General features: G+C 69.3%; 59 protein-coding genes. 36 read left to right on the forward strand and 23 right to left on the reverse strand.

Features of this window, described 5'->3' with window-relative positions; all coding sequences use genetic code 11:
* Positions 1-280 precede the first annotated feature (280 nt).
* Positions 281-964, reverse strand: coding sequence for a hypothetical protein (locus EXE45_RS09240; protein ID WP_137694152.1), 684 nt, complete (start codon positions 962-964; stop codon positions 281-283).
* A gap of 235 nt (positions 965-1,199) precedes the next feature.
* Here EXE45_RS09240 and EXE45_RS09245 point away from each other — a divergent pair, with 235 nt between their 5' ends.
* The 5 genes from EXE45_RS09245 to EXE45_RS09265 are packed head-to-tail and all read left to right on the forward strand — an operon-like array spanning position 1,200 to position 7,664.
* Positions 1,200-1,961: a DUF1028 domain-containing protein gene (locus EXE45_RS09245; RefSeq protein WP_137694153.1), complete on the forward strand. Its 762-nt coding sequence runs from the start codon at positions 1,200-1,202 to the stop codon at positions 1,959-1,961.
* 28 nt (positions 1,962-1,989) lie between these two features.
* The gene (locus EXE45_RS09250) at positions 1,990-3,642 is read left to right on the forward strand and encodes an ABC transporter substrate-binding protein (RefSeq protein ID WP_241989453.1); all 1,653 of its coding nucleotides are present in this window, start codon (positions 1,990-1,992) and stop codon (positions 3,640-3,642) included.
* Entirely contained in the window at positions 3,639-4,616 is a 978-nt protein-coding gene (locus tag EXE45_RS09255; protein ID WP_137694154.1) for an ABC transporter permease, read from the forward strand. Before EXE45_RS09250 ends, EXE45_RS09255 begins: the two co-directional genes overlap by 4 nt.
* On the forward strand, positions 4,616-5,530 hold the full coding sequence (locus tag EXE45_RS09260; RefSeq protein ID WP_137694155.1) for an ABC transporter permease: 915 nt from the start codon (positions 4,616-4,618) through the stop codon (positions 5,528-5,530). The genes EXE45_RS09255 and EXE45_RS09260 overlap by 1 nt, the downstream gene beginning before the upstream one ends.
* On the forward strand, positions 5,520-7,664 hold the full coding sequence (locus tag EXE45_RS09265; protein ID WP_137694156.1) for an ABC transporter ATP-binding protein: 2,145 nt from the start codon (positions 5,520-5,522) through the stop codon (positions 7,662-7,664). Before EXE45_RS09260 ends, EXE45_RS09265 begins: the two co-directional genes overlap by 11 nt.
* Before the next feature lie 41 nt (positions 7,665-7,705).
* Here the strand turns inward: EXE45_RS09265 and EXE45_RS09270 are convergent, their stop codons facing one another.
* Both EXE45_RS09270 and EXE45_RS09275 read right to left on the reverse strand, forming a co-directional pair.
* The gene (locus EXE45_RS09270; protein WP_137694157.1) at positions 7,706-9,697 is read right to left on the reverse strand and encodes a type II secretion system F family protein; all 1,992 of its coding nucleotides are present in this window, start codon (positions 9,695-9,697) and stop codon (positions 7,706-7,708) included.
* Positions 9,694-12,075 (reverse strand): type II/IV secretion system ATPase subunit, encoded by a 2,382-nt coding sequence (locus tag EXE45_RS09275; protein WP_137694158.1) that lies wholly within the window; start codon positions 12,073-12,075, stop codon positions 9,694-9,696. Before EXE45_RS09275 ends, EXE45_RS09270 begins: the two co-directional genes overlap by 4 nt.
* 296 nt (positions 12,076-12,371) lie before the next feature.
* On the opposite strand from EXE45_RS09275, the gene EXE45_RS09280 reads away from it, so the two are divergent.
* From EXE45_RS09280 to EXE45_RS09290, 4 genes are all read left to right on the forward strand, one after another.
* Complete coding sequence (locus tag EXE45_RS09280) at positions 12,372-13,457, forward strand: sulfite exporter TauE/SafE family protein (protein WP_092920738.1); 1,086 nt, start codon at positions 12,372-12,374, stop codon at positions 13,455-13,457.
* A 53-nt stretch (positions 13,458-13,510) separates the two neighbouring features.
* A complete protein-coding gene (locus EXE45_RS09285) occupies positions 13,511-14,563 on the forward strand; it encodes a zinc-dependent alcohol dehydrogenase family protein (protein ID WP_137694159.1) in 1,053 nt (350 codons plus the stop codon).
* A 74-nt stretch (positions 14,564-14,637) separates the two neighbouring features.
* Complete coding sequence (locus EXE45_RS20415) at positions 14,638-14,811, forward strand: hypothetical protein (RefSeq protein WP_167603338.1); 174 nt, start codon at positions 14,638-14,640, stop codon at positions 14,809-14,811.
* Positions 14,812-15,068: 257 nt separating this feature from the next.
* Positions 15,069-15,353 carry a hypothetical protein gene (locus EXE45_RS09290; protein WP_137694160.1) on the forward strand — a complete coding sequence of 95 codons (285 nt, stop codon included), beginning with the start codon at positions 15,069-15,071 and terminating at the stop codon, positions 15,351-15,353.
* 36 nt (positions 15,354-15,389) lie between these two features.
* On the opposite strand, the gene EXE45_RS09295 is transcribed toward EXE45_RS09290, so the two are convergent.
* Positions 15,390-15,758 (reverse strand): VOC family protein, encoded by a 369-nt coding sequence (locus EXE45_RS09295; protein ID WP_137694161.1) that lies wholly within the window; start codon positions 15,756-15,758, stop codon positions 15,390-15,392.
* A 160-nt stretch (positions 15,759-15,918) separates the two neighbouring features.
* Between EXE45_RS09295 and EXE45_RS09300 the strand changes: the two genes are divergently transcribed.
* The 3 genes from EXE45_RS09300 to EXE45_RS09310 are packed head-to-tail and all read left to right on the forward strand — an operon-like array spanning position 15,919 to position 17,813.
* On the forward strand, positions 15,919-16,569 hold the full coding sequence (locus EXE45_RS09300) for a class I SAM-dependent methyltransferase (protein WP_137694162.1): 651 nt from the start codon (positions 15,919-15,921) through the stop codon (positions 16,567-16,569).
* A complete protein-coding gene (locus EXE45_RS09305; RefSeq protein WP_092920744.1) occupies positions 16,566-16,841 on the forward strand; it encodes a hypothetical protein in 276 nt (91 codons plus the stop codon). The genes EXE45_RS09300 and EXE45_RS09305 overlap by 4 nt, the downstream gene beginning before the upstream one ends.
* 30 nt (positions 16,842-16,871) lie before the next feature.
* On the forward strand, positions 16,872-17,813 hold the full coding sequence (locus EXE45_RS09310) for an ABC transporter substrate-binding protein (protein WP_137694163.1): 942 nt from the start codon (positions 16,872-16,874) through the stop codon (positions 17,811-17,813).
* An 85-nt stretch (positions 17,814-17,898) separates the two neighbouring features.
* Here EXE45_RS09310 and EXE45_RS09315 read toward each other — a convergent pair whose 3' ends face one another.
* From EXE45_RS09315 to EXE45_RS09330, 4 genes are all read right to left on the reverse strand, one after another.
* Positions 17,899-18,114: a helix-turn-helix transcriptional regulator gene (locus EXE45_RS09315; protein WP_137694164.1), complete on the reverse strand. Its 216-nt coding sequence runs from the start codon at positions 18,112-18,114 to the stop codon at positions 17,899-17,901.
* Positions 18,111-18,530: a hypothetical protein gene (locus EXE45_RS09320; protein ID WP_137694165.1), complete on the reverse strand. Its 420-nt coding sequence runs from the start codon at positions 18,528-18,530 to the stop codon at positions 18,111-18,113. Before EXE45_RS09320 ends, EXE45_RS09315 begins: the two co-directional genes overlap by 4 nt.
* Entirely contained in the window at positions 18,520-18,819 is a 300-nt protein-coding gene (locus EXE45_RS09325; protein WP_137694166.1) for a hypothetical protein, read from the reverse strand. Before EXE45_RS09325 ends, EXE45_RS09320 begins: the two co-directional genes overlap by 11 nt.
* 204 nt (positions 18,820-19,023) lie before the next feature.
* Positions 19,024-19,482, reverse strand: a complete 459-nt coding sequence (locus EXE45_RS09330; RefSeq protein WP_092920748.1) for a hypothetical protein — start codon at positions 19,480-19,482, stop codon at positions 19,024-19,026.
* A 55-nt stretch (positions 19,483-19,537) separates the two neighbouring features.
* On the opposite strand from EXE45_RS09330, the gene EXE45_RS09335 reads away from it, so the two are divergent.
* Both EXE45_RS09335 and EXE45_RS09345 read left to right on the forward strand, forming a co-directional pair.
* On the forward strand, positions 19,538-20,614 hold the full coding sequence (locus tag EXE45_RS09335) for an ABC transporter ATP-binding protein (protein WP_137694167.1): 1,077 nt from the start codon (positions 19,538-19,540) through the stop codon (positions 20,612-20,614).
* Positions 20,611-21,525, forward strand: coding sequence for an ABC transporter permease (locus EXE45_RS09345; RefSeq protein WP_241989454.1), 915 nt, complete (start codon positions 20,611-20,613; stop codon positions 21,523-21,525). Before EXE45_RS09335 ends, EXE45_RS09345 begins: the two co-directional genes overlap by 4 nt.
* A gap of 55 nt (positions 21,526-21,580) precedes the next feature.
* Here EXE45_RS09345 and EXE45_RS09350 read toward each other — a convergent pair whose 3' ends face one another.
* The 3 genes from EXE45_RS09350 to EXE45_RS09360 form a co-directional block, all read right to left on the reverse strand.
* Positions 21,581-22,048: a transcriptional regulator gene (locus EXE45_RS09350; RefSeq protein ID WP_137694168.1), complete on the reverse strand. Its 468-nt coding sequence runs from the start codon at positions 22,046-22,048 to the stop codon at positions 21,581-21,583.
* The gene (locus EXE45_RS09355) at positions 22,029-22,337 is read right to left on the reverse strand and encodes a DUF6516 family protein (RefSeq protein WP_092920751.1); all 309 of its coding nucleotides are present in this window, start codon (positions 22,335-22,337) and stop codon (positions 22,029-22,031) included. Before EXE45_RS09355 ends, EXE45_RS09350 begins: the two co-directional genes overlap by 20 nt.
* A 123-nt stretch (positions 22,338-22,460) precedes the next feature.
* Positions 22,461-22,910 (reverse strand): acyl-CoA thioesterase, encoded by a 450-nt coding sequence (locus EXE45_RS09360; RefSeq protein ID WP_092920752.1) that lies wholly within the window; start codon positions 22,908-22,910, stop codon positions 22,461-22,463.
* Between the two features lie 171 nt (positions 22,911-23,081).
* On the opposite strand from EXE45_RS09360, the gene EXE45_RS09365 reads away from it, so the two are divergent.
* The 11 genes from EXE45_RS09365 to EXE45_RS09410 all read left to right on the forward strand — a co-directional run bounded on the left by EXE45_RS09365 (position 23,082) and on the right by EXE45_RS09410 (position 33,949).
* Entirely contained in the window at positions 23,082-24,665 is a 1,584-nt protein-coding gene (locus EXE45_RS09365; RefSeq protein ID WP_137694169.1) for a methyl-accepting chemotaxis protein, read from the forward strand.
* Positions 24,658-25,392 carry a bacteriorhodopsin gene (locus EXE45_RS09370; RefSeq protein WP_137694170.1) on the forward strand — a complete coding sequence of 245 codons (735 nt, stop codon included), beginning with the start codon at positions 24,658-24,660 and terminating at the stop codon, positions 25,390-25,392. Before EXE45_RS09365 ends, EXE45_RS09370 begins: the two co-directional genes overlap by 8 nt.
* Positions 25,393-25,497: 105 nt before the next feature.
* Positions 25,498-26,031: an ArsR family transcriptional regulator gene (locus tag EXE45_RS09375; protein WP_137694171.1), complete on the forward strand. Its 534-nt coding sequence runs from the start codon at positions 25,498-25,500 to the stop codon at positions 26,029-26,031.
* Positions 26,028-26,465 carry a hypothetical protein gene (locus tag EXE45_RS09380; protein WP_137694172.1) on the forward strand — a complete coding sequence of 146 codons (438 nt, stop codon included), beginning with the start codon at positions 26,028-26,030 and terminating at the stop codon, positions 26,463-26,465. The genes EXE45_RS09375 and EXE45_RS09380 overlap by 4 nt, the downstream gene beginning before the upstream one ends.
* A gap of 60 nt (positions 26,466-26,525) precedes the next feature.
* Positions 26,526-26,822: a UPF0175 family protein gene (locus EXE45_RS09385; protein WP_137694173.1), complete on the forward strand. Its 297-nt coding sequence runs from the start codon at positions 26,526-26,528 to the stop codon at positions 26,820-26,822.
* A 7-nt stretch (positions 26,823-26,829) separates the two neighbouring features.
* Positions 26,830-28,479, forward strand: a complete 1,650-nt coding sequence (locus EXE45_RS20420) for a homing endonuclease associated repeat-containing protein (protein WP_199233611.1) — start codon at positions 26,830-26,832, stop codon at positions 28,477-28,479.
* A 465-nt stretch (positions 28,480-28,944) separates the two neighbouring features.
* Entirely contained in the window at positions 28,945-32,274 is a 3,330-nt protein-coding gene (locus tag EXE45_RS09395; protein WP_137694174.1) for a BGTF surface domain-containing protein, read from the forward strand.
* A 216-nt stretch (positions 32,275-32,490) separates the two neighbouring features.
* The gene (locus tag EXE45_RS19615) at positions 32,491-32,646 is read left to right on the forward strand and encodes a hypothetical protein (protein WP_158294258.1); all 156 of its coding nucleotides are present in this window, start codon (positions 32,491-32,493) and stop codon (positions 32,644-32,646) included.
* Positions 32,647-32,717: 71 nt separating this feature from the next.
* Positions 32,718-32,969 (forward strand): hypothetical protein, encoded by a 252-nt coding sequence (locus EXE45_RS09400; protein WP_092920788.1) that lies wholly within the window; start codon positions 32,718-32,720, stop codon positions 32,967-32,969.
* Positions 32,966-33,430, forward strand: coding sequence for a nucleic acid-binding protein (locus EXE45_RS09405; RefSeq protein ID WP_137694175.1), 465 nt, complete (start codon positions 32,966-32,968; stop codon positions 33,428-33,430). The genes EXE45_RS09400 and EXE45_RS09405 overlap by 4 nt, the downstream gene beginning before the upstream one ends.
* A gap of 99 nt (positions 33,431-33,529) precedes the next feature.
* Positions 33,530-33,949, forward strand: a complete 420-nt coding sequence (locus EXE45_RS09410) for a hypothetical protein (RefSeq protein ID WP_137694211.1) — start codon at positions 33,530-33,532, stop codon at positions 33,947-33,949.
* Positions 33,950-34,101: 152 nt separating this feature from the next.
* Here the strand turns inward: EXE45_RS09410 and EXE45_RS20425 are convergent, their stop codons facing one another.
* The 6 genes from EXE45_RS20425 to EXE45_RS09430 form a co-directional block, all read right to left on the reverse strand.
* Entirely contained in the window at positions 34,102-34,272 is a 171-nt protein-coding gene (locus tag EXE45_RS20425) for a hypothetical protein (protein WP_167603345.1), read from the reverse strand.
* Positions 34,273-34,414: 142 nt separating this feature from the next.
* Positions 34,415-35,653, reverse strand: a complete 1,239-nt coding sequence (locus EXE45_RS09415) for an RNA-guided endonuclease TnpB family protein (RefSeq protein WP_137694176.1) — start codon at positions 35,651-35,653, stop codon at positions 34,415-34,417.
* Positions 35,650-36,039, reverse strand: coding sequence for an IS200/IS605 family transposase (gene tnpA, locus EXE45_RS09420; protein WP_096393431.1), 390 nt, complete (start codon positions 36,037-36,039; stop codon positions 35,650-35,652). The genes EXE45_RS09415 and tnpA overlap by 4 nt, the downstream gene beginning before the upstream one ends.
* A 206-nt stretch (positions 36,040-36,245) precedes the next feature.
* On the reverse strand, positions 36,246-36,701 hold the full coding sequence (locus EXE45_RS09425) for a pyridoxamine 5'-phosphate oxidase family protein (protein ID WP_092920791.1): 456 nt from the start codon (positions 36,699-36,701) through the stop codon (positions 36,246-36,248).
* A 119-nt stretch (positions 36,702-36,820) separates the two neighbouring features.
* A complete protein-coding gene (locus EXE45_RS20430; protein ID WP_167603347.1) occupies positions 36,821-36,979 on the reverse strand; it encodes a hypothetical protein in 159 nt (52 codons plus the stop codon).
* 74 nt (positions 36,980-37,053) lie between these two features.
* A complete protein-coding gene (locus EXE45_RS09430) occupies positions 37,054-37,686 on the reverse strand; it encodes a helix-turn-helix domain-containing protein (protein ID WP_092920792.1) in 633 nt (210 codons plus the stop codon).
* Positions 37,687-37,800: 114 nt separating this feature from the next.
* On the opposite strand from EXE45_RS09430, the gene EXE45_RS09435 reads away from it, so the two are divergent.
* The 5 genes from EXE45_RS09435 (at position 37,801) to EXE45_RS09455 (ending at position 44,487) form a co-directional block, all read left to right on the forward strand.
* On the forward strand, positions 37,801-38,187 hold the full coding sequence (locus EXE45_RS09435) for a helix-turn-helix domain-containing protein (RefSeq protein ID WP_137694177.1): 387 nt from the start codon (positions 37,801-37,803) through the stop codon (positions 38,185-38,187).
* 104 nt (positions 38,188-38,291) lie between these two features.
* Positions 38,292-40,001, forward strand: coding sequence for a PAS domain-containing sensor histidine kinase (locus tag EXE45_RS09440; protein ID WP_092920794.1), 1,710 nt, complete (start codon positions 38,292-38,294; stop codon positions 39,999-40,001).
* Between the two features lie 89 nt (positions 40,002-40,090).
* Positions 40,091-42,265 carry an acetate--CoA ligase family protein gene (locus tag EXE45_RS09445; protein ID WP_137694178.1) on the forward strand — a complete coding sequence of 725 codons (2,175 nt, stop codon included), beginning with the start codon at positions 40,091-40,093 and terminating at the stop codon, positions 42,263-42,265.
* Positions 42,258-43,319, forward strand: a complete 1,062-nt coding sequence (locus tag EXE45_RS09450; RefSeq protein ID WP_092920796.1) for a phosphotransacetylase family protein — start codon at positions 42,258-42,260, stop codon at positions 43,317-43,319. The genes EXE45_RS09445 and EXE45_RS09450 overlap by 8 nt, the downstream gene beginning before the upstream one ends.
* Positions 43,320-43,431: 112 nt before the next feature.
* Positions 43,432-44,487: a hypothetical protein gene (locus EXE45_RS09455; RefSeq protein WP_137694179.1), complete on the forward strand. Its 1,056-nt coding sequence runs from the start codon at positions 43,432-43,434 to the stop codon at positions 44,485-44,487.
* Positions 44,488-44,518: 31 nt separating this feature from the next.
* Here the strand turns inward: EXE45_RS09455 and EXE45_RS09460 are convergent, their stop codons facing one another.
* The gene (locus EXE45_RS09460) at positions 44,519-45,628 is read right to left on the reverse strand and encodes a DUF373 family protein (RefSeq protein WP_092920798.1); all 1,110 of its coding nucleotides are present in this window, start codon (positions 45,626-45,628) and stop codon (positions 44,519-44,521) included.
* Positions 45,629-45,801: 173 nt separating this feature from the next.
* Positions 45,802-46,521 carry a DUF6517 family protein gene (locus tag EXE45_RS09465; protein ID WP_137694180.1) on the reverse strand — a complete coding sequence of 240 codons (720 nt, stop codon included), beginning with the start codon at positions 46,519-46,521 and terminating at the stop codon, positions 45,802-45,804.
* A 125-nt stretch (positions 46,522-46,646) separates the two neighbouring features.
* Here EXE45_RS09465 and EXE45_RS09470 point away from each other — a divergent pair, with 125 nt between their 5' ends.
* Both EXE45_RS09470 and EXE45_RS09475 read left to right on the forward strand, forming a co-directional pair.
* Positions 46,647-47,642, forward strand: a complete 996-nt coding sequence (locus EXE45_RS09470; protein ID WP_092920800.1) for a radical SAM protein — start codon at positions 46,647-46,649, stop codon at positions 47,640-47,642.
* Between the two features lie 344 nt (positions 47,643-47,986).
* Complete coding sequence (locus tag EXE45_RS09475) at positions 47,987-48,283, forward strand: rubredoxin-like domain-containing protein (RefSeq protein WP_137694181.1); 297 nt, start codon at positions 47,987-47,989, stop codon at positions 48,281-48,283.
* A gap of 294 nt (positions 48,284-48,577) precedes the next feature.
* On the opposite strand, the gene nreA is transcribed toward EXE45_RS09475, so the two are convergent.
* The 3 genes from nreA to EXE45_RS09490 form a co-directional block, all read right to left on the reverse strand.
* Entirely contained in the window at positions 48,578-49,906 is a 1,329-nt protein-coding gene (gene nreA / locus EXE45_RS09480) for a DNA repair protein NreA (protein WP_137694182.1), read from the reverse strand.
* Positions 49,907-49,990: 84 nt separating this feature from the next.
* Positions 49,991-50,917, reverse strand: coding sequence for a hypothetical protein (locus EXE45_RS09485; RefSeq protein ID WP_092920803.1), 927 nt, complete (start codon positions 50,915-50,917; stop codon positions 49,991-49,993).
* 57 nt (positions 50,918-50,974) lie between these two features.
* Complete coding sequence (locus EXE45_RS09490) at positions 50,975-51,970, reverse strand: transcription initiation factor IIB family protein (protein ID WP_092920804.1); 996 nt, start codon at positions 51,968-51,970, stop codon at positions 50,975-50,977.
* 133 nt (positions 51,971-52,103) lie between these two features.
* Here EXE45_RS09490 and rnhA point away from each other — a divergent pair, with 133 nt between their 5' ends.
* Positions 52,104-52,700 (forward strand): ribonuclease HI, encoded by a 597-nt coding sequence (gene rnhA / locus EXE45_RS09495; protein ID WP_092920805.1) that lies wholly within the window; start codon positions 52,104-52,106, stop codon positions 52,698-52,700.
* The gene (locus tag EXE45_RS09500; RefSeq protein ID WP_137694183.1) at positions 52,687-53,436 is read left to right on the forward strand and encodes a hypothetical protein; all 750 of its coding nucleotides are present in this window, start codon (positions 52,687-52,689) and stop codon (positions 53,434-53,436) included. Before rnhA ends, EXE45_RS09500 begins: the two co-directional genes overlap by 14 nt.
* A 104-nt stretch (positions 53,437-53,540) precedes the next feature.
* On the opposite strand, the gene EXE45_RS09505 is transcribed toward EXE45_RS09500, so the two are convergent.
* The gene (locus EXE45_RS09505) at positions 53,541-53,891 is read right to left on the reverse strand and encodes a PadR family transcriptional regulator (protein ID WP_092920807.1); all 351 of its coding nucleotides are present in this window, start codon (positions 53,889-53,891) and stop codon (positions 53,541-53,543) included.
* Positions 53,892-54,234: 343 nt separating this feature from the next.
* Here EXE45_RS09505 and EXE45_RS09510 point away from each other — a divergent pair, with 343 nt between their 5' ends.
* Both EXE45_RS09510 and EXE45_RS21705 read left to right on the forward strand, forming a co-directional pair.
* The gene (locus EXE45_RS09510; protein WP_092920808.1) at positions 54,235-54,768 is read left to right on the forward strand and encodes an inorganic diphosphatase; all 534 of its coding nucleotides are present in this window, start codon (positions 54,235-54,237) and stop codon (positions 54,766-54,768) included.
* Between the two features lie 97 nt (positions 54,769-54,865).
* Positions 54,866-54,991, forward strand: coding sequence for a hypothetical protein (locus EXE45_RS21705; RefSeq protein ID WP_255510209.1), 126 nt, complete (start codon positions 54,866-54,868; stop codon positions 54,989-54,991).
* Positions 54,992-54,993 lie beyond the last annotated feature (2 nt).

The raw sequence follows: 54,993 nt of genomic DNA on the forward strand, positions 1-54,993 counted from the left end.
GGGCGGCCGGAGCGAAGCGGAGGCCGGCCGACGAGGCTGGGGAGGCGTGAGGTGCGGCCGCTGTGCGGTGGGGCGGGACTCAAAGGGGCAGCCGCGAGGGCGAAGGCGCGCGACGCAAGGACCGCAGGAGCGAGCGAAGCGAGTGACGAGGACCGCAGCGAGCGCACCGAGCCGTCGCGGCTGGGGCTTTGGCGGTGTTCGTCGCGGACCCGTCAGTAACTATTTATAAAAGAGCGGCGGGAAATTCGGCGGTGTTCGCCGCCGAGCCACCGTGAGCTACTTATAACGACACGTCGGTCTCGATGTCCTCGGTCGCCTCGCGGAGGCCGTCCTCGCGGGCGTCGCTCGCGAGCGACCCCTCGATGTCGGCGTCGGTGAGCAGGTCGCGGAACGCGTCGCGGAAGCGGTCGTTCGCCCGCGTGGAGGCGATATCCGTGCGCGCGACCGCGGCGTACCGGGCGACCGTGTCCGGCGGGGCCTCCAGCTCCTCGGCGCACTCGACGATCGAGTTGCCGGCCGCGGTCAGGCGCTTCAGGTCGGCGTACTCGAAGGGCGGATCGGCGCCCTCCTCGCCCCCGCCGCCGTCCACGTCGACCTCGCGGTCCGACTCGCGGACGAGGTGGAGGTCGAGGCGTGCTTTTCGGACCGTCTCGGCGTCGACCTCGGTATCGCCGTCACCGTTCTCCCGCGCTTCGAGCGCCTCCCGGATCGCCGCCGCGATCGCGGCGTCGCCCTCGTCCGCGAACCGGCCGCGGGCGACCAGCGCGTAGGCGGCGTCGTCGAGGGGCGTCGAGAAGCCGTACCGCTCGCGCATCGCGGCGACGAGGTCGCGGAGGCGCTCGTCCGTGGCCTCGTCGTCGCGGTCGACGAGGGTTCCCCGTTCCGCGTCCTGACGCTCGGTGACCGTCTCGGCGCCGGTGGCCTCGACGAACAGGTCGCGGAGGTCGGCGGTCTTCTCGTCCATGGGGTTCGATATACGCGGGGGCGGCAGAAAAGGGTCGTGTCGCGCTCAGACGGCCGCGCCGAGTGAGACGCCGGCCAACCACTCGCCCTTGCGTTCGAAAGTTCGGTTCCGGGCGGTAACTCGCTTACAACCGACTGAATACGCCTTGATTATCGGAATATATAGATCTTCGCACGTAAGCAGGCCTTTTTGTCTTTAAGGATAAGATTTATGTTATATTTTGTCATGTATTACCATGGCTGTGACTGGCAATACAACAAGTAACAGAGGCCGTTCCAACAACGGTCCCGATCACACCTCGCCCGCGGAGCAGTTCGCTCCCGGAACGTTTTCGATAGCCGCACAGGACCCCGAAACCGGGGCGTTCGGCGTCGCGGTCAGTACGGCGCTCGTGGGCGTCGGCGCGCTGTGTCCGTTCGTGAGCGAGAACGCGGCGGTCGCGACCCAATCGTACGTGAATGTATCCCACGGACGAAACGCGGTCGAACTCGCCGACAGGGGCATCTCGGTGTCGACCGCCTGCGAGGCGCTTCTCGAAGACGACCCCCACGACACGTACCGTCAGCTCCACGGCGTGACCGCCGCCGACTCGTTCCGGTACACCGGTGCTGACTGCGTCGACTGGGCCGGCGACACCGCCGGGGACGACTACACGGTCGCCGGCAACATGCTCGACAGCGCCGATGTCGTCGAAGAGGTGAGCCGTGGCTACGCCGACGCCGACGGCTCGTTCGCGGATCGGCTCATATCCGCGCTCGAAGCGGGACAGGCGGCCGGCGGCGACAAGCGCGGGAAAATAAGCGCGGCCCTGCTCATCGCGGCCCCGGAGCCGAAACTGTACCACAACCTCCGGGTGGACAACAGCGACGAGCCGATCTCGGAGCTCCGTGAGGCGTACGACCTCGCCGTCGAGACGGAGGCGGAACTCCCGGCCGTCGCCGAGGATCAACTCGGAGAGTATCCCGACGCGATCGTCGATTTCGGACTGAAACGTTAGCAAATTCACCGATTACGTACACGCAACAATGCGCGATAACACTGCGGACACGAACGAGAGTATCGACAGGCGGCGGTTCCTCGTCGCGACGGGACTGGCGGGCGTCGGCACGACGCTCGCGGGCTGTGCCTCCGGCGGTAACGGCTCCGCCGGCTCGAACGGAGACGGCGGGGGCTCCGACGGTAGCGTCGCGCCGTCGGGCGAGCCGCAGGAGGGCGGCACGCTCATCTGGGGCCACAGCGAAGTGACCCAAGAGCTCGATATCCACATCGCACAGACGGCCGCCTCGTCGCGGTTCCTGAACAACGTTCACGAGACGCTGGTCGGACTGACCAGCGAGCTGGAGATATCCTCCGACCCCGACATCACCCGCCCCGGTCTCGCCTCCGACTGGTCGATCAACGACGACCGGACGGAGTACACGTTCACGCTCCGGGACGGCGTGACGTTCCACGACGGGTCGGAGATGACAAGCAGCGACGTCCGGTACACGATCGAGCGGATCACGAACCCGGATGTCGGCGCGCGGTACAGCGGCGTGTTCACGTCGGTCGAGTCGGTCCAGACGCCCGACGACTCGACGGTCGTCCTCCAGATGAGCGAGCGCTACAACCCCCTGCTCCGACAGCTGGCGTTCACCGGTACGGCGATCATCCCCGAGGGATCCGGCCCGGACCAGGCCTCGAACCCGATCGGCACCGGCCCCTTCGTGTTCGAGTCCCGCCAGCAGGGCAACCGGGCCCAGCTGTCGGCGTTCGACGACTACTGGGGGGAGGGCCCGTACGTCGACGCCCTCGAAGAGCGGACGATGACCGATCCCGACACCCGGCTCACCGGGCTGACCGACGGGGACCTCGACTATATCAACGACATCCCGCTCGACAACATGTCGGACTACGTCGACGGGGCGAACAGCAACGTCCAGACGGCTACCTGGCGGCCGCTGGCGTTCAACCACATGTACCTCCACAACGACCGCCCGCCGTTCGACAGCGTCAACTGGCGGCGGGCGATCGACTTCGCGATCGACAAGCAGGAACTGGTTGAGGGCGCCCTCTTCGGACAGGGCACGACGCTCGCGACCCCGAGCTTCCCGAACAGCCCGTATCGGAACGACGAGCTCGAGCCGCGACCGCAGGACATCGAGCAGGCGCGGACGCTCATCGAGGAGTCGGAGTACGACATGAACGAGTTCGCCCCGCTGGAGTTCAAGGTGACGACGAACTACCCGTGGCACGTCACCGCCGCGACCATCATGGAGCAGTCGTTCTCGGAGCTCGGCCTTGAAGTCGAGATCCAGGAGCTCCAGTGGGGCAACTGGCTGACGCAGGTCACCGCGAACATGGACTACCGGATGGCGATGGTCAACTGGTTCGGGGGCTGGGAGCCCGCGCAGATGTACCGCGGACTCTTCCACTCGGAGGGGTCGTTCAACTCCTTCGCGTACGCCAGCGACGACTTCGACTCGGCCATTGAGAACGCCGAGAGCGCACCGAGCAGGGAGGAGGAGATCGAGTACTACCGCGAGGCACAGCGCGTCCTCCACGAGGAGGTCCCGTCGCCGATGCTGTGGTTCCGCGACGGGGCGATGGCGGCGAAACCCTCCGTCGGCGGCCTCGATACGGTGTTAGCGCCGAACAACACCGAGGTGAACTTCAGCGAGACGTGGCTTGACGAATGAGGTCGGCCATCGACGCGGGGTTCGTCCGGTACGCGGTCCGCCGGTTCGGGCTCCTGATCGTCTCGCTCCTGGGCGTGTCGATCGTCACCTTCGGCATCGTTAACGTGCTTCCGGGCGACGTGGCGCTGCTGATCTTAGGCAACCGGGCGAGCCCCGAGCGGCTGGAGGCGCTCCGGCAGAGCCTCGGGCTGAACCGTCCGATCTGGATACGATACCTCGACTGGCTGACCGGCGTGCTGACCGGCGACATGGGTAACTCCCTTCGGTTCGGCGACCCCGTCGCACAGCTGATCGTCCAGCGGCTACCGGCGAGCGCCTTCCTCGCGGCCGCCGCCGTCACCATCGCGGTCACGGTTGCCATCCCCCTCGGCGTGATCGCCGGCCGCGCCCGGAACACCTGGAAGGACTTCACGACGAGTATCGTCGCGTTCACCGGGATCAGCCTCCCGGACTTCTTCTGGGGACTGGTGTTGATCCTGGTCTTCGCCGAGTTCTTCGCGGTGTTGCCGCCGTCCGGCTACGTGAACCCGGCCGTCGATCCGATCGCCGGGGTCAAACACGTGTTACTACCGGCGATGTCGCTCGGGTTCGCGCTGATGGCGCACCTCACTCGGATGACGCGCTCCTCCCTTATCGAGGAACTCAAATCGGGGTACGTCAAGCTCGCGCAGTCGAAGGGGATCCCGGACCGCGACATCGTCTACCGCCACGCGCTGCGGAACGCGTTTCTCCCCGTGTTGACCGTGATCGGACTCCAGATCGGCTTCTTGTTCAGCGGGATCGTCATCATCGAGCAGGTGTTCGCGTACCCGGGACTGGGCCGGCTCGCGTTCCAAGCGCTGTTGAACCGCGACACCACGCTGATCCAGGGTTCCGTGTTGACGATCGCGACGGTGTTCATGCTCAGTAACCTCGTCGTCGACCTCCTGTACGCGGTCTTGGACCCGCGCGTCCAGGCCGGGGGTGGTGCCTGATGGCGACCCAGAACGCGGACGCGGCGCGGTGGTTGACAGACGCCCGCCGCCGGAAGCTCGCCGAGCTGTTCGACCGGTACCGGTCGAACTCGAAGGCCGTCGCCGGAACGGTGCTCATCGGGCTGTTGCTCGCAGTCGGCCTGCTCGGTCCGTTGTTCGTCTCTCTGGAACAGGCCAACGCCCTGAACATCGCGAACCGCTTCCAGCCGCCGAGCCTCGCGCACCCGATGGGGACCGACCACCTGGGTCGGGACATCCTCCTCCGGATCGTCCTCGGCGCTCGCATCAGCCTGTACATCGGCGGGCTGAGCGTCGGCATCGCCACCGCGGCCGGCGTCCCGCTTGGCGCGATCGCGGGGTACATCGGCGGGAACGTCGACGACGCGATCATGCGGTCGATGGACGTCCTGATGAGCTTCCCGCCGATCCTGCTGGCGCTCACCGTGGTCGCCGTCCTCGGGCCGTCGCTGACGAACGCGATGATCGCGATCGGGATCACGTACATCCCGTACTTCGCTCGGGTCACCCGAAGCGAGGTGGTCTCGGTCGTCGAGGAGGACTTCGTCGAGGCCGCGAAGGCGCTTGGCGAGCGGGACAGTCGCGTCCTGTTCCGCGAGGTCCTGCCCAACGCCGCCGCGCCGATCATCGTTCAGGCGTCGATCAGTCTCGCGTTCGCCATCCTCGCGGCCGCGGGCCTGTCGTTCCTCGGACTCGGTGCGCAGCCACCACAGCCGTCGTGGGGACTGATGATCAGGCAGTCGAAACAGTACCTCACGCAGGCCCCGTGGATGGCGATCTTCCCGGGGCTCGGGATCGCTGCGACCGTCCTCGGGTTCAACCTCCTCGGCGACGGCATTCGCGACGTCCTCGATCCGACCGTGAGCACGGAACTCGGAGCCGAGCATGACGAGTGAACGCACGACATCCCCACGACAGGCGTCGACACCAGCGTCGACCGGTAGAACAGGCACGGAAGACAGACTGCTGACCGTCAGCGGCCTCTCGACGGTGTTCCGCACCGACGAGGGCGTCGTCAACGCCGTCGACGGAGTGGACTTCCACCTCGACCGGGGGGAGATCCTCGGCCTCGTCGGCGAAAGCGGCGCGGGCAAGAGCGCGACCGCTCGCTCCGTCCTCCGCCTCATCGACGATCCGGGCGAGATCGCCGACGGGAGCGTCGAGTTCGAGGGGACCGACGTGCTGTCCCTCTCGCCCGAGCGCCTCCGCGAGTTCCGCGCCGAGAACACCGGGATGGTGTTTCAGGACCCCACGTCGACGCTGAACCCCACGATGACGGTGGGGCGGCAGGTCGCGGAGGCAGTCGAGGCGGCGCGGGACCTCTCGGGCAGCGCCGCGCGCCGAGAGGCGGTCGACCTCCTCGACCGCGTCGGGATCCCCGACGCGGAGACGCGCGCTGACGACTACCCGCACGAGTTTTCCGGCGGACAGAAACAGCGGGTCGTCGTCGCGATCGCGATCGCGTCCGAGCCGGACCTCCTCGTCGCGGACGAGCCGACGACGGCGCTCGACGTGACGATTCAGGCGCAGATCTTAGAGCTGCTCGACGACCTCCGCGAGGAGTTGGGAATGTCAATCCTCTTCATAACCCACGACCTCGGGGTGGTCCGCGAGATCTGCGACCGCGTCGCGGTGATGTACGCCGGGAGCATCGTCGAGTCCGGTCCGGCCGAGGCGCTGTTCACCGACCCGCGTCACCCGTACACCAAGGGGCTGCTCGCGAGTATCACGAGCGTCGACGACGCGACCGCCCCCGACGACCGCGACCGCCTCGACGTGATCGAGGGGCAGATGCCGGACCTCACCGGCTCCGCGGCCGAGTGTAAGTACGCCGACCGGTGTCCGGGCGCGACCGAGGAGTGTCGCCAGGCGCATCCCGACTTGGAGCCGGTCCCGGACGACCCCGGGCGCTCGGTCGCCTGCTACCGACACGAACACGTCGAGGAGATGGCGTACGACTACGACCACGAGTCGGGATCGCTCTCTTGGCAGACGGACCGCATCGACGACCGGACCGACGACGCGTCCGGCCCGGTCCTAGAGGCCGAGGGGCTGACGAAACACTTCGACACGAGCAGCCTTCTCGGGCGACTCCTCGGCGACCCGGATCCTGTCCGGGCGGTCGACGGTATCGACATCGAGATCGAGGCCGGCTCGACGCTGGGGCTGGTCGGCGAGTCCGGTTGCGGCAAGTCGACGGCCGCCCGGACGCTGCTCCGCCTCATCGAGCCGACCGACGGCTCGGTGACGTACCGTGAGACCGACGTGACGACGGCGGAGTCCGACGAGCTCCGCTCGCTACGCCGCGACCTCCAGATCGTCTTCCAAGACCCGCAGTCGAGTCTGAACCCGCGGCGAACGGTCCGTCAGATCGTTCGCCGGCCGATGGACCTCCACGACATCGGCGCGCAGCCGGGCCGCCCGGACCGCGTCGCGGAACTGATCGACGCGGTCGGCCTCGACGAGTCGCACCTCGAACGATACCCGCACGAGCTGTCCGGCGGCCAACAGCAGCGCGTGGGGATCGCCCGCGCCCTCGCCGTGAACCCCGAGGTGCTCATCCTCGACGAGCCGGTCAGCGGGCTCGACGTCTCCGTCCAGGCGCAGATCTTGAACCTGCTGGCCGACCTCCAGGAGGAGCTGGGGCTGGTGTACCTGCTTATCAGCCACGACCTCTCCGTCGTCGAGTACGTCTGCGACCGCGTCGCGGTGATGTACCTCGGTGAGATCGTCGAACACGGCCCCACGGCGGAGGTGTTCGAGCCGCCGTACCACCCGTACACCGAGTCGCTGCTGTCAGCGATCCCCGGCCTGGAGGACGACGACGACCGGATCTTCCTCGAGGGGAACGTGCCGGACCCGTCGAACGTCCCCTCCGGCTGTCGCTTCCACCCGCGCTGCCCGCGGAAGATCGGCGAGGTCTGCGAGCAGGAGGACCCGACCGACCACGCGGTCGACGGCGAGACGATCGGCTGTCACCTCATGCGCGAGGAGTACGCGGACGAAGTAGACTGGAACTCGGTCGACTGACGTCCGGGACGTGCCGGGTCCTCAGTCCTTCTCTCCGTTGCTCACACCAACCCACCCACGGTAAAGACCACGTAACAGCACGCCACCAGCACGCCCGAGTGAAGCAGCGCGGCGTAGCGCCCCCGAGCCGCGGTCCCGGCGAACCACCCGGACGCCAGCACCGTCGCCTGCGTGACGACGTACAGCCGGAAGCGCTCCAGTTCCGGATGAACCCCGCTCGGCTCCGAGACCGCCTCCGAGGCGGCGGCGATCTCAGCGAGGCGCGCGGCGTCGACCACCTGCGTGTTCACGACCGCGACGACGCCGGCGACGAGGACCGCCGCGCCCCAGCCGACCGCGATGTACGGCTGCATCGACGAGCGGAGCGCGCGCTGCTCGCTGTACAGCCGCCCGACCTCGATCCGGAGCGTCTCGAACACCGCGTCGGCGTCGCCGCCGGCGTTCAGCGCGCCCGTGACGAGCCCGAGGGTCGCGGCCGCTAGGGGGGTTCCCACGCGGTCGACGAACCGATCGATCGCGGCCGCGCGGACGTCGACCGCGGCCGGTTCCCCGGCGGGGCCGGCGCCCGCTCGGGTCGCCTCCTCGGGCGCCGTCGTCGAGCGCAGCGCGAACGCGAGGTCGGCCACGTCGTCGTCGAGGACGCCGAGGTCCGCGTCGCGCGCGACCGCCGCGACCGCGGCTTCGAGCGGACGCCCCTGCGCGACGTGGCCCGAGACGGCGTGGACGAAGTCGGCCAGCTCGCGGTCCTTCGCGTCGTCGATCCGGGTGCGTCGCGCCGCGACGAGTCCGACCGGCACCGCGAAGGCGGCGTACCCGAGCAGGACGACGTTGACAAGCGTGTAGCCCGCGAGCGCGAGCCAGCCCGCGAGCGCGGCGGCCGGCCCCGCGACGACGACCGCCGTGCTCGCGGGGTTGCGGCCGGCCGTCTCGAGGACCGCCCGCGGGCTCGCGGGCGTCTCGTAGCTCGCGCGCTGGCTCGGCGGCCGGAGCGTCCCGACCGCGACCGCGGCCGCGAGCCCGAACGCGACGAGGAACGCGACCGCCCCGTAGAGGACGACCGCCCGCGTCGGCACCACGCCGACGGGCGTGGGAACCGGCGGAAGCAGCTCGGGGATCACGACCGACAGCGCGGTCGCGCCGATGACGATCAGCGCCGGCAACACCAGCAGGGCGACGAACAGCTCCGTGAGCAGTTCGAGGAACCGCCGGGCCCGCTTCCGGGCGCGGTCCTGTCGGTGGGATAACATTCGGCGCTCGGTCGCGAGGAACTCCGAGAGCGCCGCGTCGCCGGTCGCGGCGTGCTTCCGGAACTTCAACAGGAACGGCGCGAGCAGCTCCCGCGACGGCGTGTCCCGGGCGACCCGCCGGAGCCCCTCGTCTAAGCTCCCGGCGAGGCGGGCGGCGTTGAGCGCCTTTCGCAGCGAGGTCGCGGTGCCGCCGTACGCGTCGCCGTCGGCCGCCTTCCGGAGCATCGCCCGCGGCTCGTCGCTCCCCGAGGAGAGCAGTTCGAGGTACCGCACCGCCCCGGGGAGAGTGCGCTCGATGTCCGTCCGACGCGTCGAGGCCACCCACCGGAGGCCGAGCCCGGCGGCCGCCACGGTCGCGCGCTTCGCGAGGAGCGCGACCGCGACCGCGACGAGCAGCGCGGCCCGCCCGGTCCGGAGCGGGCCGACCGAGTCCGGCGTCGGCGCGGGCGCCGCCGTCGGTCCCGACGAGAGCAGCGCCGCGCCGAACCGCGCCTCGACCGCGGCCGCGACCGCGGGCGCGGCCCCCGCGGCGACGACCAACGCCGGGAGGAAGACGGCGACCGCGACGACCCACGAGAGGCCGTAGGCCCGCGAGAGGTACGTCTCGAAGCCGGTGTCGAGCGCGGTGCCGCGGTACCGCTTCCGATCGGCGTCGTGTCGGCGGTCGCTCGCGTGCCGCGCGAACAGCGCGTAGCAGACGCGGTCGAGGACCGCCAGCCGGCCGCCCGTCGCGAGCGACTCGTTCGCGCCCGCCCCGGCCGTCCCGGTCGTGCGACGCCGGCTCACCGCCGCCCCTCCTCCGCGCGCTCGGCTCTCTCGTCGCCCCGATCCATCGTCCGGGCGGCGCGCTCGACGGTCGCCGCCTCGTCGGTGCGCAGGTCGGCGAGGAACTCGAAGAGCTCGTCCGGGCCGTCGACCCCATCCCGCACGAGGTACTCGACGTACCGGCGCTTCGATTCGAACTCGGCGGCGACGGCCTCGCGGTCCCGATCGGTCCGGTTCGCGATCCGGTCGAACACGCGGAACCGCGGGCCACCCCCGCGACCGCCGCCCGGAGCGTCGCTCGACCGAGTCGCGCCCGCTCCCTCGGCTCCGTCGCCGCCCGGGGCACCGGGGAATCGGAACGCCCCGTCGCCGTCGCGCCAGGCGACCGTGTTGTAGGGGACGGACTCTGCGCCGGTCTCGACGACGCCCGCCCCGCCCCGTTTCGGGTCGCCGGTCGGGCTCCGTTTCGCCTCCGGGTCGAGGCCGTCGTACGCGGCCTCGGAGAGGGGTTCGATCGCCCGGGAGACGTAGCGCTCGCCGTCGACCTGTCGGGGGAAGACGACGAGGTCGACCTCGCGGAGCAGACGGGCGGACAGGTCCCGGTCGCGGAGGCGGTTGGCCAGCGCCTCGACGTCTTCCGCGTGCGTCGTCCCGATCACGCCGTGGCCGGTGTTCAGGCTCTCCGCGAAGGTCTCGAAGCTCTCGGGCGTGTTGATCTCGGCTATCACCTCGACGTCGGGATTCAGGTAGTTGGCTTCGGTCATCAGCTCCGCCATGCCCACCGACTTGTAGGCGTCCTCGTGGTCCCGGGTGGTGAGCGAGACGCCCGTCTCGTGGGGAAGTCGGACCTCGCGGGACCCCTCGTCGACGGAGACCGGGCGGGCGTCGAAGGGGATGAACGGCGCGTGGGCGTTCAGCAGCGTCGTCTTTCCCACGCCGGTCGGGCCGGCGAAGAGGACGACGCCGCGGTGTTCGTACAGCAGCCACAAGAGCGTCACCAGGTCGGACGACAGCGTTCCCCGACCGATCAGGTCGACCGGTGTGAGCGCGTCCGCCCGCTGCTTCCGGATCGAGACGTGCGGGCCGCCCTCGGAGATGACCGGGAGCGCCACCGCACACCGGATCGTCTGTGGCACCCCGTCCAGTTCGAGGTTCACCTTCGCGGAGGGCGTCGAGGCGTTCAGCTCCGTGCCGTCGCGGGCGGCGATCCCCGTGACGACGTTGACGAACGTCGTCTCCTCTCCGAACGCGAGGTTCGTCGGGATACGGGCGCCGGCTTCGGGGGCGTCGTCGGCCTCGAAGCTCTCCGCCTCGCCCGCCGCGCCCGAAAGCATCGACGCCCGCGGAACGACCTTCACGCGCTCGCCGACGCGGTTCGCCTCCACGTCTTCGAGGTGGGGGTCGCGGATCGGGACCGTGAGGATCCCCTCCCCGACGAAGTCGCGCAACACGTAGTACGCCAGGTCGTCGAGCCGGTCGCGGGCGTACCGCGAGTCGACCGGCGGCGCGGCGAGCCCCCGGTCAGCGAGCGCCGACCTCACCCGGTGGACCGCGGCGTCGAACCACTCGCGGGTGTTACGCGCGGTCAGCCGCCGCGAGAGGAATCGGCGCGCGCGGGCGGCGACGAACGACTCGCGGTCCTCCACCACGTCGCTCACGGTGGTCTCCCAGATCCGCGATTTACACTCTTCGATGAGCGCCTCGTCGCCCGGGAGCAGGTCCGGTTCCAACACGGCGTACTTCGTCTCGAACGCGTCGGAGCCGAGCAGCCGCTCGCGGTAGACGACCACGTCGACCGCGAGCCCGGCGAACTCGACGGCGTACTGCGCAAGTCGCTCGGCGGCCACCCGTTCGACGTAGTCGGCGTCCGCGTCGATGCCGGTCTCGAGCGGGGCGAACGTCTCGGTGTGGACCACCAGTTCGCGGTCGTCTCCGATGTCGGCCACCGCGATCCGGTCGTCCAAGGCGACCGGGGTGAGCTCGCCGAGCAGCCGGAACTCCCGCAGCGCGTGGTAATCGATCCGCCGGCGCGCGGCAGCGCTCGCGTCGACCAGTCGGTCGATCGCCTGCTCGTACTTCGATTCGAACCCGCGCTCGGCGCGCTCGACGACGCCGACCCGCGTGAGCGGGCGGCGGTGGCCGACCGCCGAGAAGTGGTTGCGGACGCGCTCGAGCGCGCGCTCGTCGGCGGGCGACAGCGGCGGCTCGCGGACGTCGTAGCCGAACCGCCCGCCGTCGCGCTCGCGGACCGTCGCGACCACGCCGGGAGCCGCCTCGTACTGCGCCCGGACGTCGGGCGCGTACCACGCCTCCGGGTCGTCCGGCGGCACCGGCGCCGGGACGGAGTCGTCGGCGTCGCCCGACTCCTCGCCGATCCGCAGGGTTGGGCCGTCACTCACCGTGCCGTCCCCCGCGCTCGCAGAGCGCCCGTCGTCGTCCCCGAACCGCCGCGCGCCGCGGTCCCGATCTTCCGCGTCATCGTTCGATCCACGGGTGACCGACGGCTCCGTTTAACCGTTTCTTTTCTGTCACAGTGCGTTCATTTCGGGCCGCGGAAACGTTCGATCGGCCGTTCGTCCTTCGCCGTCACGAAGGCCGCTACGGCGGAATCATAGACGTTGACGATCGTTCATAACTATCGTGACGTGTGGAAACGAATTTATGACATCACACGTAATTCGCGTTCCACGCCTCAATGAGCACGTCACTGTCGAGCGACGTTCAGCGCGCCTTTCTGCGCTATCAGCACGTCTTCGTGTTCCTCGCCCCGCTCCTGTTCGTCGCGGGGGTGTACGCCTTCGCGCCGACGCCCCCCGACGCCGGGGTCGGCTACTGGACCGAGTACTGGTGGCTGTTCCTGGCGTTCGCCACCGGCGCCACCGTCGTCAACACCGTCGGAATAAGCGGGTCGGCGCTGTTCGTGCCGTTCCTCATCTTCGTCTTCCCGCTGGTCGCGTATCCCCTGGAGCCGACGACGCTGGTACAGATCGGGCTCATCAGCGAGTCGTTCGGCCTGTCGAGCTCGTCGCTCGCGTTCATCCAGTACGGGCTCGTCGACCGGCGTCTCTCGCTGTCGCTCGTGCTGGGGGGTATCCCCTTCGTGGTCGGCGGGGCGCTGCTCTCCTTCGTCATCCCCGAGCCCCTGTTCCACGCGCTGTTGGGGATCGCCCTGCTGGCGGCCGCGTACTTGCTTTTCAAGGCCAATCTGGCTCACGGCGACCCGACCGAAAGCGAGGCGGACGAGGAGGTCGCGACCGACGGCGGGTCGGCGCGGGACCTCCCCGACGACGAGAACAAGCTCGGGCCCGCGGGCGTCGACACCGACGACTCCGGCACCGTCACCCGCGTCGACCGCGACGGCGACGACTACACGTACTCCCGGGGCGGCTACCTCGAACGGTTCCTCAACTACAGCGTCGGCGGGGTGTTCCAGGGGCTCGCCGGCTTCGGCATCGGCGAGCTCGGGATCATCTCGATGCTCCGCACGCAGGTGCCGGTGCGCGTCGCCATCGGCACGAACCACATCGTCGTCGCGACGACGGCCGTGCTGGCCTCGGTGGTTCACGTGTTCGGCGGCGGACTGGTCGGCGGCCACGCGATCGACCTGGCGACGACGCCGTGGAACATGGTCGTCTGGACGGTCCCGGCGACGACGCTCGGCGGCCAGGTCGCGCCGTACGTCTCGACGGCGCTGGACACGGGGACGATCAAGGCGGGCGTGGGCGGGCTGTTCGCGGTCATCGCCGTCGCGCTGTTCGCGATGGCCGGCGGCGGGATCTGAGCCGACGGGATCGCTGACGCCGCGCTTTTGTGCGTTCGCGCCGCATCGACGGTATGCGCGCAGCCGTCTTCAACGGCCCCGGCGAGATCGGCGTCGAAGAGCGACCCCGCCCCGAGATCGAGGCCCCCACGGACGCGATCGTCCGCGTCACCCACACCGCGATCTGCGGCTCCGACCTCTGGTTCTACCGCGGCGACAGCGACCGCGACGCGGGCTCCCCGGTCGGCCACGAGCCGATGGGAATCGTCGAGGCGGTGGGCGACGATGTCACCGCCGTCGACCCGGGCGACCGCGTCCTCGCCCCCTTCGCCATCTCCTGTGGCGAGTGCGAGTTCTGCCGGAAGGGGCTCCACACGTCCTGCGAGAACGGCGACTCGTGGGGCGGCGACAACGGCGGCGGCCAGGGCGAGTACGTCCGCTCGACCCACGCCAACGGCACCCTCGTCCGCGTCCCAGACCGGCACGCCGACGACGAGGACACGCTCCGGTCGCTACTCCCGCTCACCGACGTCATGGGCACCGGCCATCACGCGGCCGTCAGCGCGGGCGTCGAGGAGGGGTCGACCGTGGCCGTCATCGGTGACGGCGCGGTCGGGCTCTGCGGCGTCCTCGCGGCCCGCCGGCTCGGCGCCGAGCGCATCGTCGCGGTCGGGCACCACGAGGACCGCCTCGAACTCGCCGCGGAGTTCGGCGCCACCGAGACCGTCTCCGAGCGCGGGGAGGCCGCGGTCGAGCGCATCCGAGAGCTCACCTACGGCGGGCCGAACCACGTGATGGAGTGCGTCGGCGCCGCGAGCGCGATGAACACCGCGATCGACGCCGTCCGTCCCGGCGGGACGATCGGGTACGTCGGCGTCCCCTACGGCGTCGAGGAGGCGGGACTCGACGTGTTCGGCATGTTCGGCCAGAACGTCACGCTCGCGGGCGGCGTCGCCCCCGTCCGCGCGTACGCCGACGAGCTGATGACGGACGTGCTCCAGGGGACGCTCGACCCCGCGCCGGTCTTCACCGAGACGGTCGGCCTCGACGACGTGGCCGAAGGGTACCGGATGATGGACGAGCGCGAGGCGATCAAGGTGCTGGTGAAGCCCCACGGCGACGCGTAACCGGCCGCGAGAACGCGTCTCCCGTTCGATTCGGCGTAACCTTTAGAAGCGTTCGTCCCTTGCTACTCGTTGTCATGTGCCACCACCACGACGAGGCGATGACCTGGGAGGAGGTCCAGGCGCGTCACCGGTCCGAGGAGGCGGACGAGCTCGACGACACCCCCGACGTCGACGCGGTCGACGAGCCGGCGGGCGAGACGGAGGAGACCGAGCCCCCGGCGGAGCCGCGCGCCCCGGCCGACGACTGACGCGGTCGGGCACGACCCCGCCTCGAACCCCGATTTTCTATGCGCGCTCCGTGCCGAAGAGCGGCTGCGTCGACGCGTTCGCTCCGAATTTCAGGCCCGTCCTGAACGTCCTCAGGATCTCATCGAAGTCGTTCTGTCGGCGAAATACTATGACCGTCGCGGTACTCGCTCCGATAGCTTCGCCACGGAGTTCCACGCATGAGTTCGATACGCCGCCGCACCCGGACCGACGACGCGGGCACGGTAGTGATCGCCGGATGAGACGACCCTCGGCCCGCGTCTCGACGCTCGCCGTGATCGTCGCGCTGCTGCTCGCTGTCGGCGTCGGGTTCGCGGGAAGCCCGCTCGCACAGGGCGACGGCGACGTGAACGGGGCGTTCCTCGACGAGGAGGGCGACCCGATCGCCGCCGACCGGCCGATCGACGGCGACGCCGCGACCGCCGAGCCGGCGCTGGTCTCGCCCCGGACGCTCGGCGCGGTCGGAGTCGCCGTCGTGGCCGCGTTACTCCTCGTCGCCGTAGTCCGCCGCGCAGACCGCTAACCCGGCTTCCTGTCGACCGCGGTTCGCGAGGTCAGCTCACAGCGGCTCGATCAGCTCGACGACGTGGCCGTCGGGGTCCTTCACGAAGGCGACCCGCGCGCCGGCCTCCGGGTGGTCGGTCGGCGCCTCCACGACGCCGTGGTGGTCGACGTCCTCGAACGCCGCGTCCACGTCGTCGACGCCGACGGCGACGTGGTCGTAGCGGTCGCCGTCCGCGCTCGGCGCCTCCCCGGGCGTGTCCGACAGCTGGAACTCGACGCCGTTGCCGTCCGCGACGTACACGTTGCGCGTGTCGCCGTCCGCGACCGTGAACTCCCAGGAGCGCTCGAACCCGAGCTCGTCGACGTACCAGTCGGCGGCCCGGTCGGCGTCCGCCACGTTCAGGCAGGTGTGGAGAATCTCCATGCGTCGGCGTCGCGCGGCAGCGGCATAAATGCCCGACCGTCGTCTCGCCGGCCCCGCGTCGTTACGGGCGAGTCGTCGGTTCGCTGACCCCCGCGCAGCCGACGCCCCATCCTCGCCGATTTCCCCGAGCAATCTTGTCGCTCGCGCTCGTACGCCCCGCATGGACCGCAATGCGGTGCGCCGCGCGTGGGACGAGGTCGCGGAGACGTACGCCGCCCGCCGCGACCCCGACGGCTCGGACGCGGCGCTGATCGACGACCTGCGCGACGCCCTCGCGGACGACCCCGAGACCGACTCCGCCGCCGATCCGTCCGTCCTCGACGTGGGCTGCGGCGACGGCGCCCGCACCCTCGCGAACCTGCCGCCGGGCAGCGTCGGACTCGACGTCTCCCGGCGCGGGCTCGAGCTCGCGGCCGAGACGGTGCCCGACGCCCGCCTCGTCCACGGCGAGATGTCCGCGCTCCCGTTCGCGGCCGACCGCTTCGACGCGGTCACGGCGTACCACGCGGTGTTTCACGTCGCGCGCGAGCGCCACCCCGAGGTGTACGACGAGTTCGCCCGCGTCCTCCGCCCGGGTGGCCGGGTTCTCATGACCCTCCCGAGCGGCCGGTTCGAGACGGTTCGCCGCGGCTGGATGGGCGGGGAGATGTTCTTCTCCGCGCCCGGCCGCGAGCGCACGCTCGACCAGCTCCGGGCGGCGGGGTTCACTGACGTCGAGACGCGGACCGCGACCGACCCCCTCGGGAGTAGTACCGAGTTCGCGTTCGCGAGGCTGGCGGGCGAGGGCAAAGAGGACCGAACGCAGCCGTGACCGACCCCGACGAGGTGCCCCACGACGTGCGGGCGAGCCTCGACCAACTGCTCGCGGAGGCGCAGGCGGCCGCCGAGCGCGGCGACGCCGACACCGCGCGCGCCCTGCTCGACACCGCGGAGACGGTGGCGACGAACAAGCTCCCGCCCGGCGAGCGGCGCGACCGGGTCCGGTGGGGCTGTGCGGCCGCGCGCGACGCCCTCCCGAACGGCGACCTCGCGGCCGCGTACGCGGCGGCGGCCGCCGATGTCGTCGGCGAGCCGAACCCCTGACTTTTGATCCCCGAGCGCCTCCCCTCACGTATGCGCGTCGCCTCCCTCCTCCCCTCCGCCACGGAGACGCTGTTCGCGCTCGGCGTCGAGCCGGTCGGCGTGTCGCACAGCGGCGACCACCCGCCCGCGGCCCACGACCTGCCGACGCTGACGAGCACGGTCGTCGACCACGCCGACCGCTCCGCGGCCGAGGTCGACGAGCAGATGCGCGACGTCGACGGCGCCGTCTACGACCTCGACGAGGATCGGCTCGCCGCCTTGGAACCGGACCTGCTCGTCACGCAGGCGACCTGCGACGTCTGCGCGGTCGACGCGAGCGAGGTCCGCGCGGCCGCCGCGCGCCTCGACCCCGAGCCCGACGTGCTCGCCTTGGACCCCCACTCGTTCGGGGACGCGCTCGACGACGTGGAACGCATCGGCGCCGCGGTCGGCGCGGAGGCGGCGGCGAGCGACCTCCGGGCCGACCTCCGTGAGCGCGTCGACGCGGTCCGCGAGCGCGCCGAGCGGGCGGTCGCCGACGCGGGCCGGCCCCGCGTCGCCGTCCTCGACTGGACGGAGCCGCCGCTCCGGGCGGGCCACTGGGTGCGCGACATGGTCGAGCTCGCCGGCGGCGACCCCGCGTTCCAGCCGGACGGCCCCTCCGAGCCGGTGGCGTGGGAGGACCTGCGGGCACACGACCCGGAGGCGCTCGTCGTCGCGCCCTGCGGGTTCGACCGCGACCGCGCCGTCGACGCGGTCGACGACCTCGCGGCACGGCCCGGGTCCGACGAGATCGCGGCGGTCGCGGAGGGTCGCGTCTACGCCGTCGACGGCAACGGGCTGTTCAACCGACCGAGCCACCGGCTCGTCGACTCGCTGGAGGCGCTGTTCGCGTGTCTCCATCCCGATCACGCCGCGACCGAGCCGGGCGACCGCGAACGGATCGCGCGCGTCGACGCGGCGACGCCCTCGGTGCGCGCCGACGGCGGGTGACGTCGACGCGGCGTCGGGCCTCTCCCGTGGAGAACACCGTCCGGGGGCGCGAATCCACGCGTCGACGCCGATTCCCGTCCGCCACTCACTCCCGGGGCGGCTCCCAGTCGAGGTCGGGGTCGAACAGCTCCTCGATGTGGCAGTCGAAGAACTGTGCGAGCTTGAACGCGAGCTCGACGGAGGGGTCGTAGCGGTCCCGCTCGATGGCGTTGACCGTCTGTCGGGACACCTCCAGCGCGGCCGCGAGGTCGCCCTGACTGAGCCCCGCCGCCTCCCGGCGCTCGCGGACGTCGTTTCTCATGCGTACCGCCGGGCGAGGTATGCGAGCCCGAAGACGCCGAAGGTGGTCGCGACGCCGAACAGCGCCCCGTCGACGACCGGCGGGACGGTCAGCCGGCCCGTCTGCTCCAGGGCGGCGGCCGCCGGTGCCGCGACGATGAGCGCGCCGCCGACCACGCGCAGGGCGTCGTAGCTGGCGCGGCGCTCCAGGGCGCAGTCGCGCTCGTCGAACAGCGTCATCGGCGCCGCCCGCCGGACCGCGAAGAAGCCGACGACCCCCAGCCAGTAGACGCCGACGGCGACCAGCGGGAAGCCGGCGGCGTCGGCGGTCAACAGGCCGGCGACGCCGCCGAGCAGCGACCCCGTCGACAGCCGGCGGTAGCGAGTCTGGGCCGCGAGCCAGTCCTCGCTCGACGGCCCGGTGGCGTCAGCAGGCACCGGCACCGCCTCGGTCGGCGACCCCGACCACCCGCTCGGCGAGCACCCACAGCACCAGCGCGGCGGTCAGCACCACCGCGTGGGCGACGGCGCCGTCCGAGACGGGCAGCAGGCCGGCGAAGTACACCAGCCAGGGGCCGCCCAGCGCGAGTCCGGCGACGACGGTGCGGACCCATCCGGGGACGCTCAACAGCGGATCGGCCGCGGCGAACCGCCGCTCGGCGTACGCTCCGACGGCGAACAGCACCAGTATGTAGCCGAGCGCGACGGCGGTGACGGGCTCTATCATGCGGGCTCACCTCCCTGACCGGCCGCGGGCGCGAGGACCCGGACCGGGCGTGACGGTCTGTCGGTCATGGCGTGGCGCACGCGGTGTCAACCGCGCTTTACAGTAAAACACTCTTTACACCCACTCACTTAAAATTGGCGGCGAACTCTCTCTACGCCGTCGGCGCTACGGGGCCGTGACGGACGGGCGGACTCGCCCGGCAGATCAGGTTTCGGACCGGTCGCGGAGCCCCGACAGCGTCTCCGCCGCGCGCAGATCTGCGACGGTACAGTACCACGCGCCGCGCACGCCGTTCAGGTCGTTCTCGACGGGGCGCTCCAGCGGCACGAGGTCGTCGAACGCGAAGACGATCACGACGCGCTCCTCGGAGAACGGGTCGATGAGCGCCTCCCAGTCGGCTTCGGCCATCGGTCCCGGCTCGCCTCGGGTCTGTTCGGTCCGGTCGACGACGCGGGCGTAGTGCGTGACCGCGGACGCCGGCGCGGTCCGATAGAAGGCCATGTAGTCGAAGGCAGCGCGGGTGCGGTCGTACGACCGCGGCGCGGGGTAGAAGCCGTCGCGGCAGCGCTCGAAGGTGTCCGGCCGGGTCGCGACGACGCAGACGCGGGCGTCGCCGGGCGCGTCGTCGCAGGGGGCGTCCGCGGCGAAGCGGTCGAGGTCCACGCCGGGGGTCGCCGGCGAGCGCGGATATATCCGCCGCCGGCCCGTACGGCGGGCGATGGCACGGAGCGCGACGAGCGCGCGCGGCGGTCCCCGCGAGCGCGACGAGACGGACGCGACACGCGGCGCGGAATCGCCCGACGATCAGCCCGGCCCGCCGGCCCTCGCGGTCGAGGGGCTCACCAAGCGGTTCGGTGACGGCGACGACGCCGTGGTCGCGGTCGACGACGTGAGCCTCAGGGTCGAGCGCGGGTCGGTCGTGGGTCTGCTCGGGCCGAACGGCGCGGGCAAGACGACGCTGATCAAGTGCGCGCTGGGGATCGTCATCCCCGACGCGGGGTCGGTGCGGGTGTTCGGCACCGACGTGCGCGACGGTCGCCGGGCGGCCTACGCGGACGTGGACGCGATGCTGGAGGGCGCGCGAAACGACTACTGGCGGCTCACGGTCCGGGAGAACCTCCGGTACTTCGCGACGATCGGCGGCGTCGACCCCGACTCGGTGGCGGCGCGCCACGACCGGCTACTCGACCGCCTCGACCTGGCCGACAAGGCCGACACGCCGGTTCGCGACCTCTCCCGTGGCATGAAACAGAAGGTGTCGCTCGCGAGCGTGCTGGCGGGCGGCGCCGAGCTGGTCTTCCTCGACGAGCCGACGCTCGGGCTCGACGTCGAGAGCGCGCGGACGCTGCGGGCGGAGCTGCGCCGGCTCGCCGCCGAGGAGGGGCTCACCATCGTCGTCAGCAGCCACGACATGACGACGATCGAGGCGGTGTGCGACCGTGTCGTGATGCTGTCGAACGGTCGGATCGTCGCGGACGACACCGTCGAGGCGCTGCTGGGCGCCGCCGCGAGCGACGCGGTGCGCGTGGCGAGCCCGGACCTGGACGCGGAGACGGTCGACGGGCTCCGCGAGCGGTTCGAAATCGTCGGGGTCGACCGCGAGGCGACCCCGCCCGCGGTGACGGTGGCCGCCGGGGGCGACCGACTGTACGAGCTGACGGACGCGCTCCGCGCGGCCGGCGTCACCGTCTCCGACATCCGGACGGTCCAGCCGGACCTCGAGGACGTGTTCCTCGAACGCACCGGCACCGTTCCCGACGCCGCCGGCGCCGGGCTCGGAGGTGAGTCCTCGTGAGCGGGGGCGGGCGGCCCCCGGACGCGTCCCCGACCGCCGGTCCCGCGACCGGCGACGAGCCCGCGACCGGCGACGAACCTGCGACCGGCGACGAACCCGCGACCGGCGACGAACCCGCGACCGGCGACGAGCCCCGGCCGGCCACCTACTACCACTTGGCGCGGGCGGTCCTCTATCGGGAGTTCCTCATTTTCGTGCGGTACCCGGCCAACGCGATCGGGGGGATCGTGGTGTCGCTGTTCTTCTTCGCCGCGCTGTTCCTCGGCGGCCAGCTGCTCGCGGGGCAGGCGCTCGCCGACTCGATCGAGGGGATCGTCGTCGGCTACTTCCTGTGGACGCTGGCGGTGGGCGCGTACTCGTCGGTGTCGAACGACATCGGTAGCGAGGTGCAGTGGGGCACCCTCGAACGCCACATCACCACGCCGTTCGGCTTCGCGCCCGTCGCGCTGCTGAAGGGGGTCGCGAAGGTGGTGCGGACGTTCCTCACGAGCGCGGTGATCCTCGCGGTGATGCTCCTCGCGACCGGGACGCGGCTCAGCCTCGCGCCGGTGACGGTGGTCGTCGTCGCCGGCCTGTCGATCGTCTCGGTGCTCGGCCTCGGCTTCGCCGCGGGCGGCGTGACGGTGCTGTACAAGCGGATCGGCAACTGGCTCAACCTGCTCCAGTTCGGCTTCGTCGGACTGATCTCCGCGCCCGTCTTCGACCTGCCGTGGACGCGCGTGCTTCCCCTGGCGCACGGCAGCGCCATGCTCCAGCGCGTGATGGTCGACGGCGTGCGGCTGTGGGAGTTCCCGCTCGCGGACCTGGCGCTGCTCGTCGCGGTCGCGGTCGGCTACCTGCTCGGCGGCTACCTCGTCTTCCAGTACGCGACGGGGCGGGCGCGGCGGCTCGGCGTGCTCGGCGACTACTGACCGACGGGTCGGCGTCGACGTGCGCGGCCTCGACGCGGGCCCGACGACACGCGCGTCACGCCGACGCCATCGACTCCGACTCGTCGCCGCGTGGCAGTCCGAACTCGACTTCGATCCGAACCGTTTCGTAGGGGACGTACGGCCGCTTCGCGCGGCCGTCCGCTTCGAAGTGGACAATCTCGTAATCGGCCAACAGCGACAGGTCGTCGTGGACGACGTGGACGTCGCGGTCGAGCCGGTCCGCCAGCGCGCGGATGCTCTCGGGCGGGCGCTCCATGACGGCTTCTAAGAGCTCCATCCGGCGGTCCGTGAGCAACTGGCGGAGCCGCGCACGGTCCTCGAAGTTGACCACGTGCGGGACCGCCTCGCCGTCCTCCCAGCGCTCGGCGCGCTCGATCGCTGCCGCCTGTGCCTGTTCTGCCGGCAGCGACGTGATTCGGAGCGTCGAGGGGTACTCGGCATCGTTCGGGTCAGGAGTAAATTCGTCGTGGGTGGGGTGGGTGTCAGTTGGTTCGTCGGTCATGGATGTCGTTCACCTCGGCTTGGAAGTCGGTGATCAGGTCGGCGAGACCGGTGAAGTCCAGTTTGGTGACTTCTCCCGTGTGCGTGTGCCGACGATGTCGCCCGATGTCTCGGTGGTGCGGCGCGTTGTCGTAGCGGAGGAGCGTGTCGCCGTCATCGTCCATGTACTGGAGGCTGTACTTCACCCCCTCCGGGTACTCCTCGTTTTCCGGGACCCGCCACGCGACCATCTCGTACCGGCTGCCGTCCGGTTTCTCCGACGCCTCCCGATACACGACCGTGGCAGGCATCGGCTTTGTACGTTGTGGTACGACCACAACTGTGTTACCGCTTTTCGTTGTGTTTCAAGTACAACAAATTGGCATTGGTCCCGATTCATAACCGAACCCGGACGACGCCGTCTGTCGGGGTTCCTATCGATCCTCGTCCGGCTCCGCGGCGAGCGCCTCGTCGCGGAGTTCGCGGCAGCGCTCGCCCGTGATCTCGAGTTCGGGGACGGGCGTCGGGTTCCCCTCGGCGTCGACGGCGACAAACACGAAGTACGACTCCGTGGTGAGCTCGCGCTCGCCCGTGCGCGGCGACTCGCGGTACGCGCGGATCCGCGTCCGGAGGCTCGTGCGCCCGACCGCGTACACGTACGACTCGATGACGCAGGTGTCGCCCTGCGGGACCGGCCGCTTGAAGTCGAGCCCGTTGATCTTGGCCGTGACACAGGTCTCGCCGGCGGCGCGCATCGCGGACATCGCGCCGATCTCGTCCATCCACTTGACGACGTTCCCCCCGTGCGCGGAGGCGTAGTTGTTCGTGTGGGTGGGCTGAACGCGCTGGCGGTTCTCGATGTACGTCTCGCTGACGCTGGGCATGGTCGCCCGTGGCGCGGCCGCGGGAAAAACACCGGTCCCGAACGCCCTCCGACGGAGGTCCGACGCCTCCGCCGCGCTTGCTTCACGACCCCCGCCGCGCGAGCAAATTATCATGTCGTGTAATTTGGCCTTTACTCCTAAGTAGGGCAGTTCGCTCCGGGCGAACAACAGATGATGAACGCGATCACCGCGCGGTACGGTCGGCGGGTCGGGGCGGCCGTCCTCGCGACGCTCGCCGTGACGCTCGGCTTCATCGCCCTCTTCGGGACCCACGTCGCGACCGTGGGGACGCCGGCGGCGGCGACCGCGGCGCTGGCGTCGGTCGGCGTGGTCGTCACGCTGAACCTCGGCCTGTTGGGCATCGTGCTGGTCGGCAACGTCGCCGTCGAGCTGCGGCGGCTGACGGAGACGGCCGAGGCGGTCGGCCGCGGCGAGTTCGACGCTCGCGCCACGTCCGACCGCGGCGACGAGATCGGCCGGCTGTTCGACGCCTTCGACGAGACGCGACGGTCGCTCCGGGACGCGGTCGCGGAGTCCGAGCGGGCGCAGTCCGAGGCGGAGGCGGCCCGCGAGGAGGCCGAGGAGCTGTCGGACACCCTCTTGGAGCGCGCCGAGGAGATCGGCGGCGCCATGGAGGCCGCCGCGGAGGGCGACCTCACCCGCCGGCTCGACGCCGACGGCGACGTGGACGCGATCGAGCGCATCACGGCCGCCTACAACCAGATGACCGGCGGGCTCTCGACGACCGTCGAGGACATTCAGGCGTTCGCGGGCGACGTGGAGGCCACGAGCGAGGAGATGGCCGCGGCGGCCGACGACGTGGCCGCGATGAACCAGGAGGTGGCCGCCGAGATGCGCGCGCTGGCCGACGAACTGGACGAACAGACCGACCGGCTGCGCGAGACGGCCGCCGATACCGACGACTTCTCCGCGACCGTCGAGGAGATCGCGTCGACGACGGACGAGGTGGCGGGCGACGCCACCGCCGCCGCCGAGCTGGGCGCGGAGGGCGAGCGGCGGGCGACCGAGGCGGTCGAGGCGATCGCGGCGATCGGCGAGCTGCTGGCGGAGCTGGACGAGCTCGTCGCCGGGCTCGACGACCGGATGGACGGCGTCGCGGAGACGACCGACGTGATCGCGGACATCGCCGAGCAGACGAACATCCTCGCGCTGAACGCCTCGATCGAGGCGTCGCGGGCGGGCGGCGATGGCGACGGGTTCGCGGTGGTCGCCGACGAGGTGAAGGAGCTCGCCGAGGAGACGCGCGAGTCCACGACGGAGATCGAGGCGACGGTCGGCGAGGTGACGGAGGACGTCTCCGCGGTCGCGGGCGAGATGGACCGGACGATGACGGAGCTCGACGAGACGACCGCGGCGGTCGAGGCCGCGGGCGAGGCGATCGAGGAGCTCACCGGCACCGTCGAGGACGTCGACGTCGCGATGGCGGACATCGCGCGGGCGACCGACGAGGGCGCCGAGGGAATCGAGTCGGTCGCGGCGCGCGTCGAGGCGGTCCACGGCTCGGCGACCGACGCCGCCGACCGCGCCCGGTCGCTCGCGGCGACCGCCGACGAGACGGCCGAGACGGTGGGCGACCTCGCGGAGATGGCGACGGCGCTCTCGGAGCGGACCGCGTCGCTCACCGACCGGCTCGCGCAGTTCGACACGCGTGCGGACGCGGCCGATGTCGGGGGCGGGGCCGGGGCCGCCGCGAGTCCGACCGCCGGCGACGCGGAGGTGAGCGCCGATGATTGAGCCGTCGACGGTGCGGTTCGCCTCAGCGAGCGTGTACGCGGTCTCCGCGGTCGCGCTGCTCGCCTTGGCGCGGCGCAAGCCCGCCGACCTACGCCGATACTGCTACCCGTTCGTCGCGGTCGTCGCGGCCGCGGGCGCCGGGATCGGGCTGTGGGGCGCCGGGATCGGGACGTTTGCGGTCGCGAACGGCACGCTGGAGGCCGGGCAACTGCTCTCCGACTACGTGGCGTACCCGTTCCTGTTCGGGTTCGCGGCGTTCGTCTCCGGGGCGAGCCGGCGCTACGTGGTCGGCGTCGTCGCGATCACCGCCGCGATGCGGCTCGGCTACGACTTCGCCGAGGTGTTCGCGGGGCCGCTCGCGGCCGCGGGCACCCTCGCCATCCTCGTCGGCTACGTCGTCCTGCTCGGGCTGTTCTTCGGCCCGCTCGCGGGCGCGGCGGCCCGGCAGCCGCCCGAACGCGAGCTGTTCTTCACGAAGACGCGGAACCTCGCGCTGTTCGCGTTCGGCGTGTTGATCGCGTGGGCGATGCTCCAGATCGCCGGGCTGTTCGATCAGTTCACCGCGGCGGTGACGCTGGAGTACCTCGACCTCCTGCTCCGCGTCGGGTTCGCCGGCTTCGTCTTCGCGAACGTGGAGACGCTGGCGGCCGAGGCGGAGTCCGGGGACGATGCTGGTACCGACACGGGCCAGCCCGCGTCTCACACGGCGGGAACAGGCGCCGACTGAGGCGACGGGACTCACATTTCACGCGAATCCGCTGCTACGTCGGCCGACCAGACTAAATAATTCGCCGGCACCAGAATTATATAGTCGCTGCTGTTACTGACGAGTATGCCTGTCGACGAGCCGGGCGAGGAGTTCGGACTCGCCGAGGGTTTCAGCGCGGACCTCGACGCCGAGCCCGCCGACGAACGCGTGTACCGGGTCGCGCTTCAGCTGTACGACCCGGCGGGGGTGTCGGAGATCGCGGAGCGCGCCGCCTGCGCGCCGGACACCGCGCGGCGGCATCTCAAGCGGCTGGCCGACATCGGCGTCGTCGAACGCGTCTCGGAGTCGCCGCTCACGTTCGCCCGCAACGAGTCGTATTTCGAGTGGCGACTCCGAAACCGACTCGAAGCCCTATCACGCGACGAGCTCCACGACAGGCTCGCCGAGCTCACCGACCGCGAGGCGGCGTTTCGAGAGCGCTTCGACGCCGAGTCGCCGACCGACATCGACGCGCTCGACCACGCGGAGTACGACGACGTCGAGACGGTGTGGCTCGCGTTGAGCGAGTGGCACACCGTCAGGGAACGGATCGACCGGCTGGAGGCCGTCCGGCGCGGTCGCGGCTCCGACTTGTCCGCCGAGGAGAACGCTGCGTGACCGAGTCCGCCCCGTCGCGGTCCGTCGACGAGGCGACCCTCCGGTATCTCGGTCGCGCGTTCGGTCGACGGGACGAGGTGAGCCAGACGTCGCTGTTCCCCGCGAACAAGCCGGAGCGTCTCGCCGTGACGCTCGACGCCGAGTACCACCCCGAACTCGTCGGGGTCGTCTCGCTCGAACTCCGCGCGTACACGAACGGTGACTTTCATGTCTCGTACCACGAGCGACGCGCCGGCGACCGGCGGCAGTGTCGATGGGACCGCCACGACCAGCCGCACAACACGCGGGACCACTTCCATCCGTTACCCGACGCCGACACGACAGCCGCGGTCGACCGAAGCTACGCGACGGACCTCACCCGCGTCATCGAACGAACCGTGCTGCCGTGGGTCGACGAGCGGGTCGGCGCGCTGTGGGAGTCAGACGGGAGATAAGTCGGCGGCGATATCGAGTGCGGCAGCATATTTATCCGTAGTTCCGACATAGCGAGTCATATGTCCGGGCTCGAAGCGGACCTCGATGCCATCGCGGCCGCCGGCGGCTACGACGACACCGACGCCGTGGTCGAGGAGGCCGTCCGCGAGCTGTTGCGTCGGCGTCCGGAGCTTCGGCTCTCGCTCGCGGTCGAGAAGTACCGCACCGGTGCGGTGAGTCTCAACCGGGGGGCAGAACTGGCCGGCGTCTCGACTGAGTCCTTCGTGCGCGAACTCGCGGATCGGGGGATCGACCGGGAGGCCGGATTCCTGAGCGAGTCCGTCCGCGAGGATCGCCTGGGGACGTTCCTCGAGTAATCGACGGATGGCGCTCGTCGACAACAACGTCCTGAGTTCCCTCGCGAAGATCGACCGGCTGGAACTGCTCCCGTCGGTGTTCGAGACCGTCGAGACGCCGCTGTCGGTCATCGACGAACTCGACCGTGCCGCGGCCGAGGGATACGATTTTGTCACGCGTATCGACGCCGTCAAATCGTACAACGACGGCTGGCTCGAAATCGTCGCTCCGACGGGAGCCGAACTCGAACTGGCGGACGATCTGGGCGATCACGCGCTTTCCTCGACTGACGCGCGGTGCCTCGCGATCGCGTCGCAGCGTGACGCGCGACTCGTGACCGACGACGCGCACGTCGGCACGCGTGGAGCACAGGTCGGCGTCGAGGTGTGGGATCTCGTCCTGTTGTTACAGGCGGCGATCCACTGCGACGTGATTTCCACGACCGAGGAACTGTCGACGCTCGTCGCGGAACCGCGAGACCGAGACGGCTATCGGTTCTCCGAGGAGGACCGGAATACTCCCTCGAATATGCCCCGGTACTCGGACGCGGACCTCCTCGACGAGATCCGCCGCGTCGCCGACGTCGCCGACGCCGACGGCGCGCCCTCGCTCCAACAGTTCTGCGACCACAGCGACATCGCCGACACGACCGTCCTCCGCCGGTTCGACTCGTGGAACGCCGCCGTCGCGAAGGCCGGATTCGAGCCGAACGATCCCCAGAAGCGTATCCCGACCGAAGACCTTCTCGACGAACTCCAGCGCCTTCACGACGAGGTCGGCCGCGCCCCCACGATCGAGGAGATGAAAGACCAGGGCGAGTACTGGCCCTCAACGTACAAGAATCGATTCGGGTCGTGGGCCGAGGCGCTCGATACCGCCTTCGATCACATCGACGCTGACAATTTTTTCCAGTCGCGAGCGGTGGCCGAACCGGACGACCCGGCCACACCCGGGCCAAAAGTATCGACTGACGAGCTGCTCAACGATCTCCGAGAGCTCGCGGACGAGCTCGGCGAGCCACCGCGCTTCACAGAGATGGTCGAACACGGAGACCATCGCGCACGCACGTACACAAAGCGGTACGGGTCGTGGGCCGAAGCCCTCGAAGCGGCCGGACTCGACCCGGCGGACCGGTCGAGCCGTCACCAGCAGGTATCAGATGACGCGCTACTCGCCGATCTCCATCGCCTCCGTGAGGACCTCGGTGGCGTGCCCACTGCGACCGACGTCGTCGAGGCGGGGAATCACGGGATCGCGACCTATCAGCGGCGGTTCGGTTCGTGGAGTGAGGCCCTCGAAGCGGCCGGGCTCGAGACCGAGCCTGACCGGCCAAGCGATGACGAGCTGCTCGCGGACCTCCACCGGCTTCACGATGAGCGCGACAAGGTGCCCTCGCTACTGGACGTCCGAGACGCCGGCCAGTACACCGAGAAGCAGTACCGAAACCGGTTCGGGTCGTGGCGCGAGGCGCTCGACGCGGCGGGCTTCGACGCGGATCGCGGGCCGACAGACGAGGAACTACTTGCCGAACTCCATCGACTCAGTGACGACCTGGAGAAGCGTCCCTCGATGAACGACATGACCGACCACGGCGCGTACGGGTGTACTACGTACCAGCGGCGGTTCGGCTCGTGGAGTGCGGCTACTGCGAAGGCGTTCGACGAGACGGAGGACTGACCGTACTCAGAACACTCGTCGGAACGGGAACGCAGACGACTGGGCAGGTCCCTACCCTGAAAATCAGCACCCAGTCGCCTGAGAGGGTCCGAACCCTGTTTTATGTTCGCCACAGCGAGTATGTAGATGTTCCGGTCGTCGGACCTACACGGAACCGGCCACACCACCCCAGAACGGCTGTCTCCGTCCGATACTCTCAACATTGAAAACGACCGTCTGACGCCCGCTGCGCGGTGTGTGTGGCATTCACACACTTCAGGAGACCACACAAAGCATTTATACTCAACACTAGTTGTTAGGGACGCAGCCCTACCCGGAACACCAACACGGTGTGAACTGCGACGCCGACGCGAGTAAGTCCGATCAAGTCCGGCCGCGCCCTCGATGGGATGTTGGACGACGACGAACGGGCGATCGAGATCGGGGCAAAGCAGGGTGTCGCGACGCAGAACACAACAACACACAATGACAAACGACAATAATACACGCAAGAAGGCTAACGCGGTCTTCTTTGCGGCGGTCATGGTTCTGTCCATGGTCGCTGCCGGCTTCGCTGCTGCGCCGGCCGCGGCCGCTGTCACGTCGGCTTCCGCTAACGACGTGGCTATCGGACAGACCTCTACGGTGCAGACGGTAACTGCATCTGCTAACTCGGATGGCGCAAGGATTACAATTGATGTCAGTGCGGCGGTCTCTGCTGGTGCGGCTCCGCAGAGCGTCAGCGCGTCGTCGACCGGCGACGATACGATTGACTCCGCCAACTACTACTCCAGCAACGATACTGTAGTGGTTGAAACGTCGGCACCTTCGAGTACTCCCGACGGTACAACTGACATTTCCGTCGACATCACCCACGACACCACCGGCCTCTCGGCGGCCACTAGTGTTCAGTACGATGTTGGTGACGGAACCGGTACCACCGCAGCAACCTTCGCTGCGGTTGAACCCGGTGTTCAGGATGTTTCCGTCACCAGTGGTGTCGACCTCGTGGAACAGAGCAGCGCAATAACGCAGACGCAGAGTGTTGATTTCGGCGTCCCGAACGACGGTGACAATCAGGTCACTATTGACATCAGTGAAGCGCTCGCTGCTGACCTACAGATAGACGACCCGTCGTCGGACATTTCCACGGGGAATGTCCCGGGCCCCGTCAGCGTTGACGCAGTCAGTCTTAATGCGGACGCGGAAACGATCACGTTCAACCTCTCGGACGACACCGCTGACGGTCTCGCCCACGAGGGCAGCTTCAACCTCAACATTGATTTCAACACGAGTGCGGTTTCAACCGACAACCGTGTTGAACACGTCTTCACAGACGACTTCGGCAACGAGGAGACGGCCGAGTTCAAGACGCTTGAAGAGACCTCGACGACCGTCTCCCAGGGTGGTTCTGATGTTGAAGCCTTCTCCGGCGAAATCATCCGTCTCGAAGGTTTCACTGGGACGACGACCCAGGTCACGTTCTTCGAGTTCGATCAGGATGCCACTAACAACCAGGGGAACCGTGTTGACACGATCAGCACTGCGCCTGGTGAGCTGTTCAATTACAACACCGAAAACCTCGGTGGCGGCGAGTACGTCGTTCGATTCGACGACGGAAGTGGCACGGTCGACCGCGTCAACGTGACGCTGCTGGACCTCGGCCTTGATGCCGAGCTCGTCGACGAGCAAGTCCAGACGGACGAGACCATCGAATTCGACGCTAACTCCAACGACCCGCAGGGCGCCTACACTGCGGAGCTCTTCGAGGCTGACGCGGATGTCGACGAGGACAGCCCCGTCGACACCGTGACCGGCACCTTCGACGGTGCTGGTGAGGTCACGGACAGCTTCGAGGCACCCTCGGAAACGGGTAACTACACGGTCGTCGTCACGCACGACACCACCGACATCACGGCCCAGACCGGCGAGGTCCAGGTCAGTGAGGCCGGTGAAGGCGAACTCGCACTCCCCGAAGGCAGCACCAGCGTTGCCCAGGGTGACGTCGCGAACATCACCGTCGAGTTCACCGAGACCTCGACCGGTACCGTCGTGGTCGGCGACCTCGAAGACACCAACTACCAGGCTAACATCACCGTCGAGGACGGCAGTGGCGACGGCGAAGTTAACCTGCTGTTCAATACGTACGCCGCCGGCGGCGCTGGTAGCGGTACCCTCGTCGACGTGGCGAACGACGACGACAGCGTCACTCTCGAAGCCGAGACTGGCGGTCTCACCGACCTCCTCGACACGGGCGACTACGATGTCACCGTGAGTCCGACTGCGGTTAGCGGTACGGACGCGAACGCCGCGATCGAGGACTCGACCGACATCGGCTCGCTCATCATCGAGGAGCGTTCCACTGGCGACATGCAGCTCTGGCGCACCACCCCTGATGTCCGCGACGACGTCGTGGACGTTCAGGACGAAGACGGTGACGCCGCCGCTGTCGACGCCATTCTGAACGGCGTCGAGGATGGCGTCGTGACCCAGACGGACACGGTCGCACTCGGTAACCCCAGCGACGTGCTGGTCCACCAGATCTCCGCGACCGGTCTCGAAGGTGTCCTCGACGCGCAGGGCGCCAACAACAACGCTGCGGCGCTCTACGACCTGCTCAGTACCACGAACACCTACAACACTGACACGATCCACGCGGCAAGCCTGACGTTCACCGAGCAGAACCCCGGTGCGAACCAGGAAGCCAACGAGATCAACGCTGTTGACGACTTCAGCGCCTCCGAGTTCGAGCAGGCCGTCGACGTCGTCTACGACGACGAGAACGGCGACTACTACGTGTTCCTCGACCTCGACACGGTCAACAGTGCGCTTGAAGACAACGGCAACGTCGACGGCATTCAGGCCGACGACGAGTACACCGCTGACTTCAGCGTTCAGGAGCCGCTCCTGACCGACGCTGAACAGGACGACAGCACTGACGACATCGAGGCCGCGTACGAGTCGGCGAACGCGACCTTCGATGCCGTTGAGGCTGAAGGTTCCTTCGACCTCGATCCGGTTGAGGTCGGCAACGCCGAGAATCAGTCCATCGCGGGCGAGATGAACGTCGCGCCTGGTACGGAGTTCGCGCTGCGTGTCCAGAGTGACAGTGCTGAGACGAACTTCATCAAGAATGCCGAGTCGGTCGTCGTCCAGCCGGACGGCACCTTCTCGGCCTCCCTCGACTTCAGCGAGCAGAGCGTGAACGACACGTTCACCGTCTCGACGCGGCAGTCGCCGCTCACGACCGAGCTGAGCACTGACGGCGTTGTCGTCGAGGCTGTCTCCGAGCCCGCGAACTTCGCGGTTTCGGAGCTCAACCCGCAGGACGTGACCGCGACGGTCGGCGACGCGCTGACCATCACGGCCACCATCGAGAACACCGGCGGCCAGGAGGCCACCCAGACTGTCGAGTTCCGCGTTGGCGGTAACTCGGTCGCCAGTCAGGAAGTCACGCTGGGTGCCGGTAACAGCACCACCGTCGAGTTCGCGGACGTCGACACGTCCGGTCTCGACGCTGGCGAGTACGAGCACGGCGTCTTCACGGACGACGGCAGCCAGACCGCGACGCTGACGCTCGAAGCCGCCGACTCCGGTACCGGCGACGGCACCGGTGACGGCTCCGGCGACGGCTCCGGTGACGGCTCCGGTGACGGCTCCGGCGACGGCTCCGGTGATGGCTCCGGTGACGGCTCCGGCGACGGCTCCGGTGACGGCTCCGGCTCCACCGACGGCAGCACGCCCGGCTTCGGTGCCATCGTCGCGCTCGTCGCGCTCATCGCCGCTGCGCTGCTCGCGACCCGCCGCAACGACTAACGTCGCTGCCGCGGTCGCGACTCGCAGTCACTAACCATCGGCCCTCGCGGGCCGACCCACACGCGGTTTTTCTTTATCGCGCTCGACTCGGCCAGCGGCGGCGCTTGCGCTCGTCGTGATCGGGTCGTGTTCTGACGCCAGTTCGCTCGTCGCTTCCGAGAAAAACGACTCCTGACCGGCGGAATGCTCTTTGAAATCGCCGTTCAACTGCGATCTATGACGCGTGATCCGGATCCAGAGGATACGGCCGGCCTCCTTTCCGAAGCCGACGCTGAAACTGCGAAAAACGTGGTCGACCGCCTCCGTGGTCGAGGCCGTGACCGCTTCGACGCCGCCCGCGCTGCGTTCGACGACGCCGAGAGCGACTCGTGACTCGGTTCGGGATCTGGGATTTTCCCCGCAGCGGACGCGGATTTAAGAACGTTGGCGGATAAGAATACGGCATGGCTGCTGAGATCTCCGACCGCGTTCGCGAAATTGCGGCGGCTCGCGAGCTCTCCGAGTCCGAAGTCTTCGAGCGCGCCCTCGAACGAGGCCTCGAAGCCCTCTGGAAAGATCTCGTCCTCGCGCAGTACCTCGCCGGCGACCTCGACCGTGCGGCGGCGATCGACCGCGTCGGGCGGGCGACGGTCGAGCGAGCCGACCGAGAGCGTTCGGTCGTCGAGGATGACGTCGATTGGGGCTTGAACGCGTGACACTCGCGGCAGTCTCGGACGCGGGACCGCTCATTCATTTTGCCGAAATCGATTCGCTTGAACTACTCGCGACGTTCGACACGCTCCTCGTTCCAAAGACCGTCTACGAGGAAGTCGAGTCCGGTGGTGTTCCTGCCGGGTTATCGGATCTCTCGTACGAACTCGTCGAAGCCGACGAACGTCGAGTTGACGAAACAGAACTGGATGCCGGAGAGCGCGCCGCAATTGCGATCGCGAAGGATCGAAGCGTCGTCCTGCTGACGGATGACCTTGCTGCCCGGGAGGCCGCAACCGACGCTGGCGTCGACGTACACGGTACCGTCGGCATTATCGCGCTCGGCTACGGTCGCAAGGTACTCGGTAAGGCGAAATCTCGTATGCGCGCACTCCAACGTGAAACGAGTTTGTTCATCTCTGAGACGGTCGTGGAGCGTGGCATCCAAATGCTCGATGAACAATAATCTGATACCATTGGTCTATGTACCAATGGATGTGTGGCCTCACTAACCGACGACGCCACGGTAATACCCGTGACCGACACCACGCCGCCGCGACATCCGATGGAGCGCGAACGGCTTCGAGCCGAATCGACCCTCGTCGTGACGGTGAACCCGCCGGGCGAGTTCCACGACGACGTCACCGACGCGATCGAGACGCTCAAACGGGGCGACGCGGCCGACGCCACGCCCACGCTCGCGTTCGCCAGCTACGACGACCTCATGGCGACGCTGACGCCGCGCGTCCTCGATCTCATCGAAGCGATCCGCCGGGAGGAGCCGGAGAGCATCAACGAGACCGCACGTGTCGTCGATCGGGACGTGAAGAACGTTCACGAGGAACTCAGCCGGCTCGCCCGGTTGGGAATCATCTTCTTCGAGGAGGACGGCCAAAGCAAGCGCCCGGTCGTCTGGTTCGACGAACTCGTTATCAACCTCCCGTTCGATCCGGAGGCCGACGACGCGGCCGCGGCCGCGCCGTGACTCCTCCCGAGAACGCGAAACGAACGCCGACAGATCAGAAAATCGCTACTCCTCGTCGCGCTCACGCCGCCAGCGGCGGCGCTCGCCGCGGACGATGCTCGGCGAGCGCGTTCGGATCGAGTCGCACTGAGAGCTGGGACCCGAGAAAACAGTTACTCCGTTTCGAGTCGCTCGTAGATGACCGCGTGGCGTCGACCGTCGAGTTCACCCATCTCTAAGGCGATCGCTCGGCGTTCCGCGTCCGTCTCGGCCGACTGATACCGCTCGTACAGGCGGCGGACCTCGTCGTCGACCGAGGTCGTGGAATCGCTACTGGACGCCATTCGTGTGGTGTTCTGGAAGTTACAAAATAAAAATCCCGCTTCTCAAGGCGGGGAGGATGTCAACCACAAATTGACCTCCTCCCGCGCCTGAAGACGCGGGAATCCCACCACGGGATTTCAGGCCGAGAGCGGCCCTGCGGTTTCAAGACGCATTCGTTCCACGCGTCCCTTGCTGGGTCTCAGCATCGGCGTGGCTGTCTTGTGGGGCGGTCAAACGCCCCCCATCCTCAGCCGAGTCATCGCCATCCGTGTGTTCTCTTGAATGGCTCTCTCCGCTGAGGTAGCGGTCTGCGATATTTATCGCTCCGTTCACGTCCGCTTGATACTCACCCACCCAGCAAGCATCGTTCGTACACGTGAACGTCGCCTGACGCGGGCGGTAGCCTACCTCACCGCACGCGTGGCACTCCTTCGAGGTGTTGCGCGGGTGTACCGTCTCAACGGGGATACCCTTCTCGACGGCCTTGTAGCGTATCTGCGCATGGAGTTTGGCGAATCCCCATCCGTGGAGACGCCGATTCATATACTCGCCGTAGTCCATCGATTCCCGAATGTAGGTCAAGTCTTCTAGAACGAACACGGGGTTCTTGATGGACTCGGCGTACTCCACGACTTCGCGGGTGACATGGTGGAACACATTTTCGATCCGGTTCCACAGGTCGTCGCCAAAGGACTCTGCGATACGCTCGCTTCCGCGCGTCTGGAGTCGGCGCTTGGCGGTGAAGTAGGTTTTGCGGAGCTGACGAACGGTCTTACCCTCGTCGGCCCACAGTTTGGGCGCGGTCGGGGACCCGTGATCGTCGCGGTGACACACCGTGACGAGTGACGCTTCCCCGATGTCCACTCCGATAGGTATCCGTTTCTCGGCAGACGCCCCGGAGCGTTCCTCCACGTTGCGAGTGGCAGTAACGTGGATAAACCACATCCCATCTCGCTCGAACAGCCGGCTCTCACCCATCGTCGCGTCACCAGCGTTCACCGCTTCGAGCCAGTCTCGTTGTTCGGGATTCGGCTGTGCTGGCAGCCAGAGGTGGTAGTCCTCGTGGTGCGGGATTTTGACGTACCACTCGATCGCGTTCTCGGGCTTGTGGTCGAGTCGTAGCCCCTCGTTCGTGAAGCGCACAGGGTGGTCGTCGTGTAGCTCGCCCGCGTTGTAGGTCGCCGTGAGTTGCGGGACGTACTGTTTGAGTGCGTTCTTCGCGTACCCGCTCAGATTGTAGGTGACCACCACGTCGTTCGCCTCAGTCTGTGTGGTACAGTTCTGGTTGAAGGCGTCTTGGAGGGCGTGCTGGTACGCCTCTCGCGTCTCTCGGAGTTTCCGCCGCTTGTGAGCGTTCGGCTCTACCAGTTTGAGTTCCAGCGTCTTTGTGAGTTCGGTCACGAATCACCCTCCGTGTGTTGCTGGATGTAGTTCTCGACAGTCTCGCTGGAAACGTGTCCGGCGGTTCCTGCGTAGTAGCCTCGCGCCCAGCCGATTTTCTCGCCGTCGTGGTCGGCGTAGCGGTGGTTGTACTTGCGTGAGGAGATACCCTTGAACCAGTTGGCGAGGAGCGCCGGTTCGTTCTTGGGCGGACTACTGACGAACAGGTGAACGTGGTCGGGCTGGACGGTGAGATCGAGAATTTCGAGGCCCTTGTCGTCGGCAATTTCGTGGAGGATGGTTCGCACACGGTCAGCGACCTCGCCTTTGAGTACCGAGTTGCGGTACTTCGGCAACCACACTATGTGGTAGTTGAGGTTGTAGGTCGCGTGCCGTGTGGTCTTCATTTGCGTTGTACACTATGTATCAGAGTATCTTAATACTGGTGGTGAATTGATGGGAAATCCAGCCGTAGCGTCGTCGATGGAGGTGTACGCTATTGTCCGCTCGACCCCCGCCTAAAGACGGGGGTATGCGCTCGTAACTCTATCATCGTTCTTCCGCAGGCCCGATCGTCGCCTCACTGTCCCCGATCGGTCACCCTCCCGACCGCCTACTCCTCATCGCGCTCGACGACGACCGTCCGCCCGGTCAACGTCTCGGGCGTGAAGCGGTAGAGGTCGATGTCGAGGTCCGGCTTGTCGTCGGCCCAGATCTCGAAGAGGGGGCGCTGCGTCTCGCCGTACTGCGCGATCGTCTCGGGGGTGAGCTCGTCGAGGTCGACCCGTTCGAGGGGGCCGACGCCGACGACGCTCGCGTACTCGTCGCCGTCCTCCTCGTAGACGACCACGCGGGCCTCCGGCGTCGACGCGAGGAACTCGCGCTTCTCGCTGTCGGGCGTCGACACCAGCCGGAGGTACAACGCGCGCTCGTCGGCGTCGTACCCGTAGGAGACCGGGATAGCGTACGGGGCGTCGTCGCGCGCGAGCGCGAGCACGCCCGTCTCGTGACGGGACAGGTGCGCGTCCACCTCGGCCGGCGACATCTCGACCTCGCTGTTCGTCGGCATACCCCGAATTTCTTCGCACGAGGTGATAAAGGGAACGAGACGACGGCGCGCAGGGTCCCCCGGGCCGTCCGTCGGCGCCGCCGCGCCCGGCGGCGGCACGCGAGCGTGCGGTCCGGCGCTCAGCTCATCGCCGGCGTCTCGCCTACGTTCTCCTCGGTGACCGGTGCGCCGCAGACGACGCAGCCCGTCTCGAGCAGCGTCGCCCGCATCGCGTCGTCCACCTCGATCGAGCGCCGACACTCCGGGCAGACGAAGGTGTGGGTGGATCGCCCCGTCATACCCGTGGGTACGACACCCACGCCCATCAAACGGGCCTCGGATTCCCGCGGCCTCGGAACGTGATCATCGATCCTTAATCTAACAGCGCCCCGAACAGCTTCCGCTGGGCGGCCGCGACGTGCTCCGTGAACGTCGACCGACCGATCCCCAGCGACTCCGCGACCTCGCCGGCGTTGGCCCCCTTCGGGTGGTCGAAGTAGCCCGCCTCGTAGGCGGCGGCGAGCACCTCGCGCTGGCGCTCGGTCAGCTCGCTCCGGTCGACGGTCACCAGGTCCGACTCCGTCGGCGTCGTCGTCGACTGGAGCAGGCGCAACACCTCCATGTCCGGACACCCCTCGCGGAACGCCTCCAACACCGACCGCAGCGTCTGGAGGTCGCTCGCGTGGAAGGTGATCCGGAGTCGCCCGTCGCGGACCGTCGCCTCCGAGACGGGCGTCTCGTGCCGGTCGAGGACGGCGAACGGCGAGTCGGGGTCGACGGCGGCGTCGAACCGGTACGCCGCCCGGCCGCCGTAGTCGAAGACGACCTCGACCCCGTCGGGGACCGACAGGTCGGCGTCCGCGATGAACTCCACGACCACCCGTTCGCGGTCGCCGTCGGGCGTACAGCGCGAGACCTCGGTGACGGGGATCGTCCCGTCGACGACGCCGTCGAACGGGGACGGCGCGGTCGGCAGCGAGACCTCCGCCCGAATTCCCGATCCCATCTCGTTCGTCCCTACCCGCCCCGGGCAAAAACGTTGGCGGGCCCGGACCGCGGTATAAAACCCCCAGCATATGATGGGCAACCGTTCGGGGGGCTGGAGCGGGTACGTACAGACATGAAACGCCCCCCGCGGACGACCGACGCCACGACGACGACCGAGGACGACGCGGCGCTCGACGCGACGTTCGAGGCGCTCGCCGACGCCGACTGCCGGGCGATCCTCGCCGCCGCGGCGACGCCGAAGACGACGAGCGAGCTCGCCGAGGACTGCGACATCGCGCTCTCGACCGCCTACCGGAAGGTGGAACTGCTGAGCGAGACGCCGCTGCTCGCCGAGGGCGTCCGGTTCGACCCGGACGGCGACCACGCCGCCGAGTACGTCCGCGACGCCGCGGACGCCGCGATCGAACTCGACGACGACGGCGTCGCGCTCACGGTCGACGACGAGGGGGCCGACCCGCTGGCCGCCGCGCTCGACGCCCCCGGCGTCTCGGCCGACTGACCGGCCCGCTCGGTTGCGGCGGCCACCCCCGCCGTCGGGCGATAGTTCTCGGACCTGATAATCGAACGGTCAAGGTTTTAGGCCAGTTCCGGGACGCTTTCGATATGTCTCGCCCGCCGGAGCCGAAGACCCTTCTCGATCTCGCGCAAGACAAGCTTGCGGTGATCGACGAGGCGGGCCGGTTCCGGTACCTCAACGCGGCCACGCGCGATCTGCTCGGGTTCGACCCCGAGGAGCTCGTCGGGACGGACGCGTTCGAGCTGGTCCACCCCGACGACACCGACCGCGTCCGGGCGGCGTTCGAGGCGCTCGTCGCCGACGGCGACGAGACAGACGCCCCGTTGGAGTACCGCTACGAGACCGCCGACGGCGACTGGGTGTGGTTCCGCACCCGCGTGTTCCCGCCCGCCGACACCGGGCTCGACGGCTACGCGCTGAGCTCTCGCGACATCACCCTCGAGGTCGAGTCCAGGCGGCGCCTGGAGACCATCGCCTCGACCTCGCCGGACGTGCTGTGGATGTTCGACGCCGACTGGACGGAGCTTTTGTTCGTCAACGGCGCGGTCGAGTCGGTGTTCGGGATCGCCCCCGACACGCTCGAAGCGCGGCCGCGAGAGTTCTTAGAGGCCGTCCACCCCGACGACAGGGCGGACGTCGAGCGCTCGATGGAGCGGCTCTCCGCCGGCGAGCCGACGAACCTCGACTACCGGATCGGCTCGCCCGACGGGCCGACCACCTGGGTCCGGGTGCCCGCCCGCCCCGTCGTCGAGGACGGCGAGGTGGTCGCGGTCACCGGGTTCGCGCGCGACGTCACCGACGAGTACCGCCGTGAGCGACAGCTCACGGTGATGGACAACCTGCTCCGGCACACCATCCGCAACGACATGAACATCGTCGACGGCACGGCGGAGCGGATCGCCGACCGGGTCGACGACGCCGTCGGCGCCGCGGCGACGGCGTCCGGAGGCGACGAACCGGATCCCCCGGACGTCGACCTGGCCGAACTCGCCGCCGACCTGATCGACCACGCCGAGACGGTCCGCCGCGTCGCGGACGACCTGCTCACCACCGCCGAGAAGCAGCGCGGCGTGATCGACCTCCTCCGCCAGCACGAGCCGCCGCAGCCGCTCCGGGTCGCCCCGCTCGTCGAGCGCGCGGTGGCGGACGCCGTCGGGGACGCGCGCGATTCGCCCGCCGACGTCGCGGTCTCCTGTCCCGCGGACGCGCGGGCGTTCACGCACCCCGAGCTCGACTACGCGATCGCCGAGCTGATCGAGAACGCGATCGAACACGCGGAGGGGGCGGCGACGGTCGAGGTCGAGGTCACGGCGCCCGACGACCGCGTCGAGATCGCGGTCGGGGACGACGCGCCCCCCATCCCGGCGGCCGAGCGGGACCCGATCACCGACCGGTGGAAGATGGACGACCTCAGACACACCGGTGGGATGGGGCTGTGGCTCGTCTACTGGATCGCGGACCGCTCCGGCGGCGACCTCGCGTTCGACGCCGGCCCCGACGGCAACGAGGTGACGATCAGCGTCCCCGACGCCGACTGCGACCCCTCCTTCTCGGTGGCGGAGCGCGGGCGCCCGGCGGGCTCGGCGGTCAGTTCGGTCTCGACCGAGCCGGACGGCGGGGCGACGGCGCCGGTCGCCGGCTCGGAGACGGTCTCTCCCGAATCCGACGCCGGCGAGGGGGCCGTCGCCGCCGAATCCGACGCCGGCGAAGGGGCCGTCGCCGCGTCCGCCGCGGACCGCGGGGCCGACGACGCCGACGCACCCTCCGAGCGATCCCCGGGATCGACCGACCCCTGACCTGAACCCGATCGATCGTTCACCGTAGGACCCGATTTCGAAGAACCTCCCACCGATCTTAAGCCGCCGCTTCGCGTACTCCCGCGTTGATGGGTACGCTCAACGAGCTGTTCGACCCGGACCGGGTCGCCGTCGTCGGCGCCACCGCCCGCGAGGGCGCCGTCGGCCGCGCCGTCACGTCGAATCTCCTCGACGACTTCGACGGCGACACGGTCCCCGTCAACCCGAACTACGACGAGGTACTCGGCACGGCCTGCGTCGACGACGTCGCCGACGCGGACGCCGACGTCGCGGTCGTCGTCGTTCCCCCCTCGATCGTGTTGGACGCCATCGAGGCGTGCGGCGAGGCGGGGGTCCGCAACGTCGTCGTGATCACCGCCGGGTTTGGCGAGACGGGGGAGGACGGAGCGGCGAGGGAGCGTCGCCTCGCGGAGCTAGCCGACGAGTACGACCTGAACCTCGTCGGCCCAAACAGCCTGGGGATCATGTCGACGCCCTCGGGGATGAACGCCACGTTCGGCCCCGAGAACGCCCTCCCCGGCGGGCTCTCTTTCATGAGCCAGTCGGGGGCGTTCGTCACCGCGGTCCTCGACTGGGCCAACGACAACGGGATCGGGTTCAAGGACGTTGTCTCGCTGGGGAACAAGGCGGTGTTAGACGAGACGGACTTCGTCGACCACTGGGGGGACGACGAGGAGACCGACGTGATCATCGGCTACCTCGAGGGGATCGAGGACGGCCGCGAGTTCATCGAGACCGCCCGCGAGACGACGGGCGACACCCCGATCGTCGCCGTGAAGTCGGGACGGACGAGCGCCGGCGCGCAGGCCGCCTCCTCGCACACCGGGACGCTGGCGGGTTCCGACAAGGCGTACGAGGCCGGCCTCGACCAGGCGGGGGTCATCCGCGCGGAGTCGGTCGACGAGCTGTTCGACTCGGCGGGCATCCTCGGCAGCCAGCCGCTTCCCGACACCGACAGCGTCGCGGTCGTCACGAACGCCGGCGGCCCGGGCGTGATGGCGACCGACGCCGTGGGCGACGCCGACCTCGACATGGCCTCGTTCACGGCCGGGACGACCGACCGGCTCGCGGAGTCGATGCCCGAGGAGGCGAACATCCACAACCCGGTCGACGTGATCGGCGACGCCGACGTGGAGCGGTTCCGCGAGGCGCTCAAGATCACCGTCGCCGACGACAACGTCGGCGCCGCGATGGTGTTGGCCGCGCCGACGGCGACGATCGATTTCGACGAGCTCGCGGACGCGATCACCGACGTGAGCGACGAGATGGACGCGCCCGTCGCCGCCTGTCTGATGGGCGGCGACCGGACTCGCGAGCCGAAACAGCGGCTCCAGTCGAAGGGGATCCCCTGCTACTTCGATCCCGCCCGCGCGATCGACAGCCTCGCGACGCTCGCGCGCTACCGCGACATCAAGGCGCGCGAGTACGCGCCGCCAATGTCGTTCGACGTCGATCGCGAACGCGCCCGCGAGATCCTGAACGCGGTGCGCGACCGCGACGACAACCGCCTCGGCGTCGAGGCGATGGAACTGCTCGACGCGTACGGCATCCCCACGCCGGCCGGCGAGATCGTCGACTCGCCCGAGCGCGCCCGCGAGGTCGCGGCCGGGGTCGACGGCGACGTGGTGATGAAGATCGTCTCGCCGGACATCCTGCACAAGTCCGACATCGGCGGCGTCGCCGTCGGCGTCGCGGACGACGACGTGGCCGACACCTACGAGGACCTGATCACCCGCGCGCGGAACTACCAGCCGGACGCGACCGTCCTCGGCGTTCAGGTCCAGGAGATGGTCGACCTCGACGACGGCGTCGAGACGATCGTCGGGATGAACCGCGACCCGCAGTTCGGCCCGCTGCTGATGTTCGGGCTCGGCGGCATCTTCGTGGAGGTGATGGAGGACACCACCTTCCGCGTCGCGCCCGTCTCCGAGCCCGAGGCCCGCGAGATGACCGAGGAGATCCAGTCGGCGCCGCTGCTGCGGGGCGCCCGCGGCCGCGACCCCGTCGACGTCGACGCCGTCATCGAGACGATCGGCCGGCTCTCGCAGCTGGTCACCGACTTCCCGGCCATCTTAGAGCTCGACATCAACCCCCTCGTCGCACTGCCCGACGACGACGGCGGCACGAACGCCGCCGCCGTCGACGTGAGACTCACCGTCGACCCGGAGGCACTCGACCCGCCGGGAACCGACGCGGAGACCGATCCGAAGCCGCTCGACGCGGAGGAACCCACCGATGACTGACACACCCACCACACTCGTCACCGCGACCGGAGACAGCGCCGGAAAGACAGCGATCACCGTCGCCTTAGCGCGGCTCGCGGCCGACCGCGACCGCAGCGTCGGCTACATGAAACCGAAGGGGACCCGGCTCCAGTCGAACGTCGGCAAGACCCTCGATCAGGACCCCATGCTCGCCCGCGAGGTGCTCGGCTTAGACGCCGAGATGCACCAGATGGAGCCGGTGGTCTACTCCCCGACGTTCGTCGAGGGCGCGATCCGCGGCACCGAGGACCCGGACGCGCTCCGCGACCGGATCCGCGAGGAGTACGACGGGATCGCGGCCGACAACGACCGGGTGTTCGTCGAGGGCGGCGGCAGCTGGACGACCGGCGGCGTCGTCGACCTCACCGACGTCGACGTCGCGGAGCTGCTCGACGCGCGGGTCGTCCTCGTCGCGGAGTACGGCTCGCCGAACGACCTCGACGAGGTGCTTGCGGCCGCCGACGCGTTCGGCGACCGCCTCGCCGGCGTCGTGTTCAACAAGGTGTCCGACGACGCCTTCGAGTCGCTCGACCAGGACGGGATCCCGTTCCTCGAGTCGAAGGGGATCACCGTCTTCGGCGCGCTCCCGTACGAGAAGGAGTTAGCGGGCGTCACGGTCGGGGAACTCGCAGACGAGCTCGGCGCCGAACTCCTCACCGACGCGCCCACCGACGCGTTCGTCGAGCGCTTCCTCGTGGGCGCGATGGGCGGCGACGAGGCGCTCCGTTACTTCCGGCGCGCCCGCGACGCCGCCGTCATCACCGGCGGCGACCGCGCGGACGTCCAGACCGCGGCGCTCGACGCCTCCGGGGTCGCCTGCCTCGTCCTCACCGGCGGACACCGCCCCTCCGGCGCGGTGCTGGGGAAGGCCGCCGACGCCGGCAAGCCGGTCCTCGCCGTCAACACCGACACGGTCACGGCCATCGACCGGGCCGAGGAGGTCGTCCGCGGCGGGCGCACCCGCGACGTCCGGACGGTGGACCGGATGGCCGACCTGCTCGACGCCCACGTCGACGTCGACGCGCTGGTCTGAGGCGGGAGTCCCCGTTCGGTTCGCCCGCGGCCCCCTGTTCGGGCCGCCGCGTTCGCCCGCGATCCGTGATCGTCTGACGTACTGTTTTCACGGTGGACGACGTACCCCGCCTATGACCAGTCTCTCGGAGGCGTACGGCGGACGGGGGCGCTCCGGGGTCGACCCGCATCGGCTGTACCTCGGTGTGGGATCCTTCGTCGCGGGCGCGCTGCTCCTCGTCGTGGGGATCCTCGTGGCGGCCGAGGTGGTGCTACCGGCGGGCTACACCGCGGGCACCGCGCGGGAGGTCGGCGGGATCGTCGGCGGCGTCGGCGTCCCGCTCGTGTTGCTCGGCGTGATGGCGGTCCTCCCGGCCGACCGCAACACCTACGCCGCGGCGTTCGTCGGCGCGGCCGTCATGTGTCTCGGTGTGGCGCTGTTCGCGCACGCGTACCCCCAGCAGTGGGTCGGGGGGCCGCGTCCGGAACTGACCGACCTGACGCTCCCGACCGCGGGCGTCTACTTCCTCGGCGCCGCGACGACGCTGTGGAGCGTGTTTGTCGGCGTCGCGAACTTCAAGACCCGCAACGACCCCGGCGGCACCGTCTCGATGGAGGTGACCCACAAGGGCGAGACGAAGGTGGTCGAGGTGCCCCGCGACCAACTGGGGAGCCGCGGCGGCGTCGGCCTCCTCGGCGGCACCCCCGACGGCGACGTCGAGACGCAGACGAACCGCCCGGACGACGGCGGCGCCGAGAACTCCGCGGCGCGGGGCTCGACCCCGTCTTCGTCGAGCGGTTCGTCCGGACCCGCTCCCGGCTCCGGGGAGGCGGTCGACTCCGGTGCGTCGGGCGCGCGCGGACGGACGAGTTCGACGGGACGGTCCCGCGCCGCCGGCCGCTCCGGTCCCGGTTCACCGGGCGTGAGCGACGGCGGCAGCGCCGAGAGCGACATCACCTCGCCGCTCGACGAGGCGGAGTCGACGGATGTCCCGTCGTCGCCGGCGGCACCGGAGTCCGGGCCCGCTCCCGGCTCCCCCGCCGCCCGAGACGGGCCCGGCGACGCGTACTGCGGCAACTGCGCCGAGTTCGACTACGTCCGGACCGACGACGGGATGCGCCCCTACTGCGCTCACTACGACGAGCTCATGGACGACATGGAGGCGTGCGACTCCTGGACGCCGCGCTGACGGCGCCGTCCTTTTTGCCACCTCTTTCCCCTCACACCGGCTCCGCGGAGGGGAGCTGCGACTCCGCCACCGCGAACGCGAGCGTGCTCAACACGCCGATGAGCGTCCCGGCCGCGAGCGCCATCGCCAGCTCCGAGAGCCCGAGCGCCGTCACGCCCGGCGCCTCCGGGAGGAAGAACCCGGAGACCGCGAACAGTACGACGGCGATGGACGCCACGTAGAAGGGGGCGTTGAGGTAGCGCCACCGGAACCGCCCGGCGAGGTACTCGTCGGTGATCTGCCCGAGACTGGAGGTGACGCCCGCGACGCTGAGCCACTGGACGAGCCCGTGGACGAACGCGGCGAGGGCCGTCCCGGCGGCGAGCGATCCGCCGCGGACGCCGCGGACGGCGTCGACGGTGTCGACTCCCTGAACGATCCCGACGACGACGAGCGCGAGCGCGACCACGTAGGTGACGAGCGTCACGCGCCCGGTGTAGAGGACGTTGCGGACGGTCTCGGCGGTGCCGTCGACGGTCTCTTCGAGCCCTAGCCCGCGGAACAGCGAGTAGAGGCCGACCCCGCCCGAGAGGATCCCCAGCACCGCCGCGCCGGCGACGTCGAAGAGGTTCGCCACGACGACGAGCGGGTAGATCAAGAGGAGGACTCCGAGCGGGACCAGTATCGTGCCGCGAGTCTCCGGGTCGGCGAGGACCTGCTTGATCGTGTAGTACAGCGATTCGAGGTCCTGCGCCTGGCGGACGACGACGCGCCGCATCCCGTCGATCGGCATCCGCGACCGGATCACGGGGAGGACGGACTCGTCTTGGGCGCCGTCGGTGATCACGACCGCGGACACCTCCTCGCCGGTCGACAGCTCCGCGAGCACGCGGTCGACCTCCTTGCCGACCGCCCGGTTCGCCTTCACGTCGGCGCCGTCGACGCCCGTGACGGCCGCGACCTCGACGGCCTCGCCCTCGGCGGCGAGTTCGTCGTGGACGTTGACGCCCTGGAAGAGGACGTTGACGTCGGAGTCCTCCGGGTCGGCGGTCGCGAGCGCGACCGCGGCCTCGGTGACGTCCTCGTCGCCGATGACGGGGGTTGGGATCCCCGTCTTGCGGCCGAGGTCGTCGTCGAGGTCGACGCAGAGGACGAGCAGCATCGTTCGAAGCTACGCCGGGGGACGGCATATGTTTTCGGCTCGCGGCGCGGTCGCGCGACGCCGGCGCCCGCGCCGGGCGGGGTCCCGGTCGGCGTCGGTCTGCGCTCGTCCGACGCGGCGGCCGACCCGCGCCGTCAGCTCCCCGCGTCCGACGCGGCGGCCGACCCGCGCCGTCAGCTCCCCTCGTTCGGCTCGTGTTCGAGCCCGTTCATCATCCGGCGGACGTTCTCGCCGTCGCTGAACGCGGCCGGATACGCCGCCAGCGGGAGGACGAAGTCGTCGTCGACCCCGACCGGCTCGCCGATGTGTAGCTCCAGCTCGGTGGTCGCGCCGGTCCCCGCGATCTCGCCGTCGGCCGCGTACACGACGACCGCGGCGTCGGACCCGAGGACCTCGGTCGAGTACTCCGAGCCGCGCTCGAGGTCGCCGACCCCCTCGTACCGGCGCAGGATGAGGTCGGCGCGCTCGCGGGTACCCATCTCGGCGATCGGGTTGAGCGCCCGACCGAGCACCTCGATCTGCGGCGTCGTCACCGCGGCGAACACGGCGGCCTGGTAGCGCTCGCCGAACAGCTCGACGGCCTTGTCGTACTCGGCGACGGTGTTCGTCACGCGCACCTCGCGGGTCCGCCCGGCCACCTCCACCTCCCGGGCGATCACGTCGTCGGACACCTCGTTGAGTTCGTACCCGCTCTCCGAGAGGGTCGCGTCGGCGACCGTCGCGGTGCCGGCCGCGAACTCCGCGGGCCCCTCACCGGTGGCCACGTCCAGCGCGGTACAGCCGGCGAGGCTCGCGAGCCCGACGGCGCCGCCGACCGCGAGCGCCCGGCGCCGCGTGATCGCGTCGCTCGCTGCCCTGTGCTCGGCGTCGTCGGCGGTCGGGTCTCGGTCCATGGGCGCCACTGGCCGCGGCGGGGGTACATACTTTGTGTCCGGTCTACTCGCGCCCGTGACAACGGGTCTCCCGGCAACGCGCGGTTCGGACGCTTTTTCAGGCCGCGGCCGGTAACGAGAGACAGATGATCTCCAAGGGCTGTGAACAGTGCGCCAAGGGCGGGAAGATGGTGCTGTTCGTCTACGGCTACTGCGACCAGCGGGACTGCTTCTACTGCCCCCTCGGAGAGAACCGGAAGAACGTCACCGACGTGTACGCCAACGAGCGGAAGGTTGAGTCGGACGAAGACGTGATCGAGGAGGCTAAGCGCATGAGCGCGCTCGGCACCTCGATCACCGGCGGCGAACCGCAGGAGGCGATGGCGAAGACGACCCGGTACCTCGAACTGCTGAAAGACGAGTTCGGCGAGGACCACCACACCCACCTCTACACCGGGATCACGGGCGGCCGCGAGAACATGCGCCGCCTCTCGGAGGCGGGTCTCGACGAGATCCGCTTCCACCCGCCCCTCGAGCTGTGGGGCGACATGCACGGCACCGAGTGGGAGGAGATACTCCATATCGCCCGCGAGGAGGGGCTCACGCCGGCCTTCGAGATCCCCGGCATCCGCGCGGAGCCGGAGTTCCTGGAGTTCCTCGACGAGGGCGCCGCGGAGTTCTGTAACATCAACGAGTTCGAGATGTCCGACGGGAACTACCGCCGGATGCAAGAGAAGGGCTTCGAGCTTCAGGAGGGCCACATGTCCGCGGTCGAGGGGTCGAAGGACGCCATCTTAGAGGAGATGGCGAGCCACGAGAAGGTGTACTTCTGTACGTCGGTGTTCAAAGACGCCGCCCAACACCGGAACCGCCTGAAGCGGATGGCGAAGAACATCCGTCGCGAGTTCGACGAGGTGACCGACGACGGCACGCTCGTCTACGGGAAGGCGTTCGCCGCCCCCGAGCGCTTCGAGGCGCTCGGCGTCCCCGAGCAGTTCTACACCGTCAAGTCGGACCACGTCGAAGTGGCGTGGTGGCTCTTGGAGGAGATGGTCGAGGACGGCGACCTCGACGAGGGCGAGATCGTCGAGCAGTACCCGACCGTCGACGGGACCGTCGTCGAGCGCACCCCGGTCGCCTGAACGGACGGATCTTGGTTCTTCTGACGGCGATTCTCGTTCGGTACCCGTAGGAACGGCGGTGGCGCGCACCTGCGAGCGGCCGGAGCGAAGCGGAGGCCGCGAGTCGGCACGCGCGAGGGACGCGGCGAGCGACGGGGCGACCGGAGGGAGACCCGAGCGAGCCGCGAGGCTGGGGAGGCGTGAGGTGCGGTCGCTGTGCGGTGCGGGGCGGGGCTCGAAGGGGCAGCCGCGAGTCGTCGCGGCTGGGGCTTTGGCGGTGTTCCCTGTCGAGCGGCGGTCGAAATCTCGAACGTGGCGTGCTATCTGCTCCCACACTTATAAGGGATCAGCGCGTACGGCCGCGTATGGCTTCCGAAGAACCCGTCTTCGCGAACGTGAGCATCGGGCAGGAGGTGTACAACGAGGACGGCGAGCGCCTCGGGTCGATCCGCGGGGTCGACGACGACGGCTTCTACGTCGCGTCGCCGTCGGGCACGGACACGCTGACGCTCACCGACGCGCGCGACGTGTTCGGCACCGCCTACGTGATGTGGCGCTGCTGGGAGTGCGGCGAGATGGGCGAGATCGGCGACCAGCTCCCCGCGAACTGCCCGAGCTGCGACGCGCCCCGCGAGGAGCTGTACTACTGGGCCGAGGACTGAGACGACTACCGTGAGAAGCGCCCCCGTGTCTGTATCTGTTATCTGTGAGCGGCTGACTACATAGACGCTGTTGACACCCCCGAAGCCCCGCCCCGCACCGCACAGCGACCGCACCTCACGCCTCCCCAGCCTCGCGGCTCCCTCCGCTGCGCTCCGGTCGCCGCGTCCCTCGCGCGGTGCCGCTCACGGCCGCCGGGGGCGGCCGCTCGCGGGCACGCGCCACCGCACGTCTCTTTATAAATAGACGATACCGCCCCCACAGTTGCTTATAAACAACCGTCGCCGCCAGCCGGCTCAGTCCGCGTCGGCGAAGTCCGCGAGGTTCGCCTGGAGCCCGGCGGCCATCGTCGACTTCCGGCGGAGGCGCCCGAGCGAGACGGGGAGGCGGTCGGCGACGCCGCGGACCGCCTCGCCGAACGTCTCCGCGGCCCCGTGCTCGCCCTCGAACGCGTTCCGGACCGCCTCGCGCACCTGCCAGACGCCGACCGGCCCCCAGTAGTCGTCGGAGACGTGGCGCAAGACGAGCGCCTTCGCCTGCCGCCCGCGGTCGTCGAGGTGTTCCAAGACGCCCAGCCGAGCCGCGTAGTAGGCGCCCGCCGTCTCCTCGACGTAGCCGGTCCGCCCCTCGCGGCCCTCGCTCGCGGCCGCGAGGTAGACGCCGGCCTCGGGGTCGGGGTTCCAGATCGACCCCGGCGACTTCATCTCGACGAGCTCGTACTCCCACCGGCCCGGGACCAGGATCACCCAGAACGCGTTGCCGAGGTACTCGTTGCGGTGGACCTCGATCCGGTCGACGGTCGGGTCGTCGCGGATCGACCCGCGGAGGAACTGGCCGACCGTGTCGTCGACGGCCGTGATCGACCAGCGCGTCGGGACGAGCCGGCGGTTCTCGCCGCGGCCGAGCGCGCCCGCCGAGAGGATCGTGTTGATCTCGTACACGTCGAACCCGCGGCGGTAGAGGTACGTCATCGCCCCCTCGGCGCGCCAGTCGTCGTCCTCGAGCGTCTTCTGTACCGGTCGGGGGACGTGGGGGTTCTCGCCGAGGTCGGCGGTCCGCGCCGCAGCGCGCGGGCCGGTCGGCGTCTTGATGTCCTCGGTCCCGACCTCGAAGTCGAGGTCCGGCCGGCCGTCGAGACCGATCTCCACGTCGACCGGGCGGTCCGCGATCGCGACCTCGCGTTGAACGCCGAGCCAGCCGTCCCACGCGTCGTGAACGCTCTCGGCCGGGCCGCTCGCGCCGCCGACCGACTTCACTCCGCCGGTCGCGCCCGCGTCCGCCACGTCGACCCCGCGGGTCGAGTTGAGCAGGCTCGTCCGCCGGTCGAACACGTCCGAGATGGAGACGCCCTCGTCGTACCACGCCGCGGAGGTCTCGAACGCCGCGGCGCGCTCCTCGCGGCCGACCGGCGAGAGGAGCCCGGTCGAGACGTTCGGGTAGTCCGCGCGGCCGACGAAGATAGAGGGCGAGACGCTGCCGACGACGGCGTCGTCGGAGACGTGCTCGTCGAAGCGGCGCTCGAAGGAGTCGAGGTGGTCCACGATCCCGTAATCCTTCTCCGCGGCGAGGCGCCGCCGCTCGGCGCGCTCGTTCGCCTCGAACTCGATGAACTCGTCGAGCCGCATTCGTTTCGTGTAGGGCCGAGCGCGACTTGACGGTGTCGGCGGCGGGCGGGGCTTCGTCCCGACCCGCGGCGCGTCGCCCGCCGCTCAGGTCGCGAGTGACGTCACGCCGGCCGGTAGCGTCGCGCCCGTGCGCCACGCGCCGTCCTCGCGGACGACCAGCGGCGTCGGCTCCCCGCCCGCGAACCCGTCCTCGTCGACGCGCAGCGTCCCGCCGACGAGCGTCCCGTCGGCGACCGCCCACGAGGCGACGAACGCCGGCTCGGCGGCGGGCACGGGGTCGGCGTCGAACCCGTCGCCGTCGACGGGCCCGGACAGCGTCACGCCCGAGGGCGCCTCCGGCCCCCAGCGGTTCGCCCCCGCGTAGAGTCGGCCGTCGCGGACGACCGCCTCGCGGAAGTAGTTCGCCCAGAAGTCGCGGAAGTCGGTGTCGAGCCGGTACCACCGGTCGCCGTCGTCCGTCCGGTAGAGCCCGTTCCCGGTGGCGGCGACGACGGCGCCGCCGTCGAGTACGCGCAGGTCGTGGACGTCGTCGTGGACGCCCCGCCCGTACCGCCGCCAGAAGTCGCCGTCGAACGCGTAGACGCCGCCGGGTTCGAGTCCCGCGAGCACGCCGTTCTCCGGGTGGACCGCCAGCGTCCTGACGCTCGGCGACGCCCCGGGCGCGCGGTCCCGCCACCGCTCGCCGTGCGGATGCGCGTCGAGGTCGCCGACCGGGTCGAAGCGCCACCCGTCGCCGTCGGCCGCCGGCCGCGCCCGGAGCACGTCGATCGAGCCCGTCCCGACCAGCACGGTCTCGGGGCCGGCGAGCACGGAGACCGGGCCGTCCGGGCCGTCGAGCCGGTGCCACTCGGTCCCGTCGGTCGAGCGGTACAGCCCCTCGGCGGTCGCGGCGATCCGGGCGTCGCCGCTCCGGACGACCTCGCGAACGCGCCCGCACGCGGCGACCCGCACCGGGTCGCCGTGCGGCCCGTCGAGCCGATACAGCCCGTTGTGGGTTCCGCAGACGAGCATGTGTCGTGATCCGTGACCGAGCGAAAAAACCGTACGCCTCCCGTCGGCCCCGGCCCGTTAGCTGTGGATCCCCATCGCCTCGATCTGCTCCTGGTACCGGTTGCGGATGGTGACCTCGGTGACCTGCGCGACGTCCGCCACCTCGCGCTGAGTCTTCTTCTCGTTACAGAGCAGCGAGGCCGCGTAGATGGCGGCGGCGGCGTAGCCGGTCGGCGACTTCCCGGAGAGCAGCCCCTGCTCGGCGGTCGTCTCGATTATCTCGTTGGCCTTCGACTGGACCTCCTCGGAGAGCTCCAGCTCGGAGGAGAACCGCGGCACGTACTTTTTCGGGTCGACCGGGCGCATCTCGAGGCCGAGCTCCTGAGAGATGTAGCGGTACGTCCGGCCGATCTCCTTGCGGTCGACGCGCGAGACCTCGGAGATCTCCTCTAAGCTCCGGGGGATCCCCTCCTTGCGGCAGGCGGCGTACAGCGCGGCGGTGGAGACGCCCTCGATGGAGCGGCCGCGGATCAGGTCCTCGTTGAGCGCGCGTCGATAGATGACGGAGGCCACTTCGCGAACCGACCGCGGGACGCCGAGCGCGCTCGCCATCCGGTCGATCTCCGAGAGCGCGAACTGGAGGTTGCGCTCGCCGGCGTCCTTCGTTCGAATGCGCTCCTGCCACTTCCGCAGCCGGTGCATCTGCGACCGCTTCTTCGACGAGATGGAGCGACCGTACGCGTCCTTGTCCTTCCAGTCGATGGTCGTCGTCAGCCCCTTGTCGTGCATCGTTTTCGTCGTCGGGGCGCCGACGCGCGACTTCTCCTGCCGCTCCGAGTGGTTGAACGCGCGCCACTCCGGGCCGGGATCGATCTGCTCGTCTTCGATGATCATCCCCGTCTCCTCGTGTATCAGCTCCCCGTCGGCCGTCCGGGTGAGATCCTCCGGATCGAAGTCCTCGGGGTCCAGTTCGTCGACGTCCTCGATCTCCGCGACGTCGACCTCGTCTTCCTCGGCGTCTTCGTCCCCCACGCGCTGCCGGTCGTGATCCCGTTGCCGGGTGGGCCGTGTCATCGCATTTATATGCTATCGAAATGGTTTAACTTAAAAGTTCGTTAGTGTGTGGTTCGATATCACGCTCGGTCCCGCCGCTCAACTCGACGGCGGACGGACAGCCCTTTGTCCGGCGGGCACGGAGTTCGAACGAATGCCGACGATCGACTGCGACCCAGCCGCCGCGCGCGAGCGACTCGCGGGCGAGGGCGTCCGGATCGACGAGGGGAACACGCCCCACGAGCGGTGGCGCGCCGAGCGCGACGGGGCCGTCGCGGTCGCGTACGACGACAAGGTCGTGGTCCAGGGGAGCGACCCCACCCGACTGACCGCTCTGCTCCGCGACGGCGGCGGCCGCGCGCACGTCTACTTCGACGGCGCCTCCCGCGGGAACCCGGGGCCGGCCGCGGTCGGGTGGTGTCTGGTCGCGTCCGATGGCGTCGTCGCCGAGGGCGGCGAGCGCATCGGCCGCGCGACGAACAACCAGGCCGAGTACGCGGCGCTGATCCGCGCGCTGGAGGGGGCCGACGAGTACGGCTTCGACGCGATCGACGTGCGGGGGGACTCCCAACTGATCGTCAAGCAGATCCGCGGCGAGTGGGACGCCAACGACCCGGAACTCCGCGAGCGACGAGTCCGCGCCCGGGAGCTGTTGGAACGGTTCGACCGCTGGTCGATCGCGCACGTACCGCGGGAGATAAACGAACGCGCAGACGATCTGGCGAACGAGGCACTCGATGACGCGAACTGACGACGATCCGCCGGAGTGGGCGAAGGAACGGGCGCGCGAGATGATGGCGGCGGAGGAAGCCGACGCGGAGGCGGACGGCCCCGCCGACGAGGACGACGCCGATCCCCACCCCGACGACGAGCGCGTCCCGGACGTGCCGGTCGCGGCGGTCGACGAGGCGGAGCGGCTCACGCGACTCGCCCGCGAGGCCGAGTCCGCGGAGCCGACGCCGGAGATCGAAGAGGCGGCCGGCCAGTACCGGGAGCGGCGCGACGCGCTGGCCGCCGAGTACGGCTACACCGCGCGCGTCCGCGACGAGGACGACGCGCTCGTGCTGTACCCCGACGAGTGGATGGAGGACGGAACGGTCCGGCTCGACCGCGTCGAGGACACCGACCGCGCGGTCGAGGTGTCGCTGTCCGGTCCCGGCGACGCCGACCGCTACCGCCAGGTGGCCGCGTACAACGAAGCGGTCGCCGAGGCGGTCGCCGATCGGGAGCCGGACGTTCACGCCCGGACCGCGGAGACGTTCGCGGCGTTCATGAGCAACCACTACGTCCGCCCGGTCGACGACGCCACGCCGGCGATGCGCGCCGAGTTCCGCGAGGAGTACCTGGTCCGGAACGGGTGGCCGACCGACGAGCAGCTCGACGCCGTCGACGAGTCGCTGTCCGTGATCGAGTCGGTCGCCGGCGACATCGACGACCCTGCCGATGACTCCGCCGACGTCGACGGTTCCGCCGACGATCCGGCGTAGCGGCGGCTCATCGAAAAGAGAACGCGGCTTTCGCCGCGCCGTGTGCCAGGAATTTTCGATCGGATTCGATGCCGTCGACCGCGCGGGACCGCGCGCTGTCGCCCTTACTCGAGCAGCGCACGGACCTCGTCCGCGCGCGCCTCGTCGGTGACGAAGCGCCCGAGGACCCACTCGATCTGGCCGAGGACGATGTCGTGGCCGGCCTCGGTGAGCTCGTACTGGTTCGTCCGCTTGTCGAGCTCGCTCTTCCCGACGAACCCGTAGTCGACGAGGTCGTCGAGGTTCGGGTAGAGGCGCCCGTGGTTCACCTCGGAGCCGTAGTACTCCTCCAGCTCGCGCTTGATGGCGAGACCGTACATCGGCTCCTCGGCCAGGATGGTGAGGATGTTCTGCTGGAACGCCGTGAGATCGCTTGCCGCCCTCGATTCATCAGTGACTGTTTGTGCCTCTGACATGCCTGAGGGAAGGGGACCCGAACTTATAGTCTTTCTCAACGTTCACGATCGCTGCGATGCGTAACTCCGAACGTTCGTCCGGATCTCTCGGTATCGACGGTCTCTCGGCGGACACCCGTGCGATCCGGCCGCGGAGCGCGTTCGACTGATCGATTCCGTTTGCGCCGAGCCGGTCGACGATCTCTCGGTCGTACCGTCGCTTCGGTTCGCGATCGAAACCCGCGGATCGGCGGTTGGCGGGCTCGGGCCGGTGACGCGGTGCCGCGTCCCCGTTCCGCCGCCAGCGCATCGGCTCAGGCGATCCCGAAAGGACTTTGCCCGACTTCGACCCATCAACGGGCACATGGTCAACCTCTGGGAGGATCTCGAGACGGGACCGAACGCGCCGGACGAGATCTACGCCGTCGTCGAGTGTCTCAAAGGCGAGCGGAACAAGTACGAGTACGACAAGGACGTCCCCGGCGTCGTGCTCGACCGCGTGCTTCACTCGAACGTCCACTACCCGTACGACTACGGCTTCATCCCGCAGTCGTACTACGACGACGAGGACCCCTTCGACGTGATGGTGCTCGTCGAGGACCAGACGTTCCCCGGCTGCGTCGTCGAGGCCCGCCCCGTCGCGCTGATGAAGATGGACGACGACGGCGAGCAGGACGACAAGGTGATCGCGGTGCCGACCGAGGACCCCCGGTTCGATCACATCGAGGACCTCGAGGACATCCCCCGACAGATCCGCGACGAGATAGACGAGTTCTTCTCGACGTACAAGAACCTCGAGGCCGGCAAGGAGGTCGAAACGCTCGGCTGGGAGGACAAGGCGGCCGCGAAAGCGGCCATCGAACACGCGCAGGAGCTGTACGACGAGCAGATCGCGTAGCGACGATATAACCTGGGCACATCCGGCGCCCGCGATCGGATGCGTTATGCCTATGGGTAATTTTTAGGGCGCGAGTCGCGTATCGTCTAGCGGAATCATGAGCGCCACCACGCCCGCCGTCGGCATCGATCACCCGACGGTCGTTCCCGCGAACTTCGATCCGGACGACGACACGCCGGACGGCGCGGCTCCCGACGACACCGCCGCGAGCGACGACGCGTAGGG

This window comes from Halorubrum sp. SP9, assembly GCF_005435015.1.
GTDB lineage: Archaea > Halobacteriota > Halobacteria > Halobacteriales > Haloferacaceae > Halorubrum > Halorubrum sodomense.

Bases quoted from the DNA above. Each gene is read 5' to 3' on its own strand.
- EXE45_RS09260 (WP_137694155.1), top strand. From the start codon at position 4,616: ATGGCGACCCAGAACGCGGACGCGGCGCGGTGGTTGACAGACGCCCGC.
- EXE45_RS09375 (WP_137694171.1), top strand. From the start codon at position 25,498: ATGCCTGTCGACGAGCCGGGCGAGGAGTTCGGACTCGCCGAGGGTTTC.
- EXE45_RS19615 (WP_158294258.1), top strand. From the start codon at position 32,491: ATGACGCGTGATCCGGATCCAGAGGATACGGCCGGCCTCCTTTCCGAA.
- EXE45_RS09395 (WP_137694174.1), top strand. From the start codon at position 28,945: ATGACAAACGACAATAATACACGCAAGAAGGCTAACGCGGTCTTCTTT.
- EXE45_RS09315 (WP_137694164.1), bottom strand. From the start codon at position 18,114: ATGAGAAACGACGTCCGCGAGCGCCGGGAGGCGGCGGGGCTCAGTCAG.
- EXE45_RS09280 (WP_092920738.1), top strand. From the start codon at position 12,372: ATGAGCACGTCACTGTCGAGCGACGTTCAGCGCGCCTTTCTGCGCTAT.
- EXE45_RS09440 (WP_092920794.1), top strand. From the start codon at position 38,292: ATGTCTCGCCCGCCGGAGCCGAAGACCCTTCTCGATCTCGCGCAAGAC.
- EXE45_RS09300 (WP_137694162.1), top strand. From the start codon at position 15,919: ATGGACCGCAATGCGGTGCGCCGCGCGTGGGACGAGGTCGCGGAGACG.
- EXE45_RS09455 (WP_137694179.1), top strand. From the start codon at position 43,432: ATGACCAGTCTCTCGGAGGCGTACGGCGGACGGGGGCGCTCCGGGGTC.
- EXE45_RS09445 (WP_137694178.1), top strand. From the start codon at position 40,091: ATGGGTACGCTCAACGAGCTGTTCGACCCGGACCGGGTCGCCGTCGTC.
- EXE45_RS09475 (WP_137694181.1), top strand. From the start codon at position 47,987: ATGGCTTCCGAAGAACCCGTCTTCGCGAACGTGAGCATCGGGCAGGAG.
- EXE45_RS09400 (WP_092920788.1), top strand. From the start codon at position 32,718: ATGGCTGCTGAGATCTCCGACCGCGTTCGCGAAATTGCGGCGGCTCGC.
- EXE45_RS09360 (WP_092920752.1), bottom strand. From the start codon at position 22,910: ATGCCCAGCGTCAGCGAGACGTACATCGAGAACCGCCAGCGCGTTCAG.
- EXE45_RS09430 (WP_092920792.1), bottom strand. From the start codon at position 37,686: ATGGGATCGGGAATTCGGGCGGAGGTCTCGCTGCCGACCGCGCCGTCC.
- EXE45_RS09505 (WP_092920807.1), bottom strand. From the start codon at position 53,891: ATGTCAGAGGCACAAACAGTCACTGATGAATCGAGGGCGGCAAGCGAT.
- EXE45_RS09355 (WP_092920751.1), bottom strand. From the start codon at position 22,337: ATGCCTGCCACGGTCGTGTATCGGGAGGCGTCGGAGAAACCGGACGGC.
- EXE45_RS09485 (WP_092920803.1), bottom strand. From the start codon at position 50,917: ATGCTCGTCTGCGGAACCCACAACGGGCTGTATCGGCTCGACGGGCCG.
- EXE45_RS09460 (WP_092920798.1), bottom strand. From the start codon at position 45,628: ATGCTGCTCGTCCTCTGCGTCGACCTCGACGACGACCTCGGCCGCAAG.
- EXE45_RS09265 (WP_137694156.1), top strand. From the start codon at position 5,520: ATGACGAGTGAACGCACGACATCCCCACGACAGGCGTCGACACCAGCG.
- EXE45_RS09500 (WP_137694183.1), top strand. From the start codon at position 52,687: ATGACGCGAACTGACGACGATCCGCCGGAGTGGGCGAAGGAACGGGCG.
- EXE45_RS09425 (WP_092920791.1), bottom strand. From the start codon at position 36,701: ATGCCGACGAACAGCGAGGTCGAGATGTCGCCGGCCGAGGTGGACGCG.
- EXE45_RS09325 (WP_137694166.1), bottom strand. From the start codon at position 18,819: ATGATAGAGCCCGTCACCGCCGTCGCGCTCGGCTACATACTGGTGCTG.
- EXE45_RS20415 (WP_167603338.1), top strand. From the start codon at position 14,638: ATGTGCCACCACCACGACGAGGCGATGACCTGGGAGGAGGTCCAGGCG.
- EXE45_RS09435 (WP_137694177.1), top strand. From the start codon at position 37,801: ATGAAACGCCCCCCGCGGACGACCGACGCCACGACGACGACCGAGGAC.
- EXE45_RS09450 (WP_092920796.1), top strand. From the start codon at position 42,258: ATGACTGACACACCCACCACACTCGTCACCGCGACCGGAGACAGCGCC.
- EXE45_RS09370 (WP_137694170.1), top strand. From the start codon at position 24,658: ATGATTGAGCCGTCGACGGTGCGGTTCGCCTCAGCGAGCGTGTACGCG.
- tnpA (WP_096393431.1), bottom strand. From the start codon at position 36,039: ATGAAGACCACACGGCACGCGACCTACAACCTCAACTACCACATAGTG.
- EXE45_RS20420 (WP_199233611.1), top strand. From the start codon at position 26,830: ATGGCGCTCGTCGACAACAACGTCCTGAGTTCCCTCGCGAAGATCGAC.
- EXE45_RS21705 (WP_255510209.1), top strand. From the start codon at position 54,866: ATGAGCGCCACCACGCCCGCCGTCGGCATCGATCACCCGACGGTCGTT.
- nreA (WP_137694182.1), bottom strand. From the start codon at position 49,906: ATGCGGCTCGACGAGTTCATCGAGTTCGAGGCGAACGAGCGCGCCGAG.
- EXE45_RS09385 (WP_137694173.1), top strand. From the start codon at position 26,526: ATGTCCGGGCTCGAAGCGGACCTCGATGCCATCGCGGCCGCCGGCGGC.
- EXE45_RS09465 (WP_137694180.1), bottom strand. From the start codon at position 46,521: ATGGACCGAGACCCGACCGCCGACGACGCCGAGCACAGGGCAGCGAGC.
- EXE45_RS09255 (WP_137694154.1), top strand. From the start codon at position 3,639: ATGAGGTCGGCCATCGACGCGGGGTTCGTCCGGTACGCGGTCCGCCGG.
- EXE45_RS20430 (WP_167603347.1), bottom strand. From the start codon at position 36,979: ATGACGGGGCGATCCACCCACACCTTCGTCTGCCCGGAGTGTCGGCGC.
- EXE45_RS09295 (WP_137694161.1), bottom strand. From the start codon at position 15,758: ATGGAGATTCTCCACACCTGCCTGAACGTGGCGGACGCCGACCGGGCC.
- EXE45_RS09250 (WP_241989453.1), top strand. From the start codon at position 1,990: ATGCGCGATAACACTGCGGACACGAACGAGAGTATCGACAGGCGGCGG.
- EXE45_RS09245 (WP_137694153.1), top strand. From the start codon at position 1,200: ATGGCTGTGACTGGCAATACAACAAGTAACAGAGGCCGTTCCAACAAC.
- EXE45_RS09365 (WP_137694169.1), top strand. From the start codon at position 23,082: ATGATGAACGCGATCACCGCGCGGTACGGTCGGCGGGTCGGGGCGGCC.
- EXE45_RS09290 (WP_137694160.1), top strand. From the start codon at position 15,069: ATGAGACGACCCTCGGCCCGCGTCTCGACGCTCGCCGTGATCGTCGCG.
- EXE45_RS09285 (WP_137694159.1), top strand. From the start codon at position 13,511: ATGCGCGCAGCCGTCTTCAACGGCCCCGGCGAGATCGGCGTCGAAGAG.
- EXE45_RS09335 (WP_137694167.1), top strand. From the start codon at position 19,538: ATGGCACGGAGCGCGACGAGCGCGCGCGGCGGTCCCCGCGAGCGCGAC.
- EXE45_RS09470 (WP_092920800.1), top strand. From the start codon at position 46,647: ATGATCTCCAAGGGCTGTGAACAGTGCGCCAAGGGCGGGAAGATGGTG.
- EXE45_RS09350 (WP_137694168.1), bottom strand. From the start codon at position 22,048: ATGACCGACGAACCAACTGACACCCACCCCACCCACGACGAATTTACT.
- rnhA (WP_092920805.1), top strand. From the start codon at position 52,104: ATGCCGACGATCGACTGCGACCCAGCCGCCGCGCGCGAGCGACTCGCG.
- EXE45_RS09410 (WP_137694211.1), top strand. From the start codon at position 33,530: ATGGAGCGCGAACGGCTTCGAGCCGAATCGACCCTCGTCGTGACGGTG.
- EXE45_RS09510 (WP_092920808.1), top strand. From the start codon at position 54,235: ATGGTCAACCTCTGGGAGGATCTCGAGACGGGACCGAACGCGCCGGAC.
- EXE45_RS09490 (WP_092920804.1), bottom strand. From the start codon at position 51,970: ATGACACGGCCCACCCGGCAACGGGATCACGACCGGCAGCGCGTGGGG.
- EXE45_RS09240 (WP_137694152.1), bottom strand. From the start codon at position 964: ATGGACGAGAAGACCGCCGACCTCCGCGACCTGTTCGTCGAGGCCACC.
- EXE45_RS20425 (WP_167603345.1), bottom strand. From the start codon at position 34,272: ATGGCGTCCAGTAGCGATTCCACGACCTCGGTCGACGACGAGGTCCGC.
- EXE45_RS09310 (WP_137694163.1), top strand. From the start codon at position 16,872: ATGCGCGTCGCCTCCCTCCTCCCCTCCGCCACGGAGACGCTGTTCGCG.